47 protein-coding genes, 1 pseudogene and 2 riboswitches (2 of these 50 cut by a window edge) are annotated in these 57671 nt (G+C 68.9%); of the genes and pseudogenes, 30 read left to right on the top strand and 18 right to left on the bottom strand.

The features are described 5' to 3' along the window. Positions 1-3: the 5' portion of a hypothetical protein gene (locus B7R22_RS10690; protein ID WP_116411719.1), read on the bottom strand. 471 nt of this gene lie to the left of the window's left edge; the window shows 3 of its 474 coding nt (coding positions 1-3); its start codon is at positions 1-3; its stop codon lies beyond the left edge, outside the window. A gap of 151 nt (positions 4-154) precedes the next feature. Here B7R22_RS10690 and B7R22_RS10685 point away from each other — a divergent pair, with 151 nt between their 5' ends. From B7R22_RS10685 to B7R22_RS10645, 9 genes are all read left to right on the top strand, one after another. After that, positions 155-1771, top strand: a complete 1617-nt coding sequence (locus B7R22_RS10685; protein WP_253259013.1) for an ABC-F family ATP-binding cassette domain-containing protein — start codon at positions 155-157, stop codon at positions 1769-1771. A gap of 250 nt (positions 1772-2021) precedes the next feature. After that, on the top strand, positions 2022-2621 hold the full coding sequence (locus B7R22_RS19195; protein ID WP_172582307.1) for a hypothetical protein: 600 nt from the start codon (positions 2022-2024) through the stop codon (positions 2619-2621). A gap of 268 nt (positions 2622-2889) precedes the next feature. Beyond that, the gene (locus B7R22_RS10675; RefSeq protein WP_147305355.1) at positions 2890-4416 is read left to right on the top strand and encodes an FAD-binding oxidoreductase; all 1527 of its coding nucleotides are present in this window, start codon (positions 2890-2892) and stop codon (positions 4414-4416) included. A 26-nt stretch (positions 4417-4442) separates the two neighbouring features. After that, a complete protein-coding gene (locus B7R22_RS10670) occupies positions 4443-5108 on the top strand; it encodes an LON peptidase substrate-binding domain-containing protein (protein ID WP_116411716.1) in 666 nt (221 codons plus the stop codon). A 69-nt stretch (positions 5109-5177) separates the two neighbouring features. Next, positions 5178-5885 carry a copper resistance CopC family protein gene (locus tag B7R22_RS10665; protein ID WP_172582305.1) on the top strand — a complete coding sequence of 236 codons (708 nt, stop codon included), beginning with the start codon at positions 5178-5180 and terminating at the stop codon, positions 5883-5885. Positions 5886-5958: 73 nt separating this feature from the next. Next, positions 5959-6050, top strand: a riboswitch (glycine riboswitch). 2 nt (positions 6051-6052) lie between these two features. Beyond that, a riboswitch (glycine riboswitch) is annotated at positions 6053-6155 on the top strand. 98 nt (positions 6156-6253) lie between these two features. Further along, the gene (gcvT, locus tag B7R22_RS10660; RefSeq protein WP_116411714.1) at positions 6254-7618 is read left to right on the top strand and encodes a glycine cleavage system aminomethyltransferase GcvT; all 1365 of its coding nucleotides are present in this window, start codon (positions 6254-6256) and stop codon (positions 7616-7618) included. Positions 7619-7621: 3 nt separating this feature from the next. Continuing rightward, positions 7622-8026, top strand: a complete 405-nt coding sequence (gcvH, locus tag B7R22_RS10655) for a glycine cleavage system protein GcvH (RefSeq protein WP_116411713.1) — start codon at positions 7622-7624, stop codon at positions 8024-8026. Beyond that, positions 8026-10941: an aminomethyl-transferring glycine dehydrogenase gene (gene gcvP / locus B7R22_RS10650; protein ID WP_116411712.1), complete on the top strand. Its 2916-nt coding sequence runs from the start codon at positions 8026-8028 to the stop codon at positions 10939-10941. Before gcvH ends, gcvP begins: the two co-directional genes overlap by 1 nt. A gap of 28 nt (positions 10942-10969) precedes the next feature. Further along, entirely contained in the window at positions 10970-11746 is a 777-nt protein-coding gene (locus B7R22_RS10645) for a pentapeptide repeat-containing protein (protein ID WP_116411711.1), read from the top strand. A 106-nt stretch (positions 11747-11852) separates the two neighbouring features. Here B7R22_RS10645 and B7R22_RS10640 read toward each other — a convergent pair whose 3' ends face one another. Further along, the gene (locus B7R22_RS10640) at positions 11853-12623 is read right to left on the bottom strand and encodes a CPBP family intramembrane glutamic endopeptidase (protein ID WP_116411710.1); all 771 of its coding nucleotides are present in this window, start codon (positions 12621-12623) and stop codon (positions 11853-11855) included. 212 nt (positions 12624-12835) lie between these two features. Here B7R22_RS10640 and B7R22_RS10635 point away from each other — a divergent pair, with 212 nt between their 5' ends. From B7R22_RS10635 to typA, 5 genes are all read left to right on the top strand, one after another. Then, the gene (locus B7R22_RS10635; RefSeq protein ID WP_116411868.1) at positions 12836-14446 is read left to right on the top strand and encodes a peptide ABC transporter substrate-binding protein; all 1611 of its coding nucleotides are present in this window, start codon (positions 12836-12838) and stop codon (positions 14444-14446) included. Positions 14447-14623: 177 nt separating this feature from the next. After that, positions 14624-15553, top strand: coding sequence for an ABC transporter permease (locus tag B7R22_RS10630; RefSeq protein WP_116283546.1), 930 nt, complete (start codon positions 14624-14626; stop codon positions 15551-15553). Continuing rightward, entirely contained in the window at positions 15543-16523 is a 981-nt protein-coding gene (locus tag B7R22_RS10625) for an ABC transporter permease (protein ID WP_116411709.1), read from the top strand. Before B7R22_RS10630 ends, B7R22_RS10625 begins: the two co-directional genes overlap by 11 nt. Beyond that, positions 16520-18259, top strand: coding sequence for a dipeptide ABC transporter ATP-binding protein (locus tag B7R22_RS10620; protein ID WP_116411708.1), 1740 nt, complete (start codon positions 16520-16522; stop codon positions 18257-18259). The genes B7R22_RS10625 and B7R22_RS10620 overlap by 4 nt, the downstream gene beginning before the upstream one ends. 143 nt (positions 18260-18402) lie before the next feature. After that, positions 18403-20316: a translational GTPase TypA gene (gene typA, locus B7R22_RS10615; protein ID WP_116411707.1), complete on the top strand. Its 1914-nt coding sequence runs from the start codon at positions 18403-18405 to the stop codon at positions 20314-20316. Between the two features lie 223 nt (positions 20317-20539). Here typA and B7R22_RS10610 read toward each other — a convergent pair whose 3' ends face one another. Beyond that, positions 20540-23017 carry a bifunctional 3'-5' exonuclease/DNA polymerase gene (locus tag B7R22_RS10610; RefSeq protein WP_253259012.1) on the bottom strand — a complete coding sequence of 826 codons (2478 nt, stop codon included), beginning with the start codon at positions 23015-23017 and terminating at the stop codon, positions 20540-20542. A 158-nt stretch (positions 23018-23175) separates the two neighbouring features. Between B7R22_RS10610 and efeU the strand changes: the two genes are divergently transcribed. The 3 genes from efeU to efeB all read left to right on the top strand — a co-directional run bounded on the left by efeU (position 23176) and on the right by efeB (position 27464). Continuing rightward, a complete protein-coding gene (gene efeU / locus B7R22_RS10605) occupies positions 23176-24831 on the top strand; it encodes an iron uptake transporter permease EfeU (RefSeq protein ID WP_116411706.1) in 1656 nt (551 codons plus the stop codon). A 20-nt stretch (positions 24832-24851) separates the two neighbouring features. Continuing rightward, a complete protein-coding gene (gene efeO / locus B7R22_RS10600; protein WP_216363436.1) occupies positions 24852-26066 on the top strand; it encodes an iron uptake system protein EfeO in 1215 nt (404 codons plus the stop codon). A gap of 162 nt (positions 26067-26228) precedes the next feature. Then, positions 26229-27464, top strand: a complete 1236-nt coding sequence (gene efeB, locus B7R22_RS10595) for an iron uptake transporter deferrochelatase/peroxidase subunit (RefSeq protein ID WP_116411866.1) — start codon at positions 26229-26231, stop codon at positions 27462-27464. 115 nt (positions 27465-27579) lie between these two features. On the opposite strand, the gene B7R22_RS10590 is transcribed toward efeB, so the two are convergent. Then, positions 27580-28479 (bottom strand): EfeM/EfeO family lipoprotein, encoded by a 900-nt coding sequence (locus B7R22_RS10590; RefSeq protein WP_116411705.1) that lies wholly within the window; start codon positions 28477-28479, stop codon positions 27580-27582. Between the two features lie 117 nt (positions 28480-28596). Here B7R22_RS10590 and B7R22_RS10585 point away from each other — a divergent pair, with 117 nt between their 5' ends. From B7R22_RS10585 to B7R22_RS10570, 4 genes are read left to right on the top strand one after another with little or no spacing between them, the layout of a single operon-like run. Beyond that, positions 28597-29043 carry a hypothetical protein gene (locus B7R22_RS10585; protein ID WP_116411704.1) on the top strand — a complete coding sequence of 149 codons (447 nt, stop codon included), beginning with the start codon at positions 28597-28599 and terminating at the stop codon, positions 29041-29043. A gap of 36 nt (positions 29044-29079) precedes the next feature. After that, positions 29080-29406 (top strand): ferredoxin, encoded by a 327-nt coding sequence (gene fdxA / locus B7R22_RS10580; RefSeq protein WP_116283539.1) that lies wholly within the window; start codon positions 29080-29082, stop codon positions 29404-29406. Between the two features lie 3 nt (positions 29407-29409). Continuing rightward, positions 29410-30543: a succinyldiaminopimelate transaminase gene (gene dapC / locus B7R22_RS10575; RefSeq protein WP_116411703.1), complete on the top strand. Its 1134-nt coding sequence runs from the start codon at positions 29410-29412 to the stop codon at positions 30541-30543. A 31-nt stretch (positions 30544-30574) separates the two neighbouring features. After that, a complete protein-coding gene (locus B7R22_RS10570; protein WP_116411702.1) occupies positions 30575-31912 on the top strand; it encodes a citrate synthase in 1338 nt (445 codons plus the stop codon). Positions 31913-32014: 102 nt separating this feature from the next. On the opposite strand, the gene dapD is transcribed toward B7R22_RS10570, so the two are convergent. Then, on the bottom strand, positions 32015-33013 hold the full coding sequence (gene dapD / locus B7R22_RS10565; protein ID WP_116411701.1) for a 2,3,4,5-tetrahydropyridine-2,6-dicarboxylate N-succinyltransferase: 999 nt from the start codon (positions 33011-33013) through the stop codon (positions 32015-32017). Between the two features lie 104 nt (positions 33014-33117). On the opposite strand from dapD, the gene dapE reads away from it, so the two are divergent. From dapE to B7R22_RS10550, 3 genes are all read left to right on the top strand, one after another. Further along, positions 33118-34218: a succinyl-diaminopimelate desuccinylase gene (gene dapE / locus B7R22_RS10560; protein WP_116411700.1), complete on the top strand. Its 1101-nt coding sequence runs from the start codon at positions 33118-33120 to the stop codon at positions 34216-34218. Further along, complete coding sequence (locus B7R22_RS10555) at positions 34176-35423, top strand: hypothetical protein (protein ID WP_253259011.1); 1248 nt, start codon at positions 34176-34178, stop codon at positions 35421-35423. The genes dapE and B7R22_RS10555 overlap by 43 nt, the downstream gene beginning before the upstream one ends. Before the next feature lie 93 nt (positions 35424-35516). Then, on the top strand, positions 35517-35690 hold the full coding sequence (locus tag B7R22_RS10550) for a DUF3117 domain-containing protein (RefSeq protein WP_104244821.1): 174 nt from the start codon (positions 35517-35519) through the stop codon (positions 35688-35690). A 122-nt stretch (positions 35691-35812) separates the two neighbouring features. Here B7R22_RS10550 and B7R22_RS10545 read toward each other — a convergent pair whose 3' ends face one another. Further along, positions 35813-36442: an O-methyltransferase gene (locus tag B7R22_RS10545; protein WP_116411699.1), complete on the bottom strand. Its 630-nt coding sequence runs from the start codon at positions 36440-36442 to the stop codon at positions 35813-35815. 105 nt (positions 36443-36547) lie between these two features. Between B7R22_RS10545 and B7R22_RS20455 the strand changes: the two are divergent. Beyond that, positions 36548-36940 (top strand): annotated as a pseudogene (locus tag B7R22_RS20455) (hypothetical protein); the annotation flags it as partial. 511 nt (positions 36941-37451) lie between these two features. Here B7R22_RS20455 and B7R22_RS10535 read toward each other — a convergent pair. The 5 genes from B7R22_RS10535 to B7R22_RS10515 form a co-directional block, all read right to left on the bottom strand. Then, positions 37452-38429: an aldo/keto reductase gene (locus B7R22_RS10535; protein ID WP_116411698.1), complete on the bottom strand. Its 978-nt coding sequence runs from the start codon at positions 38427-38429 to the stop codon at positions 37452-37454. A 233-nt stretch (positions 38430-38662) separates the two neighbouring features. Next, positions 38663-39637 (bottom strand): endonuclease domain-containing protein, encoded by a 975-nt coding sequence (locus tag B7R22_RS10530; RefSeq protein WP_116411697.1) that lies wholly within the window; start codon positions 39635-39637, stop codon positions 38663-38665. Between the two features lie 255 nt (positions 39638-39892). Continuing rightward, the gene (locus tag B7R22_RS10525) at positions 39893-41047 is read right to left on the bottom strand and encodes a P-loop NTPase (RefSeq protein WP_253259010.1); all 1155 of its coding nucleotides are present in this window, start codon (positions 41045-41047) and stop codon (positions 39893-39895) included. Then, entirely contained in the window at positions 41040-41594 is a 555-nt protein-coding gene (locus B7R22_RS10520) for a DUF1003 domain-containing protein (protein WP_116411696.1), read from the bottom strand. The genes B7R22_RS10525 and B7R22_RS10520 overlap by 8 nt, the downstream gene beginning before the upstream one ends. Then, positions 41584-42969 (bottom strand): magnesium transporter MgtE N-terminal domain-containing protein, encoded by a 1386-nt coding sequence (locus tag B7R22_RS10515; protein WP_116411695.1) that lies wholly within the window; start codon positions 42967-42969, stop codon positions 41584-41586. The genes B7R22_RS10520 and B7R22_RS10515 overlap by 11 nt, the downstream gene beginning before the upstream one ends. Before the next feature lie 176 nt (positions 42970-43145). Here B7R22_RS10515 and B7R22_RS10510 point away from each other — a divergent pair, with 176 nt between their 5' ends. Continuing rightward, positions 43146-43772 carry a general stress protein gene (locus B7R22_RS10510; RefSeq protein ID WP_116411694.1) on the top strand — a complete coding sequence of 209 codons (627 nt, stop codon included), beginning with the start codon at positions 43146-43148 and terminating at the stop codon, positions 43770-43772. 72 nt (positions 43773-43844) lie between these two features. Here the strand turns inward: B7R22_RS10510 and B7R22_RS10505 are convergent, their stop codons facing one another. Together B7R22_RS10505 and B7R22_RS10500 are read right to left on the bottom strand one after the other, a co-directional pair. Further along, entirely contained in the window at positions 43845-45419 is a 1575-nt protein-coding gene (locus B7R22_RS10505; protein WP_116411693.1) for an aminopeptidase P family protein, read from the bottom strand. Between the two features lie 4 nt (positions 45420-45423). Then, positions 45424-46422, bottom strand: coding sequence for an endonuclease/exonuclease/phosphatase family protein (locus tag B7R22_RS10500; RefSeq protein WP_116411692.1), 999 nt, complete (start codon positions 46420-46422; stop codon positions 45424-45426). A gap of 67 nt (positions 46423-46489) precedes the next feature. On the opposite strand from B7R22_RS10500, the gene B7R22_RS10495 reads away from it, so the two are divergent. Beyond that, positions 46490-47380 (top strand): PHP domain-containing protein, encoded by an 891-nt coding sequence (locus tag B7R22_RS10495; RefSeq protein ID WP_116411691.1) that lies wholly within the window; start codon positions 46490-46492, stop codon positions 47378-47380. Positions 47381-47613: 233 nt separating this feature from the next. Here B7R22_RS10495 and B7R22_RS10490 read toward each other — a convergent pair whose 3' ends face one another. Together B7R22_RS10490 and B7R22_RS10485 are read right to left on the bottom strand one after the other, a co-directional pair. Continuing rightward, complete coding sequence (locus tag B7R22_RS10490) at positions 47614-48828, bottom strand: DUF445 domain-containing protein (RefSeq protein ID WP_116411690.1); 1215 nt, start codon at positions 48826-48828, stop codon at positions 47614-47616. 99 nt (positions 48829-48927) lie between these two features. Further along, positions 48928-50862 carry a DEAD/DEAH box helicase gene (locus tag B7R22_RS10485; protein ID WP_437184146.1) on the bottom strand — a complete coding sequence of 645 codons (1935 nt, stop codon included), beginning with the start codon at positions 50860-50862 and terminating at the stop codon, positions 48928-48930. A gap of 282 nt (positions 50863-51144) precedes the next feature. On the opposite strand from B7R22_RS10485, the gene B7R22_RS10480 reads away from it, so the two are divergent. Then, positions 51145-51861: a ferritin-like fold-containing protein gene (locus tag B7R22_RS10480; protein ID WP_253259008.1), complete on the top strand. Its 717-nt coding sequence runs from the start codon at positions 51145-51147 to the stop codon at positions 51859-51861. 104 nt (positions 51862-51965) lie between these two features. Here the strand turns inward: B7R22_RS10480 and B7R22_RS10475 are convergent, their stop codons facing one another. The 3 genes from B7R22_RS10475 to B7R22_RS10465 are packed head-to-tail and all read right to left on the bottom strand — an operon-like array spanning position 51966 to position 53838. Next, a complete protein-coding gene (locus tag B7R22_RS10475; RefSeq protein WP_116411689.1) occupies positions 51966-53243 on the bottom strand; it encodes a kynureninase in 1278 nt (425 codons plus the stop codon). A gap of 48 nt (positions 53244-53291) precedes the next feature. Then, positions 53292-53597: a hypothetical protein gene (locus B7R22_RS10470; protein WP_116411688.1), complete on the bottom strand. Its 306-nt coding sequence runs from the start codon at positions 53595-53597 to the stop codon at positions 53292-53294. Between the two features lie 16 nt (positions 53598-53613). After that, the gene (locus tag B7R22_RS10465) at positions 53614-53838 is read right to left on the bottom strand and encodes a DUF3107 domain-containing protein (protein WP_116411687.1); all 225 of its coding nucleotides are present in this window, start codon (positions 53836-53838) and stop codon (positions 53614-53616) included. 153 nt (positions 53839-53991) lie between these two features. On the opposite strand from B7R22_RS10465, the gene B7R22_RS10460 reads away from it, so the two are divergent. Together B7R22_RS10460 and B7R22_RS10455 are read left to right on the top strand one after the other, a co-directional pair. Beyond that, a complete protein-coding gene (locus B7R22_RS10460) occupies positions 53992-57531 on the top strand; it encodes an ATP-dependent DNA helicase (RefSeq protein ID WP_253259007.1) in 3540 nt (1179 codons plus the stop codon). Next, on the top strand, positions 57528-57671 hold the 5' end (the start) of the coding sequence (locus tag B7R22_RS10455) for an ATP-dependent DNA helicase (protein ID WP_253259006.1). It continues 3174 nt past the right edge of the window; only the first 144 of its 3318 coding nucleotides appear in the window; the start codon lies at positions 57528-57530; its stop codon lies beyond the right edge, outside the window. The genes B7R22_RS10460 and B7R22_RS10455 overlap by 4 nt, the downstream gene beginning before the upstream one ends.

The following is a 57671-nucleotide window of genomic DNA, read 5'->3' as shown; positions in this document are numbered from 1 at the left end:
CATGGGCATCCTTTCGAGATGAACGGTTCACTGGGGGAGACGCACGGCGCCGCCGCCCATTACGCCGAACCCGTAAACTCCCAGAAGTGCGCGGCCCCCTGCGCGAACATCCAATACCACCACACAGAAACGGCCCCGATTGAGCCTCATCCGCATGAACGACGTCACCGTGAGCTTCGACGGGCGGCAGGTGCTGCGGGAGGTGTTCTTCCGCCTCGAGACGCGCGACCGGGTCGGCCTCATCGGGCGGAACGGCTCGGGCAAGTCCACGATGCTGAAGCTCGCCCTCGAGCAGGTGGCACCGGATGCCGGAACCGTCACCCTCGACGACGGGCTGAAGCTCGGGTACTTCTCGCAGTTCTCCGAGCTGGATGGCTCGGCCACGATCACCGAGGTGCTCGAGGGCCTCTTCGGCGACATCCACGAGATCGAAGACGAGCTGGCGGGCATCGATGCGGCCGTCGCGATCGCCGCGGTGGGCACCAGCAACGACGACGCGAAAGAACTCGACCGTCTGATCACCCGCCAGGCCGAGCTGTTCGAGCTGATGGAGCACAAGGGCGGCTGGGACTACCAGCGGAGCATCGACCGCGCCCTGACGACGCTCGGTTTCGACGAGGCGCACCGCACCAGCCCGATCGACGACCTCTCGGGCGGCTGGCGCAACCGCGCGGCGCTCGCGAAGATCGTGCTCGAGGCGCCCGATGTGCTGCTGCTGGATGAGCCCACGAACTTTCTCGACGTCGCGGGTGTCGAGTGGTTGGAGGCGTGGTTCCGCGAGTTCCGGGGCGCGGCGATCATCGTGTCGCACGACCGGACCTTCCTTGACGCTGTCGTTACGCGCATCGTGGAGGTCGAGAACTTCCATCTGCATGAGTACCCCGGCAATTTCGACGAGTACGTGGTGCAGAAGCAGTTCCGGCTGAAGACGCTCGAGCAGCAGTTCGTGCACGAGTCCGAGTTGCTCGCCTTCGAGGCCGAGGGCATCTCCGACCGGCGCGAAGCCCTGAAGGCGTCGAAGCAGTCGAACAGCGGCACGGGCAAGACCCTCGGGAAGCAGCTCGCGGGCATCAAGAAGCAGCGCGCCCCGCGCCCGGTCGACCAGATCATCACGGAGATCTACGGCGGCCTCCACATCAAAGACGTGCTCTGCCGGGTCGACCAGCTGGGCAAGGGGTACGGCGAGAAGCGCCTGTTCGAGGGGCTGACCCTCGAGATCCGGCGCGGCAACAGGATCGCCGTTCTCGGGGCGAACGGCAGCGGCAAGAGCACGCTCCTCCGCGTGCTGATGGGGGAGGAGCGACCCGACGCAGGGAGCGTCGACTGGCCGAAGGGCGTCGGCGTCGTCTCCTACAACCGGATGCTCGCCGAGCTCGATGACGACGACACGATCACGCACGCGGTGAACGCCCTCCCCGACAGCCTCGCGCTGACCGCGACCCGCAAATCGGTGGGGCGGTTCCTGGCGATGTTCCAGTTCTCGGAGGCCGAGCTCAAGCAGCGCATCGGAACCCTTTCGGGCGGCCAGCGGGCCCGCGTTGCGATGGCCCAGTGCCTGCTGTCGGGCGCATCCGTTCTGCTGCTCGACGAGCCGACGAACCACCTCGACCTCTCGAGCACGCAGGTGATGGAGCGGGCGCTGCTGCACTTCCCGGGCGCCGTGGTGGTGGTCAGCCACGACCGGTTCTTCACCGACAAGATTGCGACGCGGTACGTGGAGTTCGGTGCGTCCGGCGCGGGCGTCGCGGAGCTGGCCGTCAGCGCGGCGTAGCCCCTCCCGTTTGCGGCGGACTCCACGACGGGGTGGGACGGGACGGTGGGACGGTGACGATCTCGACCACCGAGGACTATGAGGCCGAGTCTCCGAAGCAGATCGAGGTCTCGAAGAGCAGCTCGGTGACGATCACTCCCTCCGAGTAGCGGGCGCGGCGCCGGTGCGGGCGCTGCGGCTGCCCTGTGTCGGGGGCCTCGTCTAGCGTGAACCTCGCGCCGGCCAGGGGCGCTCGTCGAGGGGAGAGCGTGTGGTCGACTGGCATCCCTCGCGCCTCGCGCAGCCCGTCGAATGGATGCTGCAGCACCCGGTGTCGCCGAGACCGTTCGCCGTCATCCGGCTGATCCGGTTTCCGGCTCAGAAGGGCACGGTCGATGCCTGGTACCGGGTGGTGACCTGGTCGCAGAAATCGGCGGACCGCGAGCTGGTCGGCTGGTGCCTCAGCCTCGAGGCCGCGTGCGAGGCGGCGTGGGACTACTTCCGCGCGATGTCGTCCTGGCAGCACGCGCAGGCGGCCACCCGGATGCACGAGCGGCCCGGTGGCGCGCCGTCGAAGCCTCCGGCGCATGATCTGCTGCTCGCGTACCGTGCGGCCGCGCGTGCCGCGGTCGGCGGTGGGGGTGTGCGGCGCGCTGCGGCAGGTGGTGGGGGTGCGCCTGCCGGTCGGGATGCCGAGGGTGCTGGGCGTCAGGCCCGTGCCGAGTTCGGTGCGCCCGACGGGCGGCCGGGTGTCGGCCCCGGAAGGGTGGTGCCCGCGGAGGCGCGGTCACGCGATCCCCGGCCGGTGCCGCCGCCGGGCCGGTCGCTCCGCAACCAGCCGCCCGTTCGTGAACCCGCTCGCGCCCGTTGACGTGTACGCGCTGACGGAGCCTCGTCCGTTCGCGCTCCGGCGTCAACCCTCATGGTCCTGCCCACCTTCGCGCCCCGCTTCCCGGTCGCACCCGGCGTCAAAAGGACGCAAACTGCTGTATCGGGTGCGTTTTGGAGCAGTTTGGGTCCTCTCGAATCGATTCGACGCACCGGAGGGTGCACCGGACGGGGCGCACGGGCGCGCACGGGTGCAGGTCGGCGAGTGGCGCGCGTTGACGCGGCGCGGCGGCGGGCAATACGCTGCGGTCGTGATCGACAGCCCCGGAAGCTCTGCCCGTGAAACGTCTGGTTCCGCCGGGACGGGTGGTGCGACCGGTGCGCACGACGAGGGTCCCGTTCGCGATGTGGCCAGCGCCCGCGGCGCGGCCGATACGGCCGGCGCGGACGGCGGGGCGGCGGGCGTCCGGCGCGTGGCACGCGGCGACGCCGCGTACCACGCCGCGGTGCGCGATCCGTTGTTCAACCGGCTGGTGCCCGGCGGCACACCCGACGCGGTGGCCTATCCGCAGAGCGAGGCCGACCTCGTGGCGCTCGTCAGCGCCGCCCGCGACAGCGGCGAGAAGCTCGCGCTCCGGTCGGGTGGACACAGTTGGGTGGCGGCGTCGGTTCGCGATGACGGGCTGCTCGTCGACCTCGCAGCCTTCGACCAGGTCAGCATCGACACCACCGCACGAACCGCCACGGTGGGGCCGGCGGTGCGGGGCGGCGAGCTCGGGCAGACGCTGGTCGCGGTCGACCTCGCGTTCCCGGTGGGGCACTGCGGCCGCCCGGGTGTCGGCGGATTCCTGCTCGGCGGCGGCCTCGGCCTGAACTGGGGGCAGTGGCTGCCATCGTGCTTCTCGATCCGTAGCATGAGGGTGGTGCTGGCCTCGGGCGAGGTCGTCACCGCCTCGGCGACCGAGAACGCCGACCTGTTCTGGCTGGCGCGCGGCTCCGGCCCGGGGTTCCCAGGCATCGTCACCGAGTTCGAGCTCGACCTCCGACCGCTGCCCCGCGACATCCGACTCAGCTCCTGGACGTTCGATCTCGCCCACGTCGAAGCCGTCACCGAGTGGGTGAGCCGGGCCGTGCGCACGCTGCCGGCGAGCGTCGAGGTCTCCGTGGTGCTGCAGGGCCCCGAGCGGCCGGACGGCCCGGCAACGGCGGGCGGTGATCCAGATGCCCCGACCCACGTCGTGAGCGTCGTCGCGATCAGTTACACCGATACCGAGGCCGAAGCCCGCGAGGCATTCGCCGCTCTCGACGAGGGCCCCGGCCCGGGCATCCGACCGTCCGGGCACACCGACCGTCTCAGCGTGGCCTTCGACGAGCTGCACGTCGGCGTGGATGCGACCTACCCCGACGGCCACCGATACCTCGCCGACACCTTCTGGAGCCCTCGCGACCTCGGCGACCTGCTGCCTCGACTCGCCGACCTGCTGCGGCGCGCGCCGTCGGGCAAGACCTACTTCCTGTCGGCGATGCCGGGCCACGGCGAGGGCCGCACTCTGCTGCCGGTGGGGGAGGCGGCGTACGGGATGCACGACACGAGCCTGATCGTGCCCTATGTGATCTGGGGGGACGAGGCGGATGACGCAGTGAACCGTGCGTGGCTGAACGAGGTGAAGGCGATGCTCGAACCGCTCAGCTCGGGCCACTTCCTGAGCGAAGCCGACCTGCGCTTCTCGCCCGAGCGTTCGGCCGGGTCGTTCCGGACGGAGGACTGGGCGCGCATCCAGAGCCTGACAGAGCTATTCGACCCCACGGGAGTGTTCCACCGCTACCCCTTGGCTTAGCAGGCGCGGTGTGGTTGCCTGAGGCCATGGACGACACACTGCCCGTCTTTCCCCTCGGCTCCGTACTGTTCCCCTACATGCCGCTGCAGCTGCGGCTGTTCGAGGAGCGCTACCTCGTGATGCTCTCGAAGGTGCTCGAATCCGAACCGGCCGAGTTCGGCGTGGTGCTCATCGAACGCGGCCAGGAGGTGGGCGGCGGCGAGCAGCGGTTCACCGTCGGAACCCTGGCGCAGATCGCACAACTCGAAGCACCCGAGGGCCATGTCGTGCTGGTGGCGGTGGGCACCCGGCGGTTCGTCGTCGACGAATGGATGCCCGACAACCCCTTCCCGGAGGCCCACGCCTCCCTGCTGCCCCCACTCGAGTGGGATCACGCGCTCGAGCCGTTGCGCGAGGAGGCAGAGACCGTGGTGCGCCGGGTGCTCGAGCTCGCCGCCGAGAACGGGGAGCAGGAGTGGCCGGCCGACCTCCAGCTCTCGGAGGATCCGAGCGCCGCCTCGTGGCAGCTCGCAGGTATCGCTCCCGTCGGGCCGCTCGACCAGATCACCCTGCTGCGTTCGAACAGTCTCCGGAACCTCCTCACATCGGTGATCTCGATGACACGCGACGTCGAGGAGACGTACCGCGCGCTCTGGCCGGACGACGGCCAGGGCGAGAGCACACCCGGTTCCGAGGGGGATGACTTTCCGTAGCCCGAGTGTCGGCTGAGCATCCGGCCGAACGGCAGGAAGCTCCAAGGTGCGGACGGTTATCGTTGTCGAGTGCCAACCTTCACCCCCGAATCGCGCCGACGCGCCGCCCTCGCCCTCGTTGTGGGTCTTGTGCTCGCCGGGGTCGGTGCGGGTGCCGGTGCGGCCTCGCCCGCGTTGGCGCACGACAGGGTCGTATCGTCGAGCCCTGAGGAGGGGGAGACGGTCACCGAGCCGATCAAAGCTGTCTCGATGACGTTCAGTGATGACATCCTCACCGCAGCCAGTGCTGTGAAGCTGATCACGGTGACCGACATCGACGGCGGCCATCACGAGTCTGGTTGCGTCACGGTCGATGGGGGTGACGTCACCACCGATGTCTCTCTCGGGGAGGCAGGCGAATACACCGTCACCTGGCAGGTCGTCTCCTCCGATGGCCACACCACGAGCGATTCCTACACCTTCGACTGGCAACCGTCCATGCCGACCGCAACGACCACGGCGCTGACGGCGTCCCCTGCCTGCGGCGACACCTGGGCCGGTTCGCCCCAGTCGGCGACACCGTCCGAGACGCCGACGCCGTCCGCCGCTGTCGAACCCGGAACGCTGCCGATGAATGCGCTTCCCGAGCCCACGATGACCATCCTGAACACCTCGCCGGTCGGCCAGACCGACCAGTCGATGCTCTCCGTTCCGCTGCTCATCGCCGTGATGGTCGCCATCGTCGCTGCCCTCGCGGCCGTTGTCGTCGTCATCATGAGGCGGCTCCGCCGGTCGTGACCGACCGCCACCCGCAGCCCGCTAAGCTGGGGTTCGTTGTACGCACGACCCACAACTGAACACTGCCGGCCGACAGGTCGATGCGGGAGAGCCCCAGGTACGCCGGGGCACCGAAGGAGCAAGTCTCTCCACCAATCTCTCAGGTACGTGTACCGCGTCGAACTGGCCACTCTGAAAAGTAGCCCCCGGATGTCCCGGCGGGCTCGCCCACGGTGAAAGTCGCCTACGCTCCGGCGCGGCGGTGAAGCTCTCAGGCACGATGACAGAGGGAGAGTTCTCGGGAACCGATCGGTTCCCGTCGACATCAGCACGCTTCGGCCGTCTCGTATCCGCGAACCCGCCGAGGCCCGCCTGACCAGAGAGAACTCATGACCGACAGTTCTGATCCGCACGGCCCGGGCTCGCACGGCGATCTGCCTCCCACCCTCTCCTCGCCCGATGCCACCCTGCTCGATGCGACGGCCCTGCCCAGCGGCCTGGTCTTCTCGCCGTTGCACGAGGTGCATGTCGCAGCAGGCGCCGGGTTCACCGACTTCGCCGGTTGGCAGATGCCGGTGCGGTACTCCAGCGACCTCGCCGAGCACCATGCCGTTCGCACGGCGGCCGGCATCTTCGACCTCTCCCACATGGCCGAGCTGCGGGTCGAGGGGCCCGAGGCCGCCGCCTTCCTCGACTACGCCCTGGCCGGGAAGCTCTCGGCCATCGCGATCGGCCAGGCGAAGTACAGCCTGCTCCTCACCCCGGATGCCGGCATCGTCGACGATCTCGTGGTGTACCGCCGCGGTGAGACCGACTTCCTGGTGGTCGCGAACGCGGGCAACCATGCCGAGGCGCTCGACGGGCTCCGGGCGCGCACGGGCGGATTCGCGGTGACAGTCACGGACGAGAGCGACGACACAGCGCTGATCGCGGTGCAGGGCCCGAACGCCCGCGCGATCGTGAAGGCGGCCGCCGGCATCCGGTTCGCGGACGCTGCGGCTGCTGCTCCGGATGCCGCGACCCACGCTGCTCCGGATGCCGCGACCCACCCCCTCGACTCGCTGAAGTACTACTGGTCGGTCGACGCCGAGTATCAGGGGCGGGGCCTCTTCGTCGCCCGCACCGGCTACACCGGCGAGGACGGTTTCGAGCTCTATGTGCCGGTCGCTCTCGCGGTGCCGCTCTGGAACGATCTGGTCACGGCCGGCGAACCGTTGGGCCTCGTGCCGGCCGGTCTCGCCTCGCGCGACACCCTGCGCCTCGAGGCGGGCATGCCGCTCTACGGGCACGAACTGGGCCTCGACACGAAGCCGGCCCAGGCCGGACTCGGCCGCGTGCCGAACCTCGCAAAGGGCGACTTCGTCGGTCGCGCGGCCCTCGAATCCGACGCCCAGCCGGGATCCGGAGCCGACACCGTCCGCGTGCTCGTCGGCCTCGTGGGGGAGGGCAAGCGCGCCGCCCGTGCCGACTACGAGATCTTCGGCCCCGCGACATCCGGAGCCGGTGCAGGTGCCGCCGACGCCACCACCGCCGACACCGCCACCTCCGGCACCGCCACCTCCGGCACCGCCACCTCCGGCATCGGCACCGTCACCAGCGGCGTGCTCTCACCCACCCTCGGCTTCCCCATCGCCATGGCGTACGTCGACCCCGCCTTCGCGGAGCCCGGCTCCGAGGTCACCATCGACATCCGCGGAAAGCGCCTCACCTTCCGCGTCACCACCCTGCCGTTCTACCGCCGAAAGAGAGACTGAGACGTGACTGACTTCGACCAGCTTAACTTCACCCGAGAGCACGAATGGGTTCGCCTCGAGCCCGCCGCCGACGGCGCCGCCCCGAGCGCCACCATCGGCATCACGGCCTACGCGGCCGACAAACTCGGTGACGTCGTGTACGTCGACCTGCCCGACGAGGGCGTGGAGATCGCCGACGGTTCGGTGGTCGGCGAGATCGAGTCGACCAAGTCGGTGGGCGAGCTCTTCGCTCCCGTGAACGGCACGATCCTCGCCAAGAACTCGGCCGTCGAGGATTCGCCCGAGCTCGTCAACAGCGACCCCTATGGCGAGGGCTGGCTCATCCGCGTTGCCTTCACCGAACTGCCGGCGTTGCTCAGCTACACCGAATACCAGGCGCTGCTCGGCGACGAGGAGGCCTCCCACTGATGGCGGTTCCCTTCGTCGATCGCCACATCGGCACCGATCGAGCGGCCCAGGCCGTCATGCTCCAGACCCTCGGCTACGACTCGGTGAACGCGCTGGTCGAGGCGGCCGTGCCCGAGTCGATCCACGCCGCGGAGGTCGGTGCGGATGGGGTTGGTAGGGCATCCGTCATCCCCGCCCCGGCGACCGAGCGCGAGGTCTCCGCGGAGCTCCGTGCGCTGGCATCGCAGAACAGCGTCAAGCGGTCGATGATCGGCCTCGGCTATTACGACACGATCACGCCGGCCGTCATCAAACGGAACGTCTTCGAGAACCCCAGCTGGTACACGGCCTACACGCCGTACCAGCCCGAGATCTCGCAGGGCCGCCTCGAGGCGCTCATCAACTTCCAGACGATGGTCGCCGAGCTGACCGGTCTCACCACCTCGAACGCCTCGATGCTGGATGAGTCGACCGCCGTCGCCGAGGGCATGCTGCTCGCCCGTCGCGCGAGCAAGCAGGCCTCGCACACCTTTGTCGTCGATGCGGATGCCCTCCCGCAGACCAAGGCGCTGTTGGCGTCGCGCGCCGAGGCTGTCGGCATCGACCTGGTCGAGCTCGACCTGGCGAACACGGCACCGGATGATCTTCCCGAGAGCTTCGGCGTGTTCATCCAGTACCCCGGGGCATCCGGTCGCATCGTCGACCCCCGCGCCGTCATCGAGAAGGCGCACGTCGGGGGAGCGCTGGCGGTCGTCGCCGCCGACCTGCTCGCCCTGACGCTGCTCGAGTCGCCGGGTTCACTCGGCGCGGATGTCGCGGTCGGAACCACCCAGCGCTTCGGCGTGCCGATGGGCTTCGGCGGCCCGCACGCGGGCTACATGGCCGTGCGGAAGGGTCTCGAACGACAGCTGCCCGGCCGCCTCGTCGGTGTGAGTGTGGATGCTGTCGGCAACCGCGCCTATCGATTGAGCCTGCAGGCGCGCGAGCAGCACATCCGCCGCGAGAAGGCCACGTCGAACATCTGCACGGCGCAGGTGCTGCTGGCGATCATGGCCGGCATGTACGCGGTCTACCACGGGCCCGATGGGCTGAAGGCGATCGCAACCGAGGTGAACGACCGTGCGCGGGAGCTCGCCACGACCCTCCGCGCCGGCAGTTTCGAGGTGGTGCACGAGCGCTTCTTCGACACGGTGACGCTCGCTGTTCCCGGTCGCGCGCGCGCCCTCGCCGATGCAGCCTACGCACGCGGCTACCTGGTGAACGTCGTCGATGAGAACACCCTGACGATCTCGGTCGACGAGACGACGACCCCGGCCGACCTTCTCGCCGTCACGGATGCCCTCGACGCCCTGCCTCGGGGCAGCGCGACGTACACCGAGGTGCTGCCGAGCCTGCCGGCCGCGCTCATCCGCACCACCGACTACCTGACGCACCCCGTCTTCAACACGCACCGCTCCGAGACGAGCATGATGCGGTACCTCAAGCGCCTCGCCGACTACGACTACGCCCTCGACCGGGGCATGATCCCGCTCGGCTCGTGCACGATGAAGCTCAATGCCGCCACCGAGATGGAGGCGGTGAGCTGGCCCGAGTTCGCCGGGCTCCACCCGTTCGCACCGCGTGATGACGTCACCGGCTACCTGTCGCTGATCGACCAGCTCGAGACGTGGCTCGCCGAGGTGACCGGATACGACTCTGTCTCATTGCAGCCGAACGCCGGCAGCCAGGGAGAGCTCGCGGGGCTGCTCGCGATCCGCGGATACCACCGTTCGCGGGGCGACGAGGCGCGTACCGTCTGCCTGATCCCGTCGAGCGCACACGGCACCAATGCGGCGTCGGCGGTGCTCGCCGGCATGAAGGTCGTCGTCGTCGCCTGCGACGAGCTCGGCAATGTGGACGTGGATGATCTGCGAGCCAAGATCAAGGGCCACGCCGACACACTGGCTGCGCTGATGATCACCTATCCGTCGACGCACGGCGTCTACGAGCACGACGTGGTCGACATCTGCCGCCTCGTGCATGAGGCTGGCGGGCAGGTCTACGTCGACGGCGCGAACCTGAACGCGGTGCTCGGCTTCGCCCGGTTCGGCGAGTTCGGGGGCGACGTGTCGCACCTCAACCTGCACAAGACGTTCTGCATCCCGCACGGCGGCGGCGGGCCGGGCGTCGGGCCGGTGGCGGCCAGGGCGCACCTCGCCCCGTTCCTGCCCGGGCACGCGTTCGCGCAGAAGCAGGAGCATCCGCTGGTTGGTGACGAGGCGAGCGCCATCGCCGGCACCGTCGTGCATGCCGGAGGGGCCGTCTCGGGCGCTCCCTACGGCAGTTCGAGCATCCTGCCGATCAGCTGGGCCTATGTGCGCATGATGGGCTCCGAGGGGCTCAAGCAGGCGACCGGTGCGGCCGTGCTGGCCGCCAACTACGTGGCCGTGCGGCTCCGGGACCACTACCCGGTGCTGTACGCCGGCGACAACGGGCTCGTCGCGCACGAATGCATCCTCGACCTCCGGCCGCTGAAGGATGCCACGGGCGTGACCGTCGACGACGTGGCCAAGCGCTTGGTCGACTACGGTTTCCACTCGCCGACGATGAGCTTTCCCGTGGCAGGCACGCTCATGGTCGAACCGACCGAGAGCGAGGATCTGGCCGAGATCGACCGGTTCATCGACGCGATGATCGCCATCAAGGCCGAAGCAGACGCCGTGCAGGCGGGGGAGTGGCCGGCGGGGGACAACCCGCTGGTGAACGCCCCGCACACCGCCCAGTCGATCGCTGTGGGCTCGTGGGAGCATCCATACGACCGTGAGCGCGCCGTGTACCCGGTGCAGTCGCTCATCTCGCACAAGTACTGGCCGCCGGTGCGCCGCATCGACCAGGCGTACGGCGACCGCAACCTGTTCTGCGCCTGCCCGCCCCCGGAGGCGTTCGAGGAGGGGTGAGTGTTTCTCAGCCCGTACGATAGTGACGATGTCTGAGAAACGAACTCCCGTACGACTGTTGGCTGCCCTGGCGCTGGCGGGTGCCCTCGCCCTGGCCGGGGCCGCTCCCGCCTTCGCCGACCCTGCGTACTCCTCCGGGGGCTGCGACATCAATCGCGCCGTCGATGGGCCGGTGGCCGGTGGCAGCAAGTGCGCCGGGGCAGACCTCAGCGGGGCCAAGCTGGCCCAGTCGGCGTTCCAGGGTGCCGACCTGTCGGGGGCGACGCTCGCGCGCGCAGACGTGCAGGACTCGAACTTCCAGGGCGCGAACCTCACGGGCGCGAACTTCAGCGCCACCCGCATCGTGAGCGCGGACTTCACCGGGGCGGGCATCCTGCCGGCGACCCTCGACGTGGTGGCCGACTCGGCCACAGGCGCTGCCGTCACCCTCACGCCCACCCTCCCCACCGGCCTCACGATGACAGGCTGCACGATTGCTGGTGAGACGGTCGAGTCCGGGGCGGTCTTCCCGCTCGGGCAGTCGGGCGTGGTGTGCTCGTTCGCGTCGTCGCGCCCGAACGAGACGGCCACGGCCCTCGTGATGATCAGTGTGACGACGCCTGCCACGACAGCGACAGCGCCCCCGGTTCCCGTGTTCACGGAGACGCCCGCGGCCCAGGCTCCCTCGGGAGCCGCGTCGCAGGGCCTGCCGGCCGGCACGATGAACATCCTGCTCTTCGGCGGCGGCGGGGTGCTGCTGCTTGGCATCGTCGCCCTGATCGTGCGCGGTGCCCGCGGCGCCTCCCGCGGCCGCGGCCGCCCCTGACCGTCCGGGCACATCACCGAACCGACGGCCTCAGCAGGATCCGTCGGCCATAGCGCGGCGGCTTCGACCCGGGCCGTCCGTTCGGTGAATCAGCAGCGCGCGGCGGTCAGAAGAACTGCGGGAACGTCGCCAGCGCCCAGGCGTAGCCGACGAACGACGCGATGTCGATGATCCAGTGCGCGATCACCAGCGGCACCACGCGGCCCCAGCGGAGGTAGAGCCAACCGAAGACAACACCCATCACCACGTTGCCGATGAACGGTCCGATGCCCTGGTAGAGGTGGTAGCTGCCCCGCAGCACCGCGGTGCTCAGGATGATCGTCCACGTGTGCCATCCGAACCGGGCCAGCCGCTCGTAGAGGTAGCCCACGACGATCAGTTCCTCGGTGAGCGCAGCTCGGAGCGCCGAGAGGATGAGCACCGGCACCGTCCACCAGTACGAGTCGAGCGGGGCCGGCACGACATTCACCGTGATGCCGAGTGCCCGGCCGACGAAGTACAGGGCGATGCCCGGCACGCCGATGACGAGCACGAGAAAGAGACCGCGTGTCACGTCGAACACCGGGCGGCGGGCATCGAAGCCGAACTGCCGGAACGGATTCACGCCGGAGAGCGCGAGCAGGTAGAACGCCAGCACCACCGGCAGCAGCGCGAAGAAGATCGCCAGCAGCTGGTAGATCAGGTCGAACGTCGGCCGGTCGCTCAGACTGCCGTTGATCGTCGCCGTCTGCGAGCCGAGAGGGGTCGTGAGGGTCAGGTTCGCGACGAGCCGGACGATGGAATAGACCGCCGAAGCTCCCAGCGACAGACCCAGCACGACGAGCACCTCGAGGCCGAGCATCCGGCGACTGCGAGGTGCAAACTGAGGAGAGGTCATCCCGCGGCTTTCTTGCGTCAAAGGGTATGAACACACCAAGAATGTGCAAAGAGCACAATAAAACGGTGATTTTAGTTTCTAGTATGTAACTTTTTTCACACGCATTTGGTTATGTGCGCGCCCCCTTTTAGGGTACTCGGTAGTCATCGCGCACGAGTTCCGGCTCGAGCGCGGCCTCGACTTGCCCAAGTTGCACAGGAGGAACATTGAGAATCAAACGTTACGGAGTGGGCTTCGCGGCTCTGGCTGTCGCCAGTGCGCTCGTGCTCACGGGTTGCTCAGGTGGCGGTGCCAGCACATCGACCACGAGCGCGAACACGACCGCGATCATCAGCACCAACGGCTCCGAGCCGCAGAACCCGCTGATCCCGACCAACACCAACGAAACCGGTGGCGGAAAGATCACGGACAACATCTTCGCCGGCCTCGTGTACTACGACGAGAAGGGTGCTCCCCAGAACGACATGGCCGACTCGATCACCACGACCGACTCGACCACATTCACGATCAAGATCAAGCCGAACGAGAAGTTCACGAACGGCGAAGCGGTCACCTCCGACTCGTTCATCAACGCCTGGCAGTACGGTGCGCTCTTCAGCCACACCCAGCTCAACAGCTACTTCTTCGAGGACATCGAAGGCTACAACGCCGAGTCCGACTCGGTGCTCACTGGCCTCGCCAAGGTCGACGACCAGACGTTCACGGTCAAGCTCACCTCTCCGCAGTCGGACTTTCCGCTGCGCCTCGGCTACACGGCCTTCATGCCGCTGCCCTCCGTCGCGTTCACCGACCTCGCTGCGTTCGGTGAGAACCCGATCGGAAACGGCCCGTACAAGCTGGCCTCGACGGGTGCCTGGCAGCACAACGTCAAGATCGACCTCGTCGTGAACCCTGACTACACCGGCGGACGCAAGCCCCAGAACGGTGGCCTGACCATCAAGTTCTACGCCAGCGCCGACGCCCAATATGCTGACCTGCAGTCGAACGCCGTCGACGTGATCGACCAGATCCCCGACAGTGCCTACCAGACCTACACCACCGACCTCGGTGACCGTGCGGTCAACCAGCCTGCCGCGATCTTCCAGTCGTTCACCATCCCGGGTCGCCTCCCGCACTTCAGCGGTGAAGAGGGCCAGCTGCGCCGCCAGGCCATCTCCGAGGCCATCGACCGCGACACCATCACCAAGGTGATCTTCGAAGGCACCCGCACCCCGGCCGCCGACTTCACCTCCCCGGTGATCGACGGGTGGAGCGACTCCATCGCCGGCTCCGACGTGCTGAAGTACAACGCCGACGACGCCAAGGCGCTGTGGGCCAAGGCCGACGCCATCTCACCGTGGAGCGGTACCTTCCAGATCGCATACAACGCTGACGGCGGCCACCAGGGCTGGGTCGACGCTGTGGCGAACAACCTGAAGAACAACCTCGGTATCGACGCCTCCGGCGCCCCGTCACCGACGTTCGCCCAGGTCCGCACGGCCATCACTGACCGCACGATCCAGACCGCCTTCCGCACCGGATGGCAGGCTGACTACCCGGGCCTGTTCAACTTCCTGGGACCGATCTACGCGACCGGCGCCGGCTCGAACGATGGGGACTACTCGAACCCCGCCTTCGACGCCCTGCTCGCCAAGGGATCGAGCGAGACCGACACGGCCGCTGCGAACAAGGACTACCAGGACGCACAGTCCATCCTGTTCAAGGATCTGCCTGTCATCCCGCTCTGGTACTCGAACGTGACCGGTGGCTACGGAACATCCGTCTCCAACGTGCACTTCGGCTGGAACTCGGTTCCGCTGTACTACGAGATCACCAAGGGCTGACCCAGCCCGCACGGCCACAGGGGCGGCAGCTGACACGCTGCCGCCCCTGTGCTGTGATCCCGTCATTGGTTCCGGGGCGTTCCAGAACACGTATATTGTTCTTCAGCGCCTGCGGCCCGACACAGTAAGGTCACCCGAATTCTCATGTGCACAACCCCCGAACGCGAAGGCTGATTCATGGCCGGCTACATTCTCAGACGCCTGTTGCAGGCGATTCCCGTCTTCATCGGAACAACGTTCCTCATCTACTTCATGGTCTTCGCCCTCCCGGGTGACCCGATCATCGCCCTGTTCGGCGACAAGACGCCGAACCCGGCCATCGTCGCGCAGCTGCGGCAGCAGTATCATCTCGACCAGCCGTTCATCGTGCAGTACCTGATCTACATGGGCGGAATCTTCCAGGGCAACTTCGGGGTCTCCTTCTCCGGCCAGCCGGTCATCGAGATCCTCGCCCGCACTTTCCCCGTGACACTGCGCCTCGCTGTCATCGCCCTTCTCATGGAGACGATCGCAGGCATCCTCGTCGGCATGGTCGCCGGCCTCCGGAAGGGCAAGCTCTTCGACGGCACGACGCTCGCGATCAGCCTCATCCTGATCTCGCTGCCCGTCTTCGTGATCGCGTTCGTCGCGCAGTTCGTGTTCGGTGTGCAGCTCGGCTGGGCACGCACGACCGTCGGCGACGGCGCCCCCATCCAGGACCTGATACTGCCGGCCATCGTGCTGGCGAGCATCAGTTTCGCGCAGATCGTCAGGCTCACCCGGTCATCGGTGATTGAGACCTCGAGTCTCGACTTCGTGCGCACGGCCTACAGCAAGGGCCTCGGCCGTCGCCGCATCATTCCTGTGCACATCCTCCGCAACTCGCTGATCCCCGTAGTGACCTACCTCGCCACCGACTTCGGTGTGCTGCTGGTCGGTGCCACGGTCACAGAGGGCATCTTCAACGTGCCCGGCGTCGGCAACACCCTCTACCAGGCGATCATCCGGGGTGAGGGGCCGACGGTCGTCTCCTTCGTGACCGTCATGGTTCTGATCTATCTGCTCGTGAACCTCGCCGTGGACCTGCTCTACGGCCTGCTCGACCCAAGGATCCGCTATGTCAAATGACGTCAACGAGTCACCGGTGACCGGTTCGTCGGCCCGCTCAGCCAACCATTTCGTCGCCCCCCTCGAAGAGACCCCGCTCGTCGCGATCGACGTCGTCAAGGTCGCCGAGAAGCCCTCGAACCTCTGGATCGACGCGTGGCGGGACGCTCGCAGCCGGCCCATCTTCTGGATCTCGGGCGTGCTCATCCTGCTCGTGCTGGTCGTGGCGCTGCTCCCCGGGCTCTTCACGTCCGTGGCGCCGAACAACGACTGCCAGCTCGCGCTCTCGAACGGAGGGCCGACGGACGGTCATCCACTCGGCTTCACGAAGCAGGGCTGCGACGTCTACTCGCGCATCATCAACGGCACCTCGACGTCGCTGACGGTGGGCATCATCGTGATCCTCCTCACCACGGTGCTGGGTGTCGTGTTCGGTGCCTTCGCCGGTTTCTACGGCGGATGGCTCGACTCGTTCCTCTCGCGCATCGGCGACATCTTCTTCTCGATCCCCTACATCCTGGCCGCTGTGGTCATCATGTCGGTGCTCTCGCAGTACCGGAGCGTCTGGACGATCTCGCTCGCCATCGGCATCTTCGCGTGGCCCTCTACGGCTCGCGTGCTGAGGGCCGAGATCCTGAGCGTGAAGCAGTCGGATTATGTGATGGCATCGTACGCCCTCGGTGTCTCGAAGCTTCGCATCCTGTTCCGCCACGTGCTGCCGAACGCGATCGCACCGGTCATCGCGATCACCACCATCTCGCTCGCCGCCGCGATCGTCGCAGAGGCGACCCTGTCGTTCCTCGGCGTCGGCCTCGGCAGCGACATCATGTCGTGGGGCAACGAGATCAACCAGGCCCAGCGCGACATCCGTACCCACCCCCAGACGCTGATCTACCCGTCGATCGCCCTCTCGATCACCGTGTTCGCCTTCATCCTGATGGGTGAAGTCATTCGAGAAGCACTCGACCCGAAAGCGAGGGCACTCCGTTGAGTTCCACCACACCCAGGCAAACCGTCTCCGGTGCGCCGCTGCTCGAGATCAAGAACCTGCAGGTCGGTTTCCAGACGCAGAACGGCATGGTCCAGGCCGTACGCGGTGCCTCGCTGACCCTCCGTGCGGGCGAGACCCTCGCGATCGTCGGGGAATCCGGGTCGGGTAAATCCACCACCGCCCACGCCGTGATCAACCTGCTTCCGGGCTCCGGCCAGGTCTCCGGCGGCGAGATCCTCTTCGAGGGCCGCGACCTCACCAAGCTCTCCCAGAAGGAGATGGAGGAGGTGCGCGGCAAGTTGATCGGCTTCGTGCCCCAGGACCCGATGTCGAACCTGAACCCGGTGTGGAGCATCGGCTTCCAGGTCGAGGAGGCCATCAAGGCCAACGGCATTGCCACCGGCCGGAGTGACATCAAGAAGCACGCGATCGCCGTGTTGAAGGAGGCAGGCCTCGGCGACGCCGAGAAGCGTCTCCGCCAGTTCCCGCACCAGTTCTCGGGCGGCATGCGCCAGCGCGTGCTGATCGGCATGGGGCTCTCGTCCCGTCCGAAGCTGCTGATCGCGGATGAGCCGACCTCTGCCCTCGACGTGACCGTGCAGCGCACCATCCTCGACAACCTCGAGAAGCTCACGCGCGAGATCGGCACGGCGCTGCTGTTCATCACCCACGACCTCGGCCTCGCCGCCGAGCGCGCCGAGAACCTCGTGGTCATGTACAAGGGACAGGTCGTCGAGTCGGGCCCGTCGAAGGAGATCCTCCAGAACCCGCTGCACCCCTACACGCAGCGCCTGGTCGCGGCGGCGCCAAGCCTCGCGTCACGGCGCATCCAGTCGAGCTCGAAGTCGCTCGTCGACCTCGACTACTCCGCGCCGAAGACGGCCGAGGGACTCGACCTGATCAAGGCCGCTGAGGATCGCGCGGAACTGCAGGCCGCAGCTCCGAAGCGCGAGTCGGCGATCGTGCTGCAGAACCTCACCAAGGTCTACAAGATCCGAGGCAGCAAAGACGACTTCAAGGCCGTCGACAACGTGTCGTTCGAGATCGAGCGGGGCACCACCATGGCGCTGGTGGGGGAGTCGGGCTCCGGTAAGTCGACCGTCGCCAAGATACTGTTGCGACTCGAAGACGCGACAGCGGGCAAGATCCTGATCAATGGCACCGACACGGCGCCGCTGAAGGGCAAGGCGCTTCTCGAACTCCGCCGACGCATGCAGCCGGTCTTCCAGGACCCGTACGGTTCGCTCGACCCTCTCCGCAACATCGGCAACACGATCAGCGAGCCGCTCACCACGCACAACATCGGGGACAAGGCGTCGCGCCGGGCCCGGGTGCTGGAGCTTCTCGACCAGGTCTCGCTCCCGTCAACCCTCGCGACCCGGTATCCGAACGAGCTCTCCGGGGGCCAGCGGCAGCGGGTCGCCATCGCGCGGGCGCTCGCGCTGAAGCCCGACATCGTCATCCTCGACGAGGCGGTCTCCGCTCTCGACGTGCTCGTGCAGGCCCAGATCCTGCAGTTGCTGACCGACCTCCAGACCGAGCTCGAGCTGACGTATCTCTTCATCACGCACGACCTGGCGGTGGTGCGGGTCATCGCCGACAACGTCTCTGTGATGCAGCGCGGAAAGATCGTGGAGAAGGCCACAACGGATGAGGTCTTCGACAACCCGCAGATGGAATATACTAAAGAGTTGCTGAACGCAATCCCCGGGGCTGGAATCGCCCTCGGAGTTTAACGCCGCGTTCACAACCTGCGTGTATTCTCCTGCTGGGCGAGCCCCGGCGAAGAACACATTCCTGAGGGCGTCGCTGCCCCAACCCGTTTATTCGTCGGGCTCGCCACCAGTTTGAGTCCGCATTACATTGAGGACGATCATCCATGGCGTCAGCCACCCGCGATGACCTACGTAACGTAGCCATTGTTGCCCACGTCGACCACGGCAAGACCACGCTCGTCGACGCGATGCTCAAGCAGACCAATTCCTTCGACGCCCACTTCGAGGGCGAAGACCGCATGATGGACAGCAATGACCTCGAGCGCGAAAAGGGCATCACCATCCTGGCCAAGAACACCTCGGTGCTCTACAGCGGCAAGCACGCGGATGGCAAGAACATTGTCATCAACGTCATCGACACCCCGGGCCACGCCGACTTCGGTGGTGAGGTCGAGCGCGGCCTCTCCATGGTCGACGGTGTCGTGCTGCTGGTGGATGCCTCGGAGGGTCCGCTGCCGCAGACCCGCTTCGTGCTCCGCAAGGCGCTCGAGGCCAACCTCCCGGTCATCCTGCTGGTCAACAAGACCGACCGCCCCGACGCCCGCATCGACGAGGTCATCGCCGAGAGCCAGGACCTCCTGCTCGGCCTCGCCTCGGACATGTCGGATGACCACCCCGACCTCGATCTCGATGCTGTGCTCGACGTGCCGATCGTCTACGCCTCGGGGCGCAACGGTGCCGCGTCGAACAACAAGCCCGAAAATGGCACGCTGCCCGACAACGACGACCTCGAACCGCTGTTCGAAGCGATTCTGAAGCACGTTCCCGCTCCCGTCTACGACGACGAGCACCCGCTGCAGGCCCACGTCACGAACCTCGACGCCTCGCCGTTCCTCGGCCGTCTGGCCCTGCTCCGTATCTTCAACGGCCACATCAAGAAGGGCCAGCAGGTCGCCTGGGTGCGGCACGACGGTTCTGTCCAGAACGTCAAGCTCACCGAGCTGCTGATCACGAAGGCCCTCACGCGCTTCCCGACCGAGACGGCCGGCCCCGGTGACATCGTCGCCATCGCCGGTATCGAAGAGATCACCATCGGTGACACAATCTCCGACCCCGAGGATGTCCGGCCGCTGCCGATCATCACGGTCGACGACCCCGCCATCTCGATGACCATCGGCACCAACACCTCGCCGATGATCGGCCGCACCAAGGGCTCGAAGGTCACCGCCCGCATGGTGAAGGACCGGCTCGACCGCGAGCTCGTCGGTAACGTCTCGCTGAAGGTCGTCGACATCGGCCGCCCCGATGCGTGGGAGGTGCAGGGCCGTGGAGAGCTGGCTCTCGCCATCCTCGTCGAGCAGATGCGCCGCGAGGGCTTCGAGCTCACGGTGGGCAAGCCCCAGGTGGTCACCAAGCAGGTCAACGGCAAGACGCACGAACCGTTCGAGCACCTGACGGTGGATGCGCCCGAGGAGTTCCTCGGCGCGATCACCCAGCTGCTGGCGTCTCGCAAGGGCATGATGACGACCATGCAGAACCACGGCACCGGCTGGGTCCGCATGGAGTTCATCGTTCCCTCGCGTGGGCTCATCGGTTTCCGCACCGAGTTCCTCACCACCACGCGTGGCACCGGTATCGCGAACGCGATCTCGCACGGCTACGACGCGTGGGCCGGTGCGATCGTCACCCGCAACAACGGTTCCATCGTGGCCGACCGTTCGGGCGTCGTCACTCCGTTCGCCATCGTCAACCTGCAGGAGCGCATGTCGTTCTTCGTCGAGCCGACGCAGGAGGTGTACGAGGGCATGGTTATCGGTGAGAACTCGCGCGCCGACGACATGGACGTGAACATCACCAAGGAGAAGCAGCTCACCAATATGCGCCAGTCCACGTCGGACACGTTCGAGCGCATGACGCCGTCCCGCAAGCTCACGCTCGAGGAGTCCCTCGAGTTCGCCCGCGAAGACGAGTGCGTCGAGGTGACGCCCGAGTGGGTGCGCATCCGCAAGGTGGAGCTCTCGGCGCAGGCGCGCCAGCGGAGCGCCTCGCGCGTCAAGAGCCAGAACGCGAACGCGTAAGGTTCTGCGCCTCGACTGAACCTGTAGCGGCGTGGCCGCACCCCCGAAGCCCCCGCCCGCCGAGTCTCGACTTGCCGGCGGGGGCTTCGTCGTCGGATCCGGTCTTCACGGAACGACGGAATGCGTGGGGCCCAACTGAGGCTCCCTCTGTCGAGGTATCGATGAGCGCATTCCGTTGGGCGTCTGAATTACTCGGGCACCCCGCGGGATCGAGCGGATCGGGTCAGTCGGCGTCGGCGTACGAGTCGACGATGGAGATGTCGAGCGGCACGTCGAGCGGGAACCGTCCGAAAAGCAGCCGCGTGGCGGAAGCAGCGGACTCGCGGATGGCGTCGGCCACCTCCTCGGCGAGGGCGGCCGGCGCGTGCACGATGACCTCGTCGTGCAGGAAGAACACGAGGTGCGGCGCGTGCTGGAACGGCGGCTTCGCCCTGCCAGCGATGACCGCCGAGGGCGCCGATCCGGCAGCGTCTGTAGCGGTGTCGGTGGTGGCGGAAGGCGAACGGGTTTCGGGCGCGTCGAGGGTGGCGGTGGCAGGGGGGCGGCCGGTACTCGCGGCGGCAGTGGGGGGAACAGCTCGGGGGGTGGCTGTGGGGGCGGTGACGGGCGGGCGGGCGGTGCTCGCGGCGGCGGTGGCAGGGCGGAGGGTGGCCGCGGAGGCGGCGACCGGGCGGACGCTCCGGCCGGCCGCCTGGAGTTCGGCGAGGCGGGCCGCCATCGCGGCGACGGGGTCGGCCGCCTTGAAGGGGGAGTCGGCGGCCTTGCGGCGCTCCCGTTCGGCGATCTCGGCCTCGATCGCGGCGATGCGCGCGGCCTCGCGGTCGGCCGGGGAGAGGTCGGCGACATCCGTGGAGGTGGCGTCGATGGCCGATGCGGGGGAGGTGGCTGATGCTGCGTCGGAGGGGGAGTCAGGGACGGTGGCTGGTGCGGGGTCGGTGGAGTCGGGCTCGGCGGCCGCAGCCACATCGGCACCGGCCAGGGTGGTGGCTGTGGTCGCCACATCGGCGATGTCAGCGTGGGCGAAGTCTGTGTCGGCGAGGTCGATGTCAGCTTCGGCGAGGTCCGCGTCGGCGGGGGCCAGCGCCGCCAGGCGGCGGCGGAGGTCGGCCAGCCAGCAGAGCGCCCAGTCGGCCGCGCTCGCCTGCACCACGAAGTTGCGCGTGAAGCGGCCCCAGTCGCGGGCCTCGCGGCGGGCCTGCTGCTGTACGGCCTCGTTGGGGGAACCTTCCCGGGCGAGGGCCTGGATCTCCGACCAGGCTTCTCCCGGGCGGGGTGCGCTCCGGCCGAGGCGCGACGTCACGACCTCGCCCCGTTCACCCGCGCGGGCGGCGTTCTCGACGTAGGAGAGCGCCGTCGGGAAGGCCCGCCCGAGCCGGGGGAGCAACCGTCCACTCTCACCGGTCGTGGCGCCGTACATGGCCCCGAGCATGGCGACCTTGGCCTCTGCACGGGTCTGCACTGCACCGCTCTCGACGATGCCGGCGTAGAGGTCCTTGCCCTGGCCGGCAGTCGCCATGGTCGTGTCGGCGGAGATACCGGCGAGGATGCGCGGTTCGAGTTGCGCGGCATCCGCGACCACCAGGGTCCAGCCGTCGTCTGCTGTCACGGCTCGACGAACCTGCTTCGGCAGCTGGAGGGCTCCGCCGCCGCGGGTTGCCCAGCGGCCCGAGACGACTCCGCCCGGCACATAGTCGGGGAAGAACCGGCCGTTCGTGACCCAGGACTGCATCCACGACCATCCGTTGGCGCTCAGCAGTCGCGAGAGCTTCTTGTACTCGAGCAGCGGCGGCACGACCGGATGCTCGATGCCCTGCAACTCCCACGACCGGGTGCTGGTGACGGCGAGCCCGGCGGCGCGGAGCGCACGCAGGAGCTCCTGCGGCGAGTCGGGGTTGAGCTGCGGAGCGCCGAGCGCGCGACGCACGGTCTGCGCGAGGGCCTCCAGTCGGGCGGGGCGCCGGCCCGGCTCGACCTGCGGCCCGAGCAACTCCGTGAGCAGCTGGTCGTGCACGTCTTCGCGCCACGGCAGCCCTGCGTGCGACATCTCTGCTGCCACCAGCGCGCCAGCCGACTCGGCCGCGATCAGGAGGCGAAGCCGATTGGGCTCTGTCGAGGTGCGGATCGCGTCGAGCTGCAGCACCAGTTCGGCCACGGTGCCTTCTGCGAGCCTCCCGTCGTCGGAGCTGCCCTGCGGCGCGGCCGGCCTGGCCGGAGAGGAGGGCGTGGTTGGTGAGGAGGGCGTGGTTGGTGAGGATGGCGTGGCCGGTGAGGATGGCGAGTAGGAGCCACCCTCGAAGTCGAAGGGCACCGGGCCGGCGATCCGGTCGGCCGTGGCAGAGGAGCCCTCGAGGCCCGTCAGCGATGTGAACGGCGCTGGTCCGTCGAACTCCCCGCGGGGTGACGCCGCTAGGGCCGAGCCTGCGGTGAGGGCGGATGATCGCAGGATCGTCCGCGTCAACCGGAGGTCGTGGCACCGGTCGACGCGCACCCCGTTCGAGAGAAGCCAGCCGTACTGCGGGGCCGTGTCGGCCCACACCCAGCGCGGATTCTCCAGCTCGAGCGCCTCGACCGCCTCGACGAGATCGTCGCCGTCGAGGGTGGTGGCCGGCTCGTCGGGATCGGCTATTCCGGAGTCGTCGAGCGAGGTGAGGGTGGCAGAGCCTCGGCTGGCCCCGGAGATGACGACGTACACGTCATCCATTCTGGCCGGTACAGCAGACATCCCCGGTTGCCCCGCCGACGAAGTCAGTGCAGGCAACCCTAACTAAGTGTAGGCTAACCTTTGTTCTGCCAGCCGGCAAACACCCGATCCTGTGCGCGACGTCACTCTGCGCACCTGCTGCTGGAGCCAGACCCCCGTTGTTAGCCACATTCGTCATCGGCCTCCGTGAGGGTCTCGAAGCCGCCCTGATCGTCGGCATCATCGCGGCATTCCTGAAGCGCAACGGGCATTCGCTGAAGTCGATGTGGGTCGGTGTCGTCGCCGCCATCGTGCTCAGCGTCGGTGTCGGTGTGATCCTCGAGGTCATCTCCGTGGGCCTCCCGCAGGCCGAGCAGGAGGGTATGGAGTCGATCATCGGGGCCGTCGCCGTTGTGATGGTCACCGTCATGATCGTCTGGATGTCGAAGCACGCCCGCAACATGCGCACGGAGCTCGAAGAGGTCGCGGGCGATGCGCTGGCGCGAGGTTCTGTCACCGCGCTGGCCGTGATGGCCTTCCTCGCCGTTCTCCGCGAGGGGTTCGAGACGAGCGTCTTCCTGCTGGCCGCCTTCCAGTCGTCGGTCAACCCGCTGGTCGCCGGTGCCGGCGCCGTGTTCGGTCTCCTCCTCGCGGTCGTGATCGGCTACCTGATCTACCGCGGCGGCATCCGGCTGAACCTCGGCAGGTTCTTCACCGTGACGGGTGTCTTCCTCGTGTTGGTCGCGGCGGGCCTCGTGATGAGCGCCCTCCGCACGGCGCACGAGGCCGGCTGGATCGTCATCGGCCAGGCGGCCACCGTCGACCTCTCCTGGCTCGCCCCGAACGGCTCGGTGCAGGCCGCCCTGGTCACCGGGGTTCTCGGCATCCCCGCGGATCCGAAGGTGATCGAGGTGCTCGGCTGGTCGCTGTACCTGGTGCCCGTGCTGCTGTTCGTGCTCTGGCCGCATGCGCTCCGGCCGGGCATCCGTGCGTACCGCGTGCAGTTCGGCATCGCTGCGACCGCTGCCGTGGCCGCGCTGGTGCTGTTCATCGCCGTTCCGGCCTCCGGAGGGGCGTCGCTCCCGACCTCTCCGCTGGCGATCGTGTTGGCAGACGGCCCGCAGGTCGGAACCGCTGAACTCGCACCGACGGCAGACGGTTACGAGCTCGTCTCCACTGTGGAGGGCGTAGCAACGTCGACCGTGCTCGCGGCGGGCGCCGCGACATCCGAGACCCGGCTGGGAACGGATGCCCGCACCTGGTCCGTGACGGCCCAGACAGTTCCGACGGGTGTGCCCTCGACCGTCACGCTCGAACAGCTCGGCGTGCTGAACGGCGGCCGCACCCCTGTCGGTGTGAACCGCGCCCAGAATCCCGGGCCGTTCAGCGCTGTCTGGCAGGTGACCCTCAACGAGCACGTGTGGGTCGCTGGCGACACCCTGCTCGACGCCACGAGCGACTCGGTCACCACGCTGAGCCTCTCGGGCGGCGGCCTCACGGCGCCCCGCACCGTCACCGTGAGCGGAGGCACGACTGCTCCGGAATCCGTCTCCTGGACGGTGGATGCCCAGCAGTCCGAACTCGTGGCTGTAGCGCTCGCGGACCGGGTCGCCGCAACCGACGAGGCCGCACTCTTCCGGTACTACCTGCCGCTGGTACTCGCCGTGGCCGCGATCGTTCTCGCGCTGTTCGGCGCCCGGGGCATCCGGGCCGCGAGACGCCGCAGTGTCGGCATCGACGCCGACCTTCCCGACGACACCGACCTTCCCAACGGCGACGACGGTTCGGGCATCCAGAATCCCCCCGTACGCACCACCATCTCTGCACACAGCTGACCCTGAGAAGGAGCTTCACCGTGACCCGACACCCCACCCCTCTTCGCCGCGGCGCGAAGTACGCCGTGATCACCGGAATCGCCCTCGGCAGCATGCTGCTCGCGGGCTGCGCTGGCACGGCATCGACCGGCACGAGCACCGGCAGCAGCAGCGCCGCCGACGGCAGCGCCCCCGTCTCGAACGGAGCGGCCCAGGTGAAGGTGACGCTGAGCGGCAACGACTGCGCGATGGACTTCGCCAGCGCCCCCGCCGGCCCGGTCACCTTCGAGATCACGAACTCCGACGCGGCCGGCCTCAGCGAGGTCGAGCTGATGAGCGACAAGCGCATCCTCGGCGAGCGGGAGAACATCGTGGCGGGCCTGAAGGCCTCGTCGTTCACGGTCACCCTGACCGGTGGCACCTACCAATTGAACTGCCCGGGCGCGACCACCGAGAACACCGACTTCACGGTGATCGGTGACGCGACCTCAGCCCCGAGCGACGTGCAGAGCCTGCTCGCTGAGGGCACCGTCGGCTACGGCCAGTACGTCGAAGGCCAGGCCGCGAGCCTCGTCGACGCCGTAGCGGCGCTCGACACGGCGATCCAGGCCGGTGACGTCGAAGCGGCCAAGACCGCCTACGCCGCGGCCCGCCCGTTCTACGAGCGCATCGAGCCTGTCGCCGAGAGCTTCGCCGACCTCGACCCGCAGGTCGACGCGCGCGTCGCCGACGTCGATCCCGGCACCGAGTGGACCGGTTTCCACCCGATCGAGAAGGACATCTTCGAGACCGGCACCATCACCGACTCGACGAAGGCACTGAGCACCAAGCTCGTCACCGACATCGCCCAACTCCAGACTCTCACCACGGGTCTCACCTACAAGCCGGAGGAGCTCGCCAACGGCGCATCCGGTCTGCTTGAAGAGGTGCAGTCCTCGAAGATCACCGGTGAGGAGGAGGCGTACTGCCATATCGACCTCGTCGACTTCGTTGCGAACGTCGAGGGCTCCGAGCAGGCCTTCGAGTACCTGAAGCCCGCGCTCACCACGATCGACCCCGACCTCACGACGTCGATCAGCGCCCAGTTCGCGTCGGTCGATGCCCTGCTCGCGACCTACAAGGACGCAGCGGCTCCCGGCGGCTACAAGCTGTACGATGAGGCGCTCCGCACCTCGGATGCACCGAAGCTGACGCAGGCCATCCAGGCCCTTCAGGCTCCGCTCGCACAGATCAGTGAAAAGGTGGCGACCGCGTAAGTGGCGCGTAGAGACAAGAAGTCAGACGGCACTCCCTCGGGCGTCGCCCGGTTCGAAAGGCCGGAGGCCGCGGAGGGGGCGCCTTCGGGCGTCCCCTCCGCGGCTCCGGATGCCCGGGGAAGCGATTCCCCCGCCGAAAACGGTGCCGGGGCTCCCTCAGGCATCTCGCGCCGGGCGTTCTTCGGCGGCGCCGTCGCCAGTGCGGCGGCGGGCGCCGCGATCGGTGTCACGACCACGGGACTGGCCGCCCAGGCCTCCGAGGGTGGGCCGAGCGCGTCGTCCGCCCCGGCCGACGACACGTATGCCTTCTACGGGGAGCACCAGGCCGGCATCCGCACTGCACCGCAGGATCACCTCGTCTTCATGGTGTTCGACGTGACGACCAACTCGGCCTCCGAGCTGCAGGTCATGCTGGCCAAGTGGTCGGCGGCGATCGCGCAGTACACGCAGGGGCTTGCGGTCGGCGCCGTCGAACCCGCGCGGGAGCTCGCGGTTCCGGGCGACACGGGCGAAGCTGCCGGGATGGGCGCGAACCAGCTGACGGTGACCGTCGGTTTCGCGCCCTCGATGTTCGACGCCCGGTTCGGCTGGGCCAAGTACAAGCCGGCCGTGCTGAACGACCTCCCGGCATTCGCGAGCGACGCGCTGACCCCCGAGTTCACGGGTGGGGACATCTGCGTGCAGGCCTGCGCGAGCGATCCGCAGGTCGCCTACCACGCCATCCGGAACCTCGCGCGGGTGGCCCGCACCACCGCCTCGACACGGTGGACCGTGCAGGGCTTCGGCCGCGCATCCCGGATCGCCGACCAGGCGACGCCCCGCAACCTGATGGGCTTCAAGGACGGCACCCGCAACATCGTGAGCGATGACGAGTTCGCCCAGCAGGTGTGGGTGGGTGCCGACAGCGACCAGCCGTGGATGACCGGGGGCAGCTACCTCGTCGCCCGCAAGATCCACATGCTGATCGAGACATGGGACGCCGACTACATCGGCGACCAGCACGCGGTGTTCGGGCGCACGAAGCTGGAGGGTGCGCCGCTCAGCGGCACGGCCGAGTTCGACACGCCCGACTTCGAAGCGACAGGCGCCGACGGCACCCCGGTCATCCCGGCCACCTCGCACGTCGCCCTCGCGGCGCACGAGAACAACGGCGGCACGAAGATCCTCCGGCGCGGCTACAACTTCACCGACGGCATCGACAGCGTCGGGCGACTGGATGCCGGACTCATGTTCATCTCCTACCAGAGGGATCCCGCGCAGTTCGTGGCGATCCAGCAGAAGCTCGGGTCGATGGACCGCCTGAACGAGTACATCAGGCACGTCGGATCCGGGGTCTTCGCGGTGCCCCCGGGCCTCGCCGCCGCCGGCGACTACTACGGCAAGGCGCTGTTCGCGTAAGAGGGCGTTGCGCCGCGCTGGGAGCGGGCGGCCGTTCAGGCCGCTCGCCGCGCTCGCCTACTACGGCAACGCGCTGTTCGCCTAGCCTGCAGGGGTCTGTACCGGCGAGCGTCTGTCAGCCCGCGAGGGTCTGCGGCACCTGCCCGAGCGACGCCGTGAGGTCCGCCACGGCCGCCTGCAGCGCCTGGCGCTGGTCGCTCGTGAGGGTGTCGTAGCCGGGGAACGAGACTCCCGTGCGGAGGGCATTCAGCTGCCCCTCGGCCGCGTCGAAGCGGTGGTCGAGCGTGGTGGCGAGCGCGGCGTTCTGGGTCACGAGGATCGGCCGGAGCCCGGAGAACACCTCGCGCGAACCGTCGACGTAGGCCTGTAGGTCATAGAGGTCGGTGTGCGAGCGCGGTTCCTGTTCGCCGGCGGCCGCCGCCGCGCCGCGCCCGGCCATCAGCGCTGCCACGCCCGCCGCCTGTTCCTCGACGGTGGGGCGGAGGCCGGAGACGGCGCCGGCGAGGCTCTTCGTGTCGGCCTCCAGCTGCTGGCCGACCGCCTGGCGCTGATCGGTCGTCGTCGGCCTGACGGGCATGCCCTGGTTCTCGGCTGTCGTCAGCGGCCAGAGGTGAGCTTCGATGGCGTGCCATCCCGAGTCGGGAGCGTCGAGCGACGCGTCGAGTTCGGGGAACGAGGCGGAGGCGGCGAGCATCCGGTTGTAGAAGGTGCGTGTCGGCGCATACAGGGAGCGGGCCAGGTCGTCGTCGCCGGATTCCCAGGCCGTGACGAACTCGGTCGTGCCCGACTGCAGGGTGAACGCCTGTCGCCGCAGGTACTCCCCGAAGTCGACGCTCGAGAGGCCGAGCTGACGCGTGATGAAGGCCTCCTGGCTCAGAGGCTTCGCCGCGGCCGCCGCCGCTGCTTCGCTCGGAGACGACGACGTGCATCCGGCCAGCGCGAGAAGCAGCGTGGCGGAGACCGCCGCAACGAGGGCGGTGGTCCGCAGCTTCGAGCGGGCGGGAGGATGGTGCACGAAGAGGCTCCGTCGGTGGGTCGGACAGCGGATGAAGTGACGTCGTCGTCCGTTTTCAAGGGTACAAGCGTTCAGGATGCCCGGGTACATTGGTGCCGACAACGAAAGGCAATTGTGATGTCATTCCGAGAGACGACCGTGGCGGAAACCGCCGACCAGCCCGTGGGGGAGTCGATGGTCGTGCGCGTCGCCAGCTGGATCATCGGTCTGCTTCTCGGCGTCGTCTTCGGCATGCTCGGAACGGTGGTGCACCAGTCCACCATCAGCTTCTTCGGCCTGTTCGACCTGCCGCTCGGGCTGATCCTCGCTGTCGCCTCTGTCGTCTTCCTGCTCGTCGGGCTGCGGCTCATCCTGCCGAGCCGGCTCATCGCGTTCCTCGCCGCGCTCGGCCTCGTCGGCATCGTCGCCGTGCTGACCCTGCCGAGCCCCGGGGGGTCGATCCTCATCCCCGCCGACGAACGCGGCTACGGCTACGTGTGGACGTTCGCGCCCACCGTGATCGCGCTCGTCGTGCTGGCCTGGCCCAAACGCCGACAGGCAGAGCAGCCCTCCGACGCCGCTTAGACTGGAACCTGCTCGTTTCGGAAGGATCTCACCACCGTGACCTATGTCATCGCCCTGCCGTGTGTCGACGTCAAAGACCGCGCGTGCATCGACGAATGCCCTGTCGACTGCATCTACGAAGGCGAACGATCGCTCTACATCCACCCCGACGAGTGCGTCGACTGCGGTGCGTGTGAGCCGGTCTGCCCCGTCGAGGCGATCTACTACGAAGACGACCTGCCCGAAGAGTGGGCCGACTACTACAAGGCGAACGTGGAGTTCTTCACCGACATCGGTTCCCCGGGGGGCGCTGCGAAGATCGGCGTCATCCCGAAGGACCACCCCGTCATTTCCGCGCTCCCGCCGCAAGAGACGCACGCGTAACCGGTGACGCTCGGCTCCCTGCCCGACTACCCATGGGACGCGATGACCCCGTTCGCCGCGAAGGCGAAGGCACATCCGGGCGGCATCGTGGACCTGTCGATCGGTTCGCCGGTCGATCCGACGCCGGATGTCGTGCGGCAGGCGCTCGCGGCGGCGACGGATGCCCATTCCTACCCGGCCACGGCGGGGAGCCCTGAGCTCCGGAACGCCATCAGTTCCTGGTTCGAGCGGCGCCGGGGGGTCGCCGGGTTGACCCCGGCCCAGGTGCTTCCGACCATCGGCTCCAAGGAGCTCGTCGCCTGGTTGCCCTTCATGCTCGGTCTCGGCGAGGGCGATGTGGTCGTTCATCCGAGGGCCGCGTACCCGACCTACGAGATCGGCGCGACCATCGCCGGGGCCCGTTCGTTCGCCTCCGACGACCCCGCTGAATGGCCGGCCGGCACGAAGCTGGTCTGGTTGAACTCGCCCGGCAACCCCGACGGTGCGGTTCTGGATGCGCCTGCCCTCCGCCGGGCGGTCGAACGCGCGCGTGCGTTGGGGGCCACGATCGCGAACGACGAGTGCTACGCCGAGCTCGGCTGGGAGGGGGAGTGGGCTGCTTCGCCTGTGCCGAGCATCCTCGACCCCCGCGTGGTGACGGGCGACGACGGCGTCGTCGACGTGACCGGCGTGCTCGCGGTGTACTCGCTCAGCAAGCAGTCGAACCTCGCGGGCTACCGCGCCGCTTTCGTGGCGGGCGACGAGGTGCTCATCGAGCGGCTCCTGACCGTGCGGAAGCACTCCGGCATGATGCCGCCCGCCCCCGTGCAGACGGCGATGGTCGCCGCGCTCGGTGACGACCGGCACGTCGCACACCAGAAGGAGCTCTACCGGGCTCGCCGCGACATCCTGAAGCCGGCGCTCGAGCAGAGCGGGTTCCGCATCGACCGGAGCGAGGCGGGGCTCTACCTCTGGGCGAGCGAGGGCCGGGAAGCGTGGCAGAGCATCGACCGGCTCGCAGGGCTCGGCATCCTCGCCGGCCCCGGCCCGTTCTACGGCGACCACTTCCCCGAGCACGTGCGGTTCTCGCTCACCGCGTCAGACGAACGCATCACGGCAGCGGCCGAACGGCTGGGTTCGCCCAGTGCTTTAGGCTGAGTGTGCACATCACGAATCTCAAGGAGGCGCCGTGGGCGACACCGATCAGGCTGCAGACGTAGGGCAGAAGGCCCCCGAAAAGGAGCCCGCCGAGCAGAAGGCCACCCTGACGTTCCCCGGCGGCACAGCGGAGTTCCCGATCCTCACGAGCGCCGACGGTGCATCCTCCGTCGACATCTCGACGTTCACGAAGCAGACCGGTCTGACCACCCTCGACTACGGGTTCGTGAACACCTCGGCCACCCGGTCGAGCATCACCTACATCGACGGCGACAAGGGGATCCTGCGCTATCGTGGGTATCCGATCGACCAGATCGCCGAGCACTCCACCTATCTCGAGACGGCCTGGCTGCTCATCTACGGCGAGCTGCCGACGGCTTCGCAGCTCGAGAAGTTCGACAACGAGATCCGTCACCACACGCTTCTGCACGAGGACCTCAAGCGCTTCTTCGACGCGCTGCCGCACAACGCGCACCCGATGTCGGTGCTCTCGGCGGGCATCTCGGCGCTGTCGACCTACTATCAGGACTCCCTCGACCCGCGGAACCCGGAGCACGTCGAGATCTCGACGATCCGCCTGCTGGCGAAGCTGCCAGTGATGGCGGCGTACGCGCACAAGAAGAGCCTCGGGCAGGCTTTCCTCTACCCCGACAACTCGCTCAGCTTCATCGACAACTTCCTGCGGCTGAACTTCGGCACCATGGCGGAGCCGTACGTCGCGAACCCCGTGCTCTCGAAGGCGCTCGAGCGCCTGCTCATCCTGCACGAAGACCACGAGCAGAACGCCTCGACGTCGACGGTTCGCCTCGTCGGGTCGACCGAGGCCAACATGTTCGCGTCGATCTCGGCCGGTATCAACGCGCTCTACGGCCCGCTGCACGGCGGAGCGAACGAAGCTGTCCTCACGATGCTGGCGCAGATCCGGGACTCGGGCGAGGGTGTCGAGAAGTTCGTCGAGCGGGTCAAGAACAAGGAGGCGGGCATCCGTCTCATGGGCTTCGGGCACCGCGTCTACAAGAACTACGACCCGCGCGCCAAGCTCGTGAAGGAGGCCGCCGACGAGGTGCTCGCCGCCCTCGGAGTGCAGGACGACCTGCTCGACATCGCCAAGGAGCTCGAGGCGATCGCCCTGGCCGACGACTACTTCATCTCCCGGCGCCTGTACCCGAACGTCGACTTCTACACCGGGGTCATCTACAAGGCGATGGGGTTCCCGACGCGCATGTTCACGGTGCTGTTCGCGATCGGGCGCCTGCCCGGCTGGATCGCGCACTGGCGCGAGATGCAGACCGACCCGGCCACGAAGATCGGTCGCCCGCAGCAGCTCTACCTGGGCAGCCCCGAGCGCCAGTGGCCCGCTGACCGCTGACCCGCGCCGCCCGCCAGCCTGATCGATGAATCGGCGGCCACAGGCCAATCCTCGCCGCTATGGCGGGCGGATGGGCCTGTGGCCGCCGAATTCGTTACAGGGTCAGGCGTGCAGGGTCTCGTTCAGAGTGACGCCGGCGCCGGTGCGCGAGAGCACCTCGACCGCGCCCGTGAGGGAGTTGCGGCGAAAGAGCAGGTTGGGGCGGCCTGAGAGTTCTACGGCCTTGACGGTCGGCGTCGACCCGTCGTTCCGGGGTGCCGCGCCGACGAGGCGCACCTTCGTGCCGGCCGTCACGTAGAGGCCGGCCTCCACCACGGAGTCGTCGCCGATCGAGATGCCGATGCCCGAGTTCGCCCCGAGCAGGGCGCGCTCGCCGATCGAGATGCGCTGGGTTCCGCCGCCCGAGAGCGTTCCCATGATGGATGCGCCACCCCCGACATCCGATCCGTCGCCGACGACGACGCCCTGCGAGATGCGGCCCTCGACCATCGAGGCGCCGAGGGTGCCGGCGTTGAAGTTCACGAAACCCTCGTGCATCACGGTTGTGCCCGGGGAGAGGTGCGCGCCGAGGCGCACGCGCGAGGCATCCGCGATGCGCACGCGGTCGGGGCTGACGTAGTCGGTGAGGCGCGGAAACTTGTCGATGCCGTGCGCCGCGATGCCCTGGCGCTGGAGCGAGGGGCGGAGCCTGTCGAAGTCGGCGGGAAGCACGGGGCCGGCGTTGGTCCAGACGGTGATCGGCAAGTGCCCGAAGATGCCGTCGAGGTTGATGGTGTTCGGCGCCACGAGCAGGTGCGAGAGCAGGTGCAGGCGAAGGTACGCGTCAGGCGTCGAGGCGGGCGGGTCGGTCAGGGCGATCTGCGTGGTGACGACCTCGACGCGCACGTTCCGCCGGCCATCCGGAGTCGCCTGCGCGGCGAGCTCGGCCGGAACGGATGCTGCGCCACCGGATGTCGCGTCGCCGGCTGTCTCGCCGCCGGCAGCGGCCGGCTCACCGAGGCGGGGCTCGGGATACCAGGTGTCGAGCACGGTGCCGTCGCCGGCGATGGTGGCGAGGCCGTGGCCCCAGGCGTGGGTCGGCAGGGCATCGTTCGAAGTCATGCTCCAAGGGTAGCGGCGGCACCCGTGCCCCCGCGCGGCGGCGCTGGCGGCGTCTAGGCGGCGGCTCACAGCGGAGCCCGGCGGGCACCGATAAACTGGGCCGCATGCCGGACGCCCCCACCACGATCATCCCGCTCGACCTGGGGGCGAGCTCCGTCGAGCTCACCCGACAGCTGGTCGACATCCATTCGGTCTCGGGTGACGAGGGTCCGCTCGCCGACGCGATCGTCAGAAGCCTGCAGGGCTCTGCGCATTTGGAGATCATCCGCGACGGGGACACGGTCGTGGCCCGCACGAATCTCGGGCGGGGCCAACGCGTCGTGATCGCCGGTCACATCGACGTGGTGCCCGAGAACGACAACGTGCCGAGCCGCTACGAGACCGAGGACGGCGCCGACTATCTGTGGGGCCGGGGCACGGTCGACATGAAAGCCGGCGTCGCGGTGCAGCTGAAGCTCGCCGCCGAACTCACCGACCCCCGGGTCGACATCACGTGGATGTGGTACGACCACGAGGAGGTCTCTGCCGCGCTGAACGGCCTCGGCCGGCTCGCCGCCAACCGGCCGGACCTGTTCGTGGGCGACTTCTCGATCCTCGGCGAACCGTCGAACAGCCAGATCGAGGGAGGCTGCAACGGCAACCTCCGCATCGAGGTGCGCGCGTTCGGCAAGCGTTCGCACTCGGCCAGGGGTTGGGTCGGGTCGAACGCCATCCACAAGCTCGCACCGGTGCTCGACACGCTCGCCGCCTACCGGGCGCGCGAGGTCGAGGTCGACGGCCTCGTCTACCGCGAGGGCCTGAACGCCGTGGGCATCAGCGGGGGAGTGGCCAGCAACGTCATCCCGGATGAGGCGATGGTGCACATCAACTACCGTTTCGCCCCGAGCCGCTCGGGCGAGGAGGCGATCGCGCACATGCACGAGCTGTTCGGCGACTACGAGATCACGGTCGTCGACCTCGCGGAGGGCGCCCGCCCCGGGCTCGACGCGCCGCTCGCCCAGGAATTCCTCGCGGCGGTCGGCGGCGAGGCGAAGCCCAAATACGGCTGGACGGATGTCGCCCGTTTCTCCGCCCTCGGCATCCCCTCGGTGAACTTCGGCCCGGGCGACCCGATGAAGGCCCACGCCGACGACGAGCGGGTGCTCCTCAGCCAGATCACCTCGTGCGAGCAGGCCCTGCGGCTCTGGCTCTCGAAGACGTCGTGATCACAGAGGAACGCGTACCCCGATCCGTGACCCGGCTCGGACGGTGGTGGAGTTCGTGGTGGATGACCGTGCTGCTCATCTACGTGGCAGCTCGTGCGGCGACCACCATCATGCTGCTCGTGCTGGCCAGCGTGCAGGGCAAGAACCCGTGGACGGGCGCCCAGCCCTCGTACTTCGACTACGCCTCCATCTGGGACGGCACCTGGTACAAGATCATCGCCTACTGGGGGTACCCCTCCCAGTTGCCGCTCGGCACCTCGGGGCATGTCGAGCAGAACGCGTGGGCGTTCCTGCCGGGGTATCCGTTCCTGATCCGCGGGCTCACGACGGTCACGGGCATCCCGTGGGAGTACATGTCGGTCTTCGTGTCGGTGATCTTCGGCGCCGGCGCGGCCCTGGTGTTCTACCGGCTGATGCGCCTGACGCTGCCGCAGGGCACCTCGATGTTCGCCGTGCTGCTGTTCTGCATCGCGCCCGTCTCGCCGATGTTCCAGGTGGCGTACGCCGAGTCGATGTACATGTTCCTGCTGATGCTGGCGCTGTACCTGCTGGTGCGTCGAAAATACGCCTGGCTGTTCCCCATCGTGCTGGTGATGTCGTTCACGCGCCCGAGCGGGCTCGCGTTCGCTCTCGCGCTCGGGTTCCACATCGTGCACCGCTGGTGGATCCGCGAGAGGGAGCCCTTCCCGATGCGGGAGCGGGTGCTCTCGGTCGCTGTCACGGCGTTCAGCATCATGGTGGGACTCGTCTGGACCCTCATCGCCTGGGGAGCAACCGGCTACGCGCAGGCATATACCGAGACGGAGCTCGCCTGGCGTGCCGCGTACATCGGCTACAGCCACCTCATCCCCTTCGCCTCGTGGATCCAGGGCGGCAACTGGTGGCTCGGGGTGCCAGCGGGCGCCGTCGTCGTGGTTCTGCTCGTGATCGCGTTCGGCCTGTTCATGGCGACACGAGGCGTGAAGCGCATCTCGCTTGATCTCCGGTTCTGGGTGATCGCCTACGTGCTCTACCTGCTCGCGGTGTTCTTCCCGCAGTCGAGCGTGTTCCGGCTGCTGATGCCCCTGTTCCCGCTTCTCGGGGTGGTGGCGCTGCCGAAGTCGCGCATCTACCGCGTCGTGGTCGTGATCGCGTTCCTGGCGGCCCAGTGGGGATGGCTGTTGATCTGCTGGGGCGTCGACGGATCCGACTGGACCCCGCCGTAACCCAGAGCTGCCCGCCCCCAGCACGGGCCGAGGTTCGAGACACCTTGCAGAATGCTGGATAATGGAAGTACGACACCACGGAAGGGGAGCCGCATGGCCGCCATGAAACCCAGGACCGGCGACGGACCAATGGAGGCCGTCAAAGAAGGACGCCTCATCATTGTGCGAGTGCCTCTCGAAGGAGGCGGCAGGCTTGTGGTCTCCGTCAACGACGCTGAGGCCCGGGAGTTGCACGACGCCCTCGCGGGAGTCGTGGCGCCCGCCTGAGACGCCTCACGGAGAGAAGCCCCCGTCGCCCTGCAGTTGCAGGATGACGGGGGCTTCTCTCCGCGTACGGGGCGGTTGAGCGGTGGGTCGGCTCAGCGCGGGTCGGCTCAGCGCGGGTCGGCTCAGCCGAGCACCTTCGTGATCTGGAGCAGCCCGTCGCCGATCGGCGAGAGCGCGGTGATGACAGCGCTCGACTGCGACAGCTCGCTGATCAGCGACCGGAAGTCGGCGACGGTGTCGTCGCGCTGCACAGGATCCGCCACCCGGTCGCGCCAGAGCGCGTGGGGCACGGCGACGGTTCCGCCCACCCGCACGAGCCGCAGGCCGTGTTCGACGTACTCGATCACGGATTCCGGATCGGCGTCGACCAGCACGAGGTCGTAAGAGCCCTCGTTCATGCGCGGGAGCACGTCTTTCGCGCGCCCGGTGATGAGCCGGATACGGTTCGCGGCGACACCCGAGGCGGTGAAGGCTGCGCGGGCGGACTGCTGCCTGTCGACCTCGGTGTCGATCGACGTGAGGGTGGCGGTCGGGGCCCCCGCGAGCATCCAGAGCCCGGAGACGCCGAGGCCGGTGCCGATCTCGACGATCGAGCGCGCGGCGGCAGCGCCCGCGAGAACGGCGAGCTGCGCGCCGATGCCCGGGCTCACCGATTCGACGCCGACCTCGCCCGCATGCGCGCGTGCATCGACGATCACCGCCGGCTCCGTCACGATGTCTTCGGCGTACTTCCAGTTGGTCTCTTTCGACACAGGTAATGACCTCCGGGTTCAGCTTAGATGCCACCTTGCGACGAGGTGTCGACCGCCTCGACCGCAAGTGAGAAGTTCCGGCAATTCGTCAAGTAGGGTGTACACATGTTCGGGTTGACGTTCGAGAAGCTCATCATCATCGGCGTTGTTGCCGCGTTCGTGATCGGTCCTGAGCGCCTGCCGCACTACGCCTCCGTGCTGGCCAAATTCGTCCGGCAGCTCCGCGACTTCACCAACGGTGCGAAGAACCGGATGAAGGAGGAGATGGGTCCCGACTTCGACGAAGTCGAGTGGAAGAAGCTCGACCCTCGCCAGTACGACCCGCGCCGCATCATCCGTGACGCCCTGCTCGAAGACCCGGCCGAGCCGGATCCGGTGCCCGTGAAGCCGTCGGCTCCGATGGCTGCTTCTCTCCAGACGGCCCAGGCGCCCGGTGCCGCTGCTGCCATGGCCGCCGGTGCTGCGGGTGTGAGTCTCGCGAAGGACGCCCCGGCCGACGCGCTGGCGCAGTCGCTCGCCGAAGACGCGTCGTTCGACGACGGTCCAGGTGTGTCGCTGTCGGTGCCAGCCAATGATGTGCCAGCCAATGATGTGCCAGCCAATGATGTGCCAGCCAATGATGTGCCAGCCAATGATGTGCCAGCCAATGATGTGCCAGCCGGTGATGGGCCTGCCAATGACGGGTTCGCCAATGACGTTGCCGCCGGTGCCCGGCCCGCCGGTGCCGCGCCTGCCGGTGCCGCGTCAGCCGTCGCCGTTTCAGCCAGCAGCGCCGGAACGTCTGGCCCCGCCTACCTCTCCGGCCGCAAGTCCGAGGCGCGACTGGCCGACGCCCAGCCGGCCATGGCGGCTCCCTTCGACACCGAAGCCACCTGACCCGCCCTCCCGCTCGGGTCTCCCGCCCTCCCTCTTGCGCCTAGCGTCGCGTTCCCGCGCGAGACGACACTTCCGCGCCGGACTGCCAGGGAGACCTTTCGATCTCGGCGCGAAGTGTCATTCTCGGGGGTAGCTACCGGTTGACCGGCGACATGTCCGCGTAGCGGTCGCCGACCGGCGGCGCCACGGCGTCGAGTGCTCTGAGGTGTGCTTCGGTGAGCACGAGGGCGTCTGAGGCTACATTCTCCTCGAGATACGAGACCCGCTTCGTGCCGGGGATCGGCGCGATGTCGTCTCCCTGCGCGAGCAGCCATGCCAGCGCGACCTGGCCGGGCTTCGCGCCGAGTTCTGCGGCGACGGCATCCACCTGCTCGACGATGCGGATGTTCGCCGCCAGGTTCTCGCCCTCGAACCGCGGGTTGTTCCGCCGGAAGTCCTTCTCGTCGAGCTGGTCGAGCGAGCGGATCGTGCCGGTGAGGAAGCCGCGCCCGAGCGGCGAGTAGGGCACGAAGCCGATTCCCAGTTCTCGCACGGTGGGCAGGATCTCTGCCTCCGGATCGCGCGACCAGAGCGAGTACTCGGTCTGCAGTGCGGTCACCGGATGCACGGCGTGCGCCCGACGAATCGTCGCAGGCGAAGCCTCACTCAGGCCGATGTAGCGGATCTTGCCCTCGTCGACGAACTGGGCCAGCGCGCCCATGGTCTCCTCGATCGGTACCTTCGGATCCATCCGGTGCTGGTAGAAGAGGTCGATGTGGTCGGTTCCGAGGCGCTTCAACGAGCCCTCGAGGGCGAGCCGCGCATTCTCCGGCCGACCGTCGAGCCCGCGCGAACCGTCGCCGAGGTGCTGGATGAAGCCGAACTTGGTGGCGATCACGACCTCGTCGCGGCGCCCCGCCAGTGCCTTGCCGACGAGTTCCTCGTTCGTGAAGGGGCCGTAGATCTCCGCGGTGTCGAAGAACGTGATGCCGAGGTGGAGCGCGCGGTGGATCGTCGCGATCGACCCCTGCTCGTCGGTGCCGTGGCCCGTGTAGAAGTCGCTCATTCCCATGCAGCCGAGTCCGAGGCGGGAGACCTCGGGGCCGTTCGTGCCGAGTGTGATGGTGTGCATCCTCCGAGCCTAGGCTCGCCCCTTGCCCCCCTTGCCCCCCTTGCCCCCCTTTCCCCCCTTTCCCCCTTGCCCACCTTGCCCCTTCCGCCCCGCCCCCGCCCCTCCTTCGCTCTCTACGCGCCCCGCGCCTCCTTCCCCGCACCCTCCGCGCCTCGCCCCCCTCCTCGCCGCTCGAAGGGACCCACATCGCGCCAAATGTGGCCTCTCGCCGCGATTCGGGTCCCTTCGCGGCGTCAGCGGGAGCGATCTCGGGGGAGGGGGTGGGCGTCGCGGCGGCGCAGTACGTCGGAGACGTGTTCGGCGGTCTGGCGGGGGAACCTGAAGAGCCCTTCTTTTCGGACGCGGATGACATGCCAGTCGTCGAGGTGGAAGAGTTCGAGCCGCGTCGCATCCTTCTCGTACTGTTCGTCTTCCAACCGGTGCTGCTGGCCGTCGTACTCGACGATGACTCTCCATTCGCGAAAGACGAGGTCTGCCCGGCCGATACTGTTGCCGACCGAATCGCAGATTTCGGGATTGACCTCGGGTTTCGGCAATCCGGCCCTGTGGAGGAGAAGACGCAGCAGGCTCTCCGGGCGTGACTCGGCGCCCCCGTTGAGAAGCCTGAGGGCCTCTCTCGCACGGTTCACGCCGGGGCCGCGGGTGCTGATGGCGTGCTCTTCGAGTTCCGAGAGAGTGACGTAGGGACGGGTGTCTCCTCGAACCGGGTAGACGGGACGATGGATGAGGTGGTCGCCGAGCGCGATGAGCTCGTCGAGGGGAAGGAGCTGTGCTGCTCCGAACCAGGTGGTTGTGGGGTCGGTGACGGGGAGCCCACGCCGAAGGGCCGGCAGTGATGGCGGGAGCGTGTGGCCGACGGTGCCGCGCGCCCGACGAGCCCGAGTCGGGTCGGGAGCGGCGACATGCAACGGCGCGTTCGTGAAGCTCCGGGGTAGCGCCGCCCCCCAGAGCAGCGCGGCGGTGGTGTGGGAGAATCGCTCGCCGGGCCTGAGGACGGTGGCGAAGGCGTGGCACCGTGCGAGCGCTTCGCGGACGAGGCGGTGTTCGTCGTCGGGCATCCTGGTTCCCGCCACAGTGTGCACCCCGTGGAACGGCGCGCGGAGATCGTCACTTCGAAGGCGCCCGGCACCCACGCCGAGTCTGTGTGCGGTCCGGTTGGTGAAAGGGATGCCCGTCAGTGCGGCGGGCAGGGGCTTGAGTTCTGGCATGCGAACACTCTGCCGGGCATCCAGACGCCTTGTGCAGAGTTATCCACAGGCTCCACGCCAGCGAAGGGACCCATATCGCGCCATCGCGCCACCGTTGGCACGATTTGCGTCCCTTGGGAGACACGGAGGGGCGCGGGAGGGGGAGGGAGGAAAAGGGGCTGGAGGGGGAGGGAGGAAAAGGGGCTGGAGGGGGTGGGAGGAAAAGGGGTTGGAGGGGGTGGGAGGGAGAGGAGGTATCGGTGGGAGGGAGCGGGGTCAGGTCGGGGTGATCCCGAGGCTGCGGCCGGTCAGGCCGCGGCCACGGGTCGCGAGGCGCGCCGCGACACGCAGGATGGCCGCCGCAGCCGGGTCGGCCGGGTCGCTGAGCACGATCGGCATTCCCACGTCGCCGCCGGCGCGGAGTCCCACGCTGAGCGGAATCGAGGCCAGCAGATCCACCGCGGCATCCGGAGCCTGCCCGGCCGACAGACGCCGCGCCACCTCCGCGCCGCCGCCCGAACCGAAGACCTCGAGGATCGTGCCGTCGGGCGCCGGCAGCCCCGCCATGTTCTCAATGACACCCACGATGCGCTGGCCGGTCTGGCGGGCGACGACGCCGGAGCGCTCGGCGACGTCGGCTGCCGCGGGCTGCGGCGTTGTCACCACGAGCACCTCGGCGTGCGGGAGCAACTGCCCGACCGAGATCGCCACGTCGCCCGTTCCCGGCGGCAGGTCGAGCAGCAGGATGTCGAGGTCGCCGAAGTACACGTCGGTGAGGAACTGCTGGATGGTGCGGTGCAGCATCGGGCCCCGCCACGCGACCGCGGCGTTGTCGTCGACGAACATTCCGATCGAGATCACCTTGACCCCAAAACCGACCGGCGGCAGGATCATGTCGTCGACACGCGTCGGCTTCTGCGCCACCCCGTCTGAGACGAGGCCCAGGATGCCCGGGATCGAGAACCCGTACACGTCGGCATCCACGATGCCCACCCGGAGCCCCCCCGCCGCCAGCGCCACGGCGAGGTTGGCCGTGAGCGTGGACTTGCCCACCCCGCCCTTGCCGCTTGTCACCGCGATCACGCGGGTGAGCGAATCCGGTCCGAACGGCATCACGCGCACACCACCGGGGCCGCGGAGTCTCTCGGTGAGCGCATTCCGCTGTTCGCGGGTCATCACGCTGACCCGGATGTCGGCACCCGACACCCCCGGAACGCCGAGGGTGGCCGCCCTGACGTCACGTTCGATGGTGTCGGCCGCCGGGCATCCGACGATCGTCAGCTTCACGACGACAGTCGCAAGGCCATCCGACCCGACGGTCACCTCGCCGACCATGTCGAGTTCGGTGATGGGCTTCCGGATCTCGGGATCGAGCACCCGGCCGAGCGCCCGCCGCACGTCGTCGGCGAGGGAGGGCGGCGCGTCAGGCACTCCCGCTCGTCTTCCCCGACTTCGCCTGCTCCGCGTCGTCCGCGGTGAGTTCCTCGAGCAGCGCGCGGAGCTCGGCGCGGATGAAGTCCTTGCTCGCCATGTCCTGCATCGCGAGCCGGAGCGCAACCACCTCGCGCGCCAGGTACTCGGTGTCGGCCAGGTTCCGTTCGGCGCGCTGCCGGTCCTGCTCGATCTGCACGCGGTCGCGGTCGTCCTGCCGGTTCTGCGCGAGCAGGATGAGCGGGGCCGCGTAGGAGGCCTGCAGGCTCAGGATGAGCGTGAGAGCCGTGAAGCCGATGGCAGCCGAGTCGAACCGCAGGTTCGGGGGCCCATACGTGTTGAAGCCGATCCAGATGAGCACGAAGACGCTGAGAATGACCAAGAACCAGGGCGTGCCCATCCCGCGGGCGATGGCCTCGGTGCTCCGTCCGAAGCGGTCGCGGCTGGTGCGGGAGAAGCGGTTGCGGGTGGGCAGCACGCCGCTGCGGAGGCCCTTCGGCGCGTCGAGGCGGGTGTTGGATGCACGGGTCGGCGCGTTACGAGCCATGACCGTTCCTCCTCTCACGGGCCGTTCCGGGCCTCAGTTGGCCGTTCCCGGCCGTGGGTGCCTTGATCTGGCCGCCCGCGGGGCTGCCGGCAAGGGGTCTCGCCTGCAGGGAGGGCGCCGTGCGTCTCGCCGCCCGGTCGTCGCCCTCGTGACTTCGCCAGTCGTCGGGCAGCAGGTAATCGAGAACATCGTCAATCGTCACCACCCCGACAAGTCGGTGGTTCTCATCGACCACGGGAACGGAGACGAGGTTGTAGCTGGCCAGGATGCGCGAGACTTCGGCGGCGCTCGTCTCGGCGGTCACCGCTTCGAGCCCGTCGTCGACGAGCGAACCGAGGCGTTCGTGCGGCGGGTAGCGGAGCATCCGCTGGAAGTGCACCATGCCGAGGAAACGCCCGGTCGGCGGCTCGTAGGGTGGCAGGGTCACGCAGATCGCGGCGCCGAGGGCGGGCGCGAGTTCGTGGCGACGGATGAGGGCGAGCCCCTCGGCCACGGTGGCGTCGGCCGACACGATGATGGGCTCGGTCGTCATCAGCCCACCGGCGGTGTCGGGGGCGTAGGCGAGGAGCATGCGCACGTCGTCGGCCTCTTCGGGCTGCATGAGCTTCAGCAGCTCCTCCCCGCGGGCCTCGGAGAGCTGTGCGATGAGGTCGGCTGCGTCATCCGGCTGCATCTGGTCGAGCACATCTGCCGCACGGGTGTCGTCGAGTTGGTTCATGATCTCGACCTGCTCGCTCTCGGGCATCTCCTCGAGAACGTCGGCGAGGCGGGCGTCGGGCAGTTCCCCGGCCACTTCGAGCATGCGGAGCTGGGGGAGATCCATCAGGGTGGTCGCGAGGTCGGCAGGCCGCATGTCGGCGTAGGTCGCGATGAGCTGTTCGGCGGACTGCGACTCGCCGGTCTGGCCGAGCTCCTCGACCTCGTTCCACGCCGCGAAGACGGTCGGGCCCTTGCCGAACGGGCTCGCGCCGGTCTTCGGGCGGCGGAGGAAGACCTGCGACACGCTCCACTCACCGGGCCCGGACTGCTCGATGGCGACATCCTCGATCGTGGCCAGGCCCGACCCGTCGGTGAAGCGCACCCGGCGCCCGAGGATCTCGGCGATGACCCGCACCTCGCCGCCGCGCTGCTCGAACCGACGCACGTTCATGAGGCCGGTCGTGATGATCTGACCGCTGCCGATACTCGTGACGCGGCCGATGCTCACGAAGACGCGGCGTTTGCCGGGGATCTCGACGATCAGCCCGACGAGCCGCGGCGACTGGCCGTTGCGGTACACGACGAGTACGTCTCGCACCTTGCCGAGTCGGTCGCCGGCAGGGTCGAAGACGGTGCACCCGGCCAATCGGGCGACGAAGACTCTGGTGGCACTCACGGTACTAACTTAGACCGTCGGGCTGGGCGGGGGAGGTAGCCGTGCGGGGTGCCGCCGGGCGGAGCGGGTGCGGCGGGTGCCGGGTGCCGCCGGGTGCGGCGGGTGCTGCCGGTTAGAGCGGCTGCTGCCGGGGTGCCGCTGGGCGCACAGCTGCCGCGAGGGGCGGGCATGGGAGGATGGATGCCGTGACCAACCCACTCTCACGCCCCGGCCGATCGAACCCCTTGTCACCGCGCATCCCGCGGGGAGACGTCATCGCGACGTACGAGACCTACGAGGAGGCGCAGCAGGCCGTGGATCTGCTCGCCCGCGAGGACTTCCCCGTGGCGCAGCTCTCGATCGTCGGCAGCGAACTGAAGAGCGTCGAGAATGTCACGGGCAAGCTGAGCTACGGCAGGGCTGCGGCCGCCGGCGCGGTCAGCGGAGCGTGGCTCGGGCTGTTCCTCGGGCTGCTGCTCATCATCTTCCAGCCCGCAGCGTCGTCACTGCCGTTCCTCGGAGCGGCCGTGCTGATCGGCGCGGGATTCGGCATGCTGTTTCGTATCGTGTCGTACACGTTGACCCGCCGCCGCCGCGACTACACCTCGACGATGCAGGTGATCGCGTCGCGCTACGACGTGGTGGCCGACTCCGACGTGGCGAACCGGGCCCGCAACATCGTGAGCCCCGGCCAGGGTTGGGGCCAGCCGGCGTTCACCCCGCCGTCCGCCGCAGCGCACCCCTCCGACCCGCCGCCCGCCCCGGCCCCGGCGGAGCCCACGCCCACCCCCGGCCAGCCCACCCCCGAGCAGCCGACGGCCTGACCTCAGGCTTCGTCGGCCCACTCACGCCCCTTCGTGAGACTCGCACGGTCATGTGAGACCCGCACGCCTGTCTCACATGCGCGGAGGTGTCTCAACTACGGGCGGTTGGGCCTGGTCAGAGCCCGCGACCCAGGCTTCGACGTCGTCGGCCGTGCGCGGGATGGCCGCCGAGAGGTTCTCGGCGGCGGTCGCGGTGACGAGGATGTCGTCCTCGATCCGCACCCCGATGCCCCGGAACGACTCGGGCACCGTCAGGTCGTCGGGCTGGAAGTAGAGCCCGGGCTCGATCGTGAACACCATGCCCGCCTCGAGCACCCCGTCGAGGTACATCTCGCGGCGTGCCTTCGCGCAGTCGTGCACATCGAGGCCCAGGTGGTGGCTCGTGCCGTGCACCATGTAACGACGGTGCTGCTGGTTCTCTGGCTCGATCGCCTCCTCAGCGGTGACCGGCAGCAGACCCCACTCGGCCGTCTTCCGCGCGATCACGCCCATGGCGGTGGCGTGGATCTCCCGGAACCGGATGCCCGGCCGCACGATGGCGAACGCAGCGTCGGCCGCCTCGCGAACGGCTTCGTAGATCATCCGCTGCTCGTCGCTGAACCGTCCGCCGACGGGAAGGGTGCGGGTGATGTCAGCGGTGTAGTAGCTGTCGAGCTCGACGCCCGCATCGACCAGGATCAGGTCGCCGGGAACGACGGGCCCATCGTTCCGCGTCCAGTGCAGGATGCAGGCGTGCGGGCCGGAGGCGGCGATCGTGTCGTAGCCCACCGCGTTGCCGTCGGCCCTGGCGCGCCCGTTGAACACGCCCTCGACCAGGCGCTCGCCGCGTTCGTGCGAAGTGATGCGCGGCAGGTCGGCGATGATGTCGTCGAATCCGCGGGCCGTCGCGGCGATCGCGAGACGCATCTGGCCGATCTCGTACTCGTCCTTGACCAGGCGCATCTCGGAGAGTTTCTGCTCGAGCGACTCGGAGCCCGAAACGTTGTCGGCCTCCTCTGCGGCGGGTGAGTAGGCGATCGCCGGCAGGGCCGCTTCGTCTTGCTGCTGGATGGCGGCCTGCTCGATGGCGATGTCGAGCAGGAGCGTGAGCTCCGGATCGGCGTCCCGCAGCACGAGCGTGTTCTCATCGCTCGACGCGACCACCGTGTCGAGTCCGGCGATGCCCTGGGTCTCCAGCGCCAGATCGCTCGCCACCTGGGCCAGGGAGGGGCGCGGCCCGATCCAGAACTCCCCGATCTCGGGGTTCGCGTAGAACTCGTCGGAGTCGCGCCCCGCCCGCTCGCGGAAGTAGAGGGATGCCTCGTGGCCACCGCCTTCGGCTGGCTCGAGCACGAGCGCCGAACCGGGCTCGGAGTCGCTGCCCCAGCCAGTGAGGTACGTGAAGGCCGTATTCGCGCGGAACGGGTAGTCGGTGTCGTTCGAGCGCTGCTTCAGCCGGCCTGCCGGGATCACGAGCCGCTTGCCCGGATAGGCGGTCGAGAGCCGGGCGCGCCGGTCGGCCGCGAACGGGGCCTCCTCACGCGACGGGGGGAGGATGTCGGTGCGCTCCGCCCACCCGCTGCCGATGTAGCGCTTGAAGGTGTCGGAGCCGGGAGTCGTGGAGCGGTTCGAGGTGGCGCGGGGGGCGATGTCGGTCTGTTCAGCCATGCCCCTATTCTCGCGCAAGTGTCGCCGTGATGGGCCGATGATCGCTGCCGGTCCCGTCTTCGCTCTGGATGACCTCGGCCGAGACGACCCGCCAGCCGCCCGTGGTGAGAACGTGGTCGATGGGGGTGCCCACGAGCGCGGGCAGCCAGGTCGGCCAGGAGCCGAGTGCGGCGGTGCCGGCCGTGAGCGCCGCATCCCGGCAGTCGCCGATGCCGGTGAGGTGGTCGAGCGTGGAGTTGAAGTCGCCGGCGACGATCAGGTTCGGTGTCTGACAGAGCCGGTTCACCCAGTCGAGGTCGGTACGCCAGCCCTCGAGGTCGTCGGGTGTCGGTGCGACCGGATGCACGGCGGCGAGTGTCGGTCCGTCGCCGTTGACGGGGGAGACCACGATGCTCGGCAGGGTGCCGGTGTCGCCGAACGTGTCGTTGACCGCGTACTCGCCGAGGGCTGTCGAGACGAGGATCGACGTCGACAGGCTGAGGTAGTCCCCGTGGCTGGAGGTGTGCGCCCAGACCGGTTTTCCGCCGGCGGTCATCAGGGCTGCGACCTCCGTCGCGGTGCTCTCGGGCGTCTCCGGCAGCGTGACGACGTCGGCTCCGAGACGAAGGGCGAGTCCGGCGATCGATGCGGCATCGGCCGCCCCGCCGAGCGTGTTCCAGGAGAGCACGACGATGTCGTCGTCGGTCGCGGTCTCGGATGCGCCGGCATGGCCCGCGTCCGGCACCCAGCCGCGCGTTGCGAGAACCGCGGCCTGGCCCCCGGCGAAGAGCAGCAGGACCACCGTGAGGAAACCGAACAGGCCCCGGGTTCGACGGGCCACGAGCATCCCGGCCAGCAGCAGCACGGCCAGCACAACCGCAGCGAGGGCGAGCACGGGCCGGAAGGCCACGACCTGGGCGATGACGATCGAGTGTTCGAGGCCGAAGCCCTGCGGCCACGAGAGCACGGCGAGAACGGCCACCGTCAGAACGGCGACGACTGCGAACAATATTCGAACGATCATCCGCCTGCTCCAGGTGCACTCTGCAAGGGGGTCAGGCCCCATCGCCCTGCAAGCCTACGATGGGCTTATGTCCGAAGTTGCTCCAGCGTTCCGCGGTCCCATCGATCTGCACACGCATTCGAGCGCTTCCGACGGCACCGAGACGCCCTACAACGTGGTGCGCTCGGCCAGCGAGGCCGGGCTCGGAACGCTTGCCCTGACCGACCACGACTCCACGGCGGGCTGGCCGTCGGCGTCGGAGGCGGCGCGCGACTACGAGCTGACCCTCATTCCGGGCATGGAGCTCAGCACGCGCCTCGACCACGCCAGCGTGCACCTGCTCTCGTACCTGTTCGACCCGACCAACCCCGCACTGCTCGCGGAAACCGAGACGATCCGGGAGGCCCGGCTGAAGCGGGCGCATGCCATCGTCGACCGCATTGCCGCCGACTACGACCTGACCTGGGACGACGTGCTCGCGCAGACCGAGCCCGGTGCCACCGTTGGTCGCCCGCACATCGCAGACGCCCTGGTGGCCAAGGGCCTCGTGCCGACTCGGACCGATGCGTTTCAGGGCATCCTGCACTGGCGTGCTGGATACTTCCAGCCGCACTACGCGCCGACACCCCTCCGCGGGGTCGAGCTGGTGGTCTCCGCCGGGGGAGTCCCGGTGCTCGCCCACCCCGGCACAGGCCCGCGCGAGCGGGTCATCCCCGAACGCCGGCTCGCCCAGCTGGTAGATGCCGGACTGTTCGGCCTGGAGATCGAACACCGGCAGAACTCCGTCGAAGGCAAGGAGCGGCTGCACGAGCTCGCGGCGAAGTACGGGCTGGCCATCAACGGGTCGAGCGACTACCACGGCGCGGGCAAACCCAATCGCCTGGGAGAGAACACGACGAACCCCGAGGTGCTGTCGCAGCTGATCGACCGCGCGACCGGGTGGTCGCCGGTGTACGGGGCCGTGACCCGCACGCTCTGAGCCGCTCGCTCTGACCCACGGTGACCGAAACGGCCCGGCTGCACGTCGGGTGAGGCTTCCACAGACGAAACAGCCCGCAGCCACCCTGATGAGCATCGGCTCAACGGTGTTCATGCTCGTCACCGGCATTACTGCGGTTCTGGTGGTCGACCTGCTGGTCTCGAACCTCCCACCCGCTCGCCGCGGGACGAGCCGGCCCAGCGGACCGTCGGCCTCGCCCCACCCGGCCTGCGTTACGGGAACAGGGAGACGAGGGCCTGCGCGATCGTGAAGATCGCCACGCCCGCGAGCGAGCCGACGACCGTGCCGTTGATACGGATGAACTGCAGGTCCTTGCCGACCTGGAGTTCGATCTTCAGGCTGGTCTCCTCGCCGTCCCAGCCCTGCACGGTCTCCGAGATGACCGACGCGATGTCGTGCCGGTAGCTCGCCACGAGGTGGGTGGCGGCGCCCTCGACCCACGTGTTGACCTTCTCGGCGAGAACCGTGTCGGTCACGAGTCGCTCGCCCACATCGAGGATGGTCTGCTCGATGGTGAGACGGAGCCCCGACTCGGGGTCGGCGAGGGCGGTGAGCAGGGCATCCTTGATCGACTGCCAGGCGACAGCGGCGAGTTCGCGGATGCGCGGGTCGTCGAGCAGCTGCTCCTTGACGCCCTCGACGCGCGCGCGCATGATCGGGTCGTGCTGCAGTTCGCGGCTGAGCTTTCGGAGGTAGTCGTCGAGCGCGAGCCGCAGGCGATGGTTCGGATCGGCCTGCACAGCCTGCACGAATTTCAGCGCTTCACGGTAGACCCGGTCATCCACCACCCGGTCGACGAACGACGGGAGCCAGGTGGGGAGGCGCTTCGAGACGGCGTCGCCGAACGAGTCGGGATTGGCGACCATCCACTCCTCGGCCTTGTCGAGCAGCAGGTCGACCGCGTGGTGGTGCTGGCCGGACTCGACGATCTTCGAGGTGAGCACCCCCAGTTGCGGCGACCAGTCCCGGCCGACGATGTGCGTGCGGGCGAGGCCTTCGATGACGCTCCGGATGTCGTCGTCGCTGAGGAACGCCATCGCACCCGTGAGGCCGGCTGCGACCTCGTTCGTCAGGCGCCGGGCATTCCCCTGTTTCGTCAGCCAGGTTCCGACGACCCGTGAGACTCCGACGGAGGCGAGCTTGTCGCGCACCACGGTCTCGGAGAGGAAGTTCTGCTCGACGAACTCGCCGAGGCTCTCGCCGATCTCGTTCTTGCGGGTCGGGATGATCGCCGTGTGCGGCACCTTCAGGCCGAGCGGATGCCGGAACAGCGCGGTTACGGCGAACCAGTCCGCCAGCGCACCGACCATGCCGCCCTCGCTGGCCGCCCGCACGTACTCGAGCCACGGGTAGCGGCCCTGCAGCGCGAACGAGATCGCGAAGATGATGGCCATGATGACCAGCAGCCCCGTAGCCAGCAGCTTCATGCGCCGGAGGGCACGGAGCTTCGTGGCGTCGCCCTCCGTCAGGCTGACCAGGGTCGCCCGGCGCGCACGCCGGGCACTGGCGCTCAGCGAACGGCCGTTCTACTCGGCGCGGGGCGCGCGGCCCCGCGAACGGCTGCGGCGGCGGGGTGCACTGTTGCCGTCGTGGTGCTCGTGGCCGGCCGAGCCGTGGCCCGTTGCCGAGGCACTGGATGCCGCACCCTCGTTGCCGCCGGACGGGGCCGCCTCGCCCGAGCCCGAGAAGCTGACGGCCGTGGTCTCGCCGATCATCCCGCTCGAGACGGCGTCGGACGTGGTTCCGTTCTGGCCACCGGCGCGGGAGGCGCCGCCGGAGCGGTTGCCGCTGCGGTTGCGGCTCCGTGCGGGGCGGTCGCCGTTGCCGGTGGGCTCGGCTGCCTCACGGGGCATGCGCGGCGGACGCTGGGCACCCTCGAGAGCGGTGGCCTGGTCGCCGGCGAGGCCGACGCCGACGCGGCTGGTGTCGCGGGTGCCGCGGCCGGTGCCCTGGGCACCGCGGTTCTCGGCGCTGGTGGGGGTGCTGTTGCCGTTGCTGTTGCCGGTGTTGCTGCTGCCCGCAGAGGCACCTGCGGAGGAGCTGCCGTTCGAGGCGCTTGCTGCCGACCGGCTGTCGGCACGGCTCTCGCTGCGCCCGTCGCTCCGGTTCTCCCCGCGCCCGCCGGAACGTGCCTCGCGGCCGCCCTCACGGGGTCCGCGTGAACCGGATCCGCCTTCGCGGGGCGGGCGGCTCGCGGCGCCCTCGGGGCCCTTCGCAGCCGGTGTGGGCTTCAGGCGCCCCTTCACTCCGGCGGGGATGTCGAGGTCGGTGTAGAGGTGCGGAGAAGAGGAGTAGGTCTCGACCGGCTCGGGCTGTCCCATGTCGAGGGCGCGGTTGATGAGCGCCCACTTGTGCAGGTCGTCCCAGTCGACGAAGGTGACGGCGATACCGGTCTTGCCGGCCCGGCCCGTGCGGCCCGCGCGGTGCAGGTAGGTCTTCTCGTCTTCGGGGATGGTGTGGTTGATCACGTGCGTGACATCGTTCACGTCGATACCGCGGGCCGCGACATCCGTGGCGATGAGCACGTCGCGCTTGCCGGCCTTGAACGCGGCCATGGCGCGCTCGCGCTGTTCCTGGTTGAGGTCGCCGTGCACGGCTGCGGTGTTGAAGCCGCGGTCGCCGAGTTCTTCGACGAGGCGGGCCGCTGCGCGCTTGGTGCGGGTGAAGATCACGGTCTTGCCGCGCCCCTCGGCCTGCAGGATGCGCGCGATGACCTCGTCCTTGTCGAGATTGTGGGCGCGGTAGACCACGTGCTTGATGTTGGCCTGGGTGAGGCCCTCGTCGGGGTCGGTCGCGCGGATGTGGATCGGCCGGCTCATGAACCGGCGCGCGAGCGCCACGACCGGGCCGGGCATGGTCGCAGAGAAGAGCATGGTGTGGCGGCCTGCGGGCGTCTGTGCGAAGAGCTTCTCGACGTCGGCGAGGAAGCCCAGGTCGAGCATCTTGTCGGCCTCGTCGAGCACCATCACCTTCACGTTCGCGAGCGACAGCAGACGCTGGCCGGCGAGGTCGAGGAGGCGCCCGGGGGTTCCGACGACGATCTGGGCGCCAGCCTTCAGCTGTTCGATCTGGCCTTCGTACGACTTGCCGCCGTAGATCGCGATGACGGTGGTGGGGCGGTTGGATGCCGCGAGCTGGAGGTCTTCGGTGACCTGCACGGCGAGCTCGCGGGTCGGCACGACGACGAGCGCCTGCACGCCGGGCTCCGGGTTCGCGCCGAGGCGCTGCAGAAGGGGGAGGCCGAAGCCGAAGGTCTTGCCGGTGCCCGTCTTGGCCTGGCCGATGATGTCCTGGCCCTCGAGGCCGAGGGGGATCGTCTGGGTCTGGATGGGGAACGGGTGGAGGATGCCCTTCGAAGCGAGGGCATCGACGAGATCCTGCTCGATCTTCAGGTCGGAGAACGTGGTGTCGGTGAGGAAGGCGTCACCCACCAGTGGGTCGGGTGCGACCACATCGATCACCTCGACGGGTGCGTTCAGGTCTTCGGGGAGGGAGTCGGGGGAGGAAGGTTCGGTGAAAGTCACTGTGCGTGGGCCCTGTCAGGTCAATGGGTACGCCGGGGATCGTCAGTCGGTGCGGATGCGGTGCGTTGGCACTGTGGTGTGCGTCGGCTCTGTGCGTCCGGACTGCGTTCATGTCGGCCGGCGATGGCGCCTAGCGGCGGCGTAGAGGCCCCGATTCGTGTCAGGGTCCCCACCAGTTTAGCGCCAGGGTGGCCCCTGGCCCTCCGCTAGAGTGAGCGAGTGTTTGAATTCTTCAGGCGCCCGACGGTGCGCATCGATGTTCCGCGCCTCCGACCGCGCCGCACATCGGGTGCACTGCCCAAGGTGAACCTGGCAGAACTCACGCCCGAGGTGCTTCCCTACCTCGGGCAGGCGGCGTACATCCAGCTCGCCATCTTCGAGGCGATCGCCCGCGCCGTGATGCTCTCACCGACAGTCCGTGCGAAGGAATCGCTCGGCCCGGCAGCCGGCGAGGCCCTCGGCAAGCACGAGAAGCTGGTCGGGGAGCTTCGCCGCCGGGTGGATGATCCCTCCGCCGTGATGGCCGCGTTCGCCCCGGCGATCGACTCCTATGCCGCGGTCATCCGGGGCAGCGACTGGTACGAGTCGCTGGCGAGCATCTACCTGACCGCGGGCATCCTCGACGACTTCTTCGTGCTTCTCGCAACCGGCCTCGAGGGCGACATCGGCCCCCGGGCTGCGCAGCTGATCAGTGGCGAGACGGGCCGCGCTGCAATCGTGGTGCTGCTGAACGACGCGATCGCCGAAGACCCCTCTCTCGGTTCCCGCCTCGCGCTCTGGGGGCGGCGCCTCGTCGGCGACACCCTCCTGGTGGCGCGTTCGGCAATCCACCACACCGACAACGCGCGCACGGACGAGGAGCGCATCGAGCCCGTCTTCACCGAGCTCATCGCGAAGCACAGCCGCCGCATGGACGGCCTCGGCCTCACGGCCTGACGGCCCCCTGCCCGCCCCGCGCTCCCAAAGCTCAATCGTGGAGTGGATTTCCGCCCCAAGTCGTGGCTTTTAGGTCGGAAATCGACTCCACGAAGGGGTGGGGGTCAGGCAGCGGGTTCGAGAGCCTCTCGGATGGCCGCGAGGCCCAGCACCGTCTCGGTGAAGCTGGTGCTGAGCGGGGAGAGACCGACGCGGAGACCCTCGGGCGCGCGGAAGTCGGGCACGACGCCGGTCTGCCAGAGGGCGGCGACGACCTCGCGGAACCGGGGGTGGTCGAGGGTCACGTGGCTGCCGCGCCCGTCGCTCTGCCGGGGGGAGGCGACCTCGACGCCGAACGGTGTCAGCCAGGCATCGGCGAGTTCGATCGTGAGTTCGGTGAGCGCGACCGACTTCGCGCGCACGGCCGGGATGCCCGCGGTGCCGATGAGCGCGATCATGTCGCGCATCGCGAGCATGCCGATCACGGGCGGCGTTCCGCTCTGGAAGCTCCGGATGCCCGGGGCACTGTCGTACCCCGGGCCCATGGCGAACGGTTCCGCGTGGCCGAGCCAGCCCCAGATGGGCTGCCGGAGCTGGGGCTGCAACTCGTGGCGCACGTAGAGGAACGCCGGCGAACCGGGCCCGCCGTTGAGGTATTTGTAGGTGCAGCCGACCGCGATGTCCACCTGCCACTCGTCGAGCAGGATGGGCACGCTGCCGGCGGAGTGGCAGAGGTCCCAGACGATGAGCGCTCCGGCGTCGTGCGTGATGCGGGTGAGCGCTTCGACGTCGGCCAGGTAGCCCGAACGGTAGGCGACCTGGCTGGCCACCACGACGGCGGTGCGTTCGCCCACGGCCTCTGCCAGGAGCTCTGCGGTGAGCCCGAGCCGGGGAGAGGTCTCGATCCAGCGCACGGTGAGGCCGCGCTCGGCGGCGATGCCCTCGACGATGTAACGGTCGGTGGGGAAGTTGTCGCTGTCGACCACGATCTCCGTGCGGCCCGGGCGGGCGTCCACAGCGGCGCGTATCGCCTTGTAGAGCAGCACGGTGGTCGAGTCGCCGATCATCGTCTGGCCGGGGGCCGCGCCGAGGGCGGCTGCTGCGAGTTCGTCGCCGATCACGGTGGGAAGCTGCAACCACCCCTCGTCCCAGCCTCGGATGAGGCGGGAACCCCACGCGTCACGGACGAACGCGGACAGGGTGTCGGCAGTGGAGAGCAGTGGCCGGCCGAGGGAGTTGCCGTCGAGGTAGGCGACGATGGAGTCTGCCGGTCGGGCGGCGGCGGCCGCGGCATCCTGAGCCTCGGGAGCCACGAACAGGTCGCGGTACCGGCCGAGCGGGTCGGCGCGGTCGAGGTGGCCAGCACGCTCGAGAGCTTCGCCGAGGGTGAGGGGTACGGGCATCCGGAACCGGCCTTGTGTGACGGGAGTTTCTGTGGGGAGGGTATGCCGCTAGTTCGTGCGGGCGCTCGGGCTCAGCAGGGCGCTGAGCTCCGCCCGGTCGCGCGTTCTGCGAGCACGACCGAGCGACGGGGTGACGAGTGCCACGATGAGGGCCGTGCCGCCGAGCGCGATCACCCAGATCCAGCCGCCATTGTAGGGCAGGCCGAGCCAGGTCATCGCCTCCCAGAGGATCGCGGCCGAGGCGGCGCCGAGAGCTGGCACGAGCAGCACGCCGTGCGTGTCCCTGAGCGGGAACAGGTAACGGCCGAGCAGGCCGAGGATGATGCCGCCGAGGGTGACGAAGAGGAGTTCCATGCTGGGCGGGCCGCCGCTAGCCGACGAAACCGATGCGGCGGGACTCCTCGGTGCCGATCTCGACGTAGGTGAGGCCGGCGACGGGAACCAGGTACAGCTTGCCCTTGTTGTCCTTTAGCGAGAGGTGACCGGTTCCGCTGGTCAGCGCGGCAGAGACGGTCTGCTCGATCTCGTCGGGAGACTGGTTCGTCTCGAAGCTCAGTTCGCGGGGAGTGTGTGCAATGCCGATACGAATTTCCACCAGGTGCGCCTTTCGAGAGTTCTGTGGGCTGTGACCAGATCCACGTGCCCAGATTACGGCAGAACGGATGCCCGGCCCGCCCGTTCGGCCGCCGTCAGCACTCGCCGAGAGCGAACACCGGGGATGTCGGAGGTGCCCGTTAGCTTAGGAGACGTGCCGACATCCCAGCTTCGAGACGAGAGCGACCGACTGCTCTCCGCGTTCCGCCCCGCCCTCGGACTCGACCGTTCGCAGGCAGAGGTGCTGGCCACTGCAGACGGTGTCAGCCGCGCCATCATCGGCGCCCCGGGCTCGGGCAAGACGGTGACTCTCGTCGAGACGGTCGCCGAGCGGGTGCGCAGTCGGGGTTATCTCCCCTCCGAAGTGCTGGCGCTGACTCCCACGAGGCAGGGGGCGACCCAGCTCCGTGACACGCTGGCGCTCCGGCTCGGCCTGCCCACGAACGGGCCGCTCGCCCGCACGGTGAACTCGCTCGCCTTCCAGATCGTGCAGTCGGCGCGGGCGGCGTCCGGCATGGAGCTGCCGACCCTCCTCACCGGAGCCGAACAGGACCGCATCATCGCCGACCTTCTGGCCGGCCAGCTCGAAGAGGGCTTCGGCCCCGAATGGCCCGATCCGCTGACCGGGGAGGTGCGCGCCCTCCGGGGGTTCCGCACCGAACTCCGCGAGCTGATGATGCGCGCCACGGAGTCGGGTGTCTCCCCGCGCCAGCTCGCCGAGCTCGGCCGGCGGCACGGCATCGCGGAATGGGTCGCAGCCGGCCGTTTCGCCGAGGAGTACCAGGACGTCGTGTCGGGTTTCCGCGACGCCTCCCTCGATTCGGCCGAACTCATCGCCGAGGCGCGTCTGCAGGTCGTGTCGGGCGATGCGGGCGTGTCCTTCGGGGTGCCCGGCGGGCCGCGGGTGAACGGTGGCCCGGCTGCGCTCGCCGGGGTACGGATGATCGTGGTCGACGACCTGCAGCAACTCAGCCGCGGCGCCGTCAGCTTCGTCGCGACCCTCGCCCGCCGGGGCGTCGCCGTTCTCGCCTTCGGCGACCCCGATGTGGCCACCACCTCGTTCCGGGGCGGCGAGAAGGACACCCTCGGGCGGCTCGGTGCCGTGCTCGGCGAGCGGGTGAACGTGGCAGCCCCGGTGTACCTCGAAGCCGTGTATCGGCACGGCGCGGGCATCCGGGGGCTCGTCGACCGCGGCACGTCGCGCATCGGGGCCTCAGCGGCGGGTCGCCAACGTGCGGCGCGGGCCACGGCGGCAGCTCTCGAGGCCGAGACCGCCGTCGAGGCGTCGGGGGTGCCGGCAGTCCGGCGGATCGAGTCCGAGTCCCCGGCGGCCGAGCTCGCAGCGATCGTGCACCTGCTGAGGGAGCATCACCTCCTCCGCGGGGTCCCGTGGAACCGCATGGCCGTCGTGGTGCGTTCGGGGGCGCTCATCACATCCCTCGTGCGGGGCCTCGCCGTTGCTGAGGTTCCGGCGTCCACCCAGACGGGTGGGCGTGCGCTCCGCGACGACTATGCGGCCAGGCACCTCGCGACGGCCGTCGCCGCGGCGGTCGGCGTGCAACCGCTCGACGATACGCTGGCGGGGGAGCTGCTGCTCGGGCCGCTGGGCGGCCTCGACTCCGTGGGGCTCCGGCGCCTCCGCCTCGCGCTCCGGCAGGAGGAGTTGGCGGGCGGCGGCAACCGGCCGGCCGACGTGCTCGTCACCCAGAGCCTTGCCGCGCCGGGGCGGCTCGCCACCATCGACTCGTCACCGGGCCGCCGGGCGCAGCGTCTGGCCGACGCGCTCGCAGCCGTGCGGGAGAGGAACGCTGCCGGCGCGAGCATCGAGGAGCTGCTCTGGGAGCTCTGGAGCCGGAGCGGCCTCGCGCGCGGCTGGCAGAAGGCGTCCGTCGGGTCGGGCATCCTCGCTGACGAGGCGAACCGCAACCTCGATGGTGTCGTTGGTCTCTTCAGCTCGGCGAAACGCTTCGTCGAGCGCTATCCGCATCGGCCGGCCGCCGACTTCCTGGTCGACCTGCTGACGTCCGAGGTGCCCGAAGACTCCCTGTCGCCGCGCTCCGCCTCCGACGCCGTCGTCGTCTCGACCCCCAACGGTGTGATCGGCATGGAGTTCGACGTGGTCGTCGTGGCAGGCCTGCAGGATTCCGTCTGGCCGAACCTCCGCCTCCGCGGTTCGCTGCTGCATCCCGACCGGCTCGCCGAGCTCGTCGACGGCACCCCGGTGCCGGATGTCGACGAACGGGCAGAGGTGCTCGGCGACGAGCTGCGGATGTTCGTGCTCGCCGTGTCGCGGGCAAGAACCCAGGTCGTGCTGACGAGCGTGGCGAACGACGACGAGCAGCCGTCGCCGTTCGTGCGCCTGGTGCCGGAGGGGCCGGTGGGGCCGGTTGCCTCGGCGGGTGAGGTGGCCACAGCTGGCGTCCCCACCACCGCGGCCGGCGCAGCTGCCGCCACCGCCGCCGCCACTGCCAACGCGACCGCCACTGCCGCCGACGCGACCGCCACTGCCATAGCCACTGCGGCGGCCACCTCTGCTGCTGCTCGCATCCCCGCAGCCACCTCGGCGTTCCAGCGATCGGCGGCCGAGCATCCGCTCTCCCTCCGCGCACTCGTGGGGAGCCTCCGCCGCCGCCTCGCCACGACGGGCGACCCCGCTGCGGCAGATGCGCTCGCCCGGCTCGCCGCCGAGGGTGTGCCGGGGGCCGATCCGCTCAGCTGGTACGGGGTGCTCGAACCGTCGACCACCGAGCCGCTGGTCGACCTCGACGACCCTGCCACCAGGGTCGACGTCTCGCCGTCGAAACTCGAGACCTTCGAGAAGTCGCCGCTGGCCTGGTTCATCGACCGGGTCTCAGGCTCCACGTTCGGGCTCTCGGCGGGCATCGGCACGCTGCTGCACTCGGTGATGGAGGAGGCCACCGCCGAATCCGATCCGGATGTCGCGGTCGACCCCCCTGTGGCCGACCCCCTCAGCACCGCTGCGCTCTGGCAGCGACTCGACGAACGCTGGGGCGAACTGCAGTTCGAGTCGCCCTGGCTGGCCGAACGTGAGCGCGTGAAGACCGAGGCGAAAGTGGCTGGGCTCTCGGAATACCTGCGCGGCTTCGAACGGGAGGGAGGAGTGCTGCTCGGCGGCGAGGCGGCCTTCTCGCTCGACGTGGGGCGGGCGCGGCTCCGCGGAACCGTCGACCGTCTCGAGCGGCGCGCCGACGGTCGCGTGAGTGTCGTCGACCTGAAGACGGGGTCGTCGGCGCCGACGTCCGCCGCGGTGTCGAGCCACGCGCAGCTGGGCAGCTACCAGCTCGCGCTGCGGGCCGGAGCACTGCAGGCCAGCGCGTTGCACGCCAGCGCATTGCCGAGCAGCGCGACGGACGGAGACGAGCCCGCCGCGCCACCACCCGCGGCGCAGCCACCCGCAGCACTACCACCCGCGGCGCAGCCCGGCGAGAGCGGCGGCGCCATGCTGCTCTACGTCGCCGTCACCTCGGGCGCCGGCGCGAACAAGGTGCAGTACAAGCTGCTCGCGCAGGAGCCCCTCGATGACGACGCGATGGCCGTGTTCCGCGAGCGGATCGAGACGGCGGCGACCGGGATGGCCGGCAGCACGTTCCCGGGCCGGGCCGATCTCGGGGAGCGCGATCCGCACGGCGCCTGGGAGTACCGCATCCACCTCGTGAAGGCCGTGTCGTCGTGACGGTGAGCGCCCTCGAGATCGCCGCGGCCCTCCACCTCCCGCCGCCCACACCCCAGCAGCAGGCCGTCATCGAGGCCCCGCTCACCCCGAGCATCGTGATCGCCGGGGCAGGCAGCGGCAAGACGGAGACGATGGCGAAC

This window comes from Subtercola boreus, from assembly GCF_003399635.1.
Lineage (GTDB): Bacteria > Actinomycetota > Actinomycetes > Actinomycetales > Microbacteriaceae > Subtercola > Subtercola boreus_B.
The sequence above is the reverse complement of the archived record's forward strand: the minus strand, read 5'-3'. Positions and strand labels throughout refer to the sequence as shown.

Excerpts from the sequence above, each read along its gene's own strand:
- B7R22_RS10685 (WP_253259013.1), top strand. The coding sequence starts at position 155 with ATGAACGACGTCACCGTGAGCTTCGACGGGCGGCAGGTGCTGCGGGAG.
- B7R22_RS10670 (WP_116411716.1), top strand. The coding sequence starts at position 4,443 with ATGGACGACACACTGCCCGTCTTTCCCCTCGGCTCCGTACTGTTCCCC.
- gcvT (WP_116411714.1), top strand. The coding sequence starts at position 6,254 with ATGACCGACAGTTCTGATCCGCACGGCCCGGGCTCGCACGGCGATCTG.
- gcvP (WP_116411712.1), top strand. The coding sequence starts at position 8,026 with ATGGCGGTTCCCTTCGTCGATCGCCACATCGGCACCGATCGAGCGGCC.
- B7R22_RS10645 (WP_116411711.1), top strand. The coding sequence starts at position 10,970 with ATGTCTGAGAAACGAACTCCCGTACGACTGTTGGCTGCCCTGGCGCTG.
- B7R22_RS10640 (WP_116411710.1), bottom strand. The coding sequence starts at position 12,623 with ATGACCTCTCCTCAGTTTGCACCTCGCAGTCGCCGGATGCTCGGCCTC.
- B7R22_RS10630 (WP_116283546.1), top strand. The coding sequence starts at position 14,624 with ATGGCCGGCTACATTCTCAGACGCCTGTTGCAGGCGATTCCCGTCTTC.
- B7R22_RS10625 (WP_116411709.1), top strand. The coding sequence starts at position 15,543 with ATGTCAAATGACGTCAACGAGTCACCGGTGACCGGTTCGTCGGCCCGC.
- typA (WP_116411707.1), top strand. The coding sequence starts at position 18,403 with ATGGCGTCAGCCACCCGCGATGACCTACGTAACGTAGCCATTGTTGCC.
- B7R22_RS10610 (WP_253259012.1), bottom strand. The coding sequence starts at position 23,017 with ATGGATGACGTGTACGTCGTCATCTCCGGGGCCAGCCGAGGCTCTGCC.
- B7R22_RS10585 (WP_116411704.1), top strand. The coding sequence starts at position 28,597 with ATGTCATTCCGAGAGACGACCGTGGCGGAAACCGCCGACCAGCCCGTG.
- dapD (WP_116411701.1), bottom strand. The coding sequence starts at position 33,013 with ATGACTTCGAACGATGCCCTGCCGACCCACGCCTGGGGCCACGGCCTC.
- dapE (WP_116411700.1), top strand. The coding sequence starts at position 33,118 with ATGCCGGACGCCCCCACCACGATCATCCCGCTCGACCTGGGGGCGAGC.
- B7R22_RS10550 (WP_104244821.1), top strand. The coding sequence starts at position 35,517 with ATGGCCGCCATGAAACCCAGGACCGGCGACGGACCAATGGAGGCCGTC.
- B7R22_RS10535 (WP_116411698.1), bottom strand. The coding sequence starts at position 38,429 with ATGCACACCATCACACTCGGCACGAACGGCCCCGAGGTCTCCCGCCTC.
- B7R22_RS10530 (WP_116411697.1), bottom strand. The coding sequence starts at position 39,637 with ATGCCAGAACTCAAGCCCCTGCCCGCCGCACTGACGGGCATCCCTTTC.
- B7R22_RS10520 (WP_116411696.1), bottom strand. The coding sequence starts at position 41,594 with ATGGCTCGTAACGCGCCGACCCGTGCATCCAACACCCGCCTCGACGCG.
- B7R22_RS10510 (WP_116411694.1), top strand. The coding sequence starts at position 43,146 with ATGGATGCCGTGACCAACCCACTCTCACGCCCCGGCCGATCGAACCCC.
- B7R22_RS10505 (WP_116411693.1), bottom strand. The coding sequence starts at position 45,419 with ATGGCTGAACAGACCGACATCGCCCCCCGCGCCACCTCGAACCGCTCC.
- B7R22_RS10500 (WP_116411692.1), bottom strand. The coding sequence starts at position 46,422 with ATGATCGTTCGAATATTGTTCGCAGTCGTCGCCGTTCTGACGGTGGCC.
- B7R22_RS10495 (WP_116411691.1), top strand. The coding sequence starts at position 46,490 with ATGTCCGAAGTTGCTCCAGCGTTCCGCGGTCCCATCGATCTGCACACG.
- B7R22_RS10490 (WP_116411690.1), bottom strand. The coding sequence starts at position 48,828 with ATGAAGCTGCTGGCTACGGGGCTGCTGGTCATCATGGCCATCATCTTC.
- B7R22_RS10475 (WP_116411689.1), bottom strand. The coding sequence starts at position 53,243 with ATGCCCGTACCCCTCACCCTCGGCGAAGCTCTCGAGCGTGCTGGCCAC.
- B7R22_RS10470 (WP_116411688.1), bottom strand. The coding sequence starts at position 53,597 with ATGGAACTCCTCTTCGTCACCCTCGGCGGCATCATCCTCGGCCTGCTC.